The following is a 57,016-nucleotide window of genomic DNA, read 5'->3' as shown; positions in this document are numbered from 1 at the left end:
CAGCGAATCGCCGCGGCGCTGGTCACAACGGCCCTGTTCGTCGGCGGAGCCTGGATGGCCTCGGGATTTGGTACGGACATCCCCCGGACATCGGCATCCTCGACCGGTACGTCTTCGGACAGTGGGTTGGTTGTCAACCTGCACAGCGCGCGCAATGACAGCGGCCAGTTTGTTGTCATGGCTTTTGACAATGCGGCTTCCTTTGACGCGCTTGATTTCAGCACGGCGGTTGGCTACGTCACGCTTCCCGCCAGCACGGAACCGCAGCGCGTCGATTTCCCGGACCTGAATGACAACTACTACAGCGTGGTGGCTTTTCATGACGAAGACAGTGATTATCAGATGGGTCTCGATGAGAGTTGGACGCCAACGGAAGGCTATGCGGTTTCCGGGTTGAATGATCTCTACGATGACCCTGTATTCGAGTACTCACTGATCAGCCCGGGTATTCCGGTGGATCTGGCGTTCTTTTACTGGCCTGATCAGTATTTGACAGGTTGGTTCTGATCATCCTGCCGGTAGGTTATGGTTGTCTCGAACCGGGGCATTTCGGTGTGGTGACGCCGCTTTGCCCCGGGGTCGGGCTGCCAATCAGCGGATCAGGGCGCTACTCACTTTCCTCGGGTATCTGCGGGGCTTGCAAATGCCGAAAGGCAGGCGGCAAAATGCACATACGCCAGCTTTGCGCTTGATGAAAAATAGCTGGAAAAAGCATAGTTCCGGTATGCCAGACACTGGGCAGTTCAGAATAGTTGACGGTCTGTTTTAACGGATCCGCCCGGTTCGAAATTGAAGAGACGGAGAAATACCAATGGGGCGTCCCTCGGTTCAGAAACAGCGCAAAGCCGAAGTGCTGGATGCGTTCATGACGCTGGTGGCCCGTTTCGGGGTTGAGGGCGCAACGCTTGAGAGAATTGCGGAGGAATCCGGACTTAAGCGGCCGTTGATACGGCACCATCTTGGAAACCGGGACGAGATGGTACGCGCCTTGGCCCTGCATGTTGTGGAAGAACAACGCATCTCTTTGGAGAATTTGCGAACAGCTTTGCAGGATTATCCGGGGCTAATGAACTTTGTGGACGCCCTGTTCAGCGAGGAAAGCGAAACTGACACGCGATTGAACAACGCTTACCAGGCTTTGGTTATGGTCGTGGAACAGTACCCGGACCTCAGACAAATTCTGACGGGTGTTATGGCTGAGTTCTACGCGCTTGCCCGCCAAATCGTCCAGAAAGAGTATCCGTCGGCGGACCCGGAGGATGTCCAGACAGTGGCGCACGGAGTCGTCGACCTTTATCTTACGGCCGATGCCTTGTCGCCGCTGAACCCCCCGCCCGATTGGCGCCGATCGGCCTATCTGGGGGCTGTGAAGTTGGCGCAGTCGCTTGGAAGCCCTTGAAAGGAATAGCATCAAAATAGAGGGACGTTTTCGGGAATTCGGGTACCAGCTTACCAAAGTCAGGCACCGTATTCGTTGGTCGGGGCTGCTGATACCTGATCGTCCGATGAAGCATAAAAAATGCAAAGGCATTGCCCATTCATTTTTTGTGAGAAAACTGGGCCCGCGAACAATATATGTCAGACAGAAGAATTTGCACGAATGAGTCCCCATGCCCGAGATCAACACACCGCTGCTTAAGCAGATCCGCGATCGCTTTGCCCAGATCGACCATTGTCCGCAACAGGGACCCCGGATTTTCTTCGAAAACGCGGGCGGCGCGCTGACGTTGAACTCAGTGGTGAAAACCTCGCAGGACTATGCGGCCATTCCCGACAATCAGGGGCGCGACAATCCGGGCAGCCATGAACTGGTGCGCGTGATCAACACGGCCAAGGAAGATATGGCCGTGTTCATGAATGCGCCGGGCGGGCAGTTCTTTGTGGGCGAAAGTGGCACCGAATTGCTGTTCCGCCTGATCATGAACGCCTGTCTGGGCACCGGCGCGGGTCAGGTTCTGGGGACGACCCTGGAACACCCGGCCACCCGCAGCGCCTGTGACCGCTGGGCGCGTATCGCCGGTCAGAGCCATGTACTGGTCGCGCATGACAATGCCACCGGGACCGTGACCGCCGATGGCTATGCCGCGATGGTCACGCCCGACACCAAGGTTGCAACCATCGTTCATACCTCACCCGTCACAGGCATGGGGGTCGACGTGGCGGCCGTCGCTGCAACCATTCGGGCGGTTGCGCCCGAATGCTACATCATCGTCGACGGCATCCAGCACGCCGCGCATGGCCGGATCGACCTGACGGCCTATGACGTGGATGGTTATGTGATCTCACCCTACAAAGTATTCTCGCGCCATGGTTATGGGGTTGCCTGGATTTCGGACCGGCTGACGGCGCTGCCGCATAACAGCCTACTTGATGGCCCTGCCGACAACTGGGAGATGGGGACCCGCGATACTGGCTCTTACGCCACCATGTCCGATGTTGTCAGCTATTTTGAGTGGCTGGGCGAGCAGGTCAGCGACGCCACCGACCGGCGGGCCAAGTTCGTAGCGGCCGGTGAGGCGATTCACGCACAGGAAAAGGCGCTGACCGATGCGATGATCCACGGCACCGGCAACCTGCCGGGTCTAGCCGAGATGGAGAAGGTGACCATTCTGGGCGGCGTCGACAACCCGGCGCGCGAAGGTCTGGTGTCGCTGCGGGTCGAGGGTGTGCCTTCGGTCGATGTGGTGCGAATGCTGAACGAGCAGGGTATCCGAACGCATCTGCGCAAGGCAGATCACTACTCTGGCAACATCCTGACTCCGCTTGGCATGGACAGCTGTGTGCGCGTGTCAATGTGCCACTACAACAGCGTTGCCGAAGTCGCCCAGTTCCTGGGCGCAATGAAATCAATCGCCGCCTGAATCCGCAGGCGGGAACGCCCTTTGAAAACACATGCTTGGGCAGCAGTGATCGGTGCAGGCCTGGTTTGCGCCCGTTTGGGGCGCGGTGCGCTGGAATCAAGCCCTCAAAACGCCCGTATCTGACCTGCCTTCACCCCTTTGCGCGTTCGCTTTGTCCCATGGGCAACCGCCCGGCCACAGGACTATTTCAGTGCATTATTCGCCAGGAACCGGGCAAGGTTTGCGACGGCTCGTCCCCGGGCCTTGGCGATGTTGGTGCTGTTCAGCGGTTCGCCGATTGGCTCAACCAGTTCAAACAGCCCCGACCGTTCTCGCCCCCCGTCGAGCCGACCCAGGAAATACTGCCCTGAGACAAAAAAGGTGCCGTCGGCCCGTGCCACGAAGGATTCAAACCGCAGGTCCAGAATTCCTGCAGGCGGTTCCTCGAATGGCCACGGTGAGGATGCAATCCGAGTTCTGGTCAGGCCGGTAAGATGACGGGTCAGTTCCAGCGCAATCGCGCGTGAAGGTTTGTCCGCCCAGAGAACCGACCCTTCGGTAACCAGCAGACCGCCTTCGCCCTCGATCGAAATCTCGTCCGCCACGGCGTAACCGGGCAGTGATGGTTCTTTGATCTCAAGCGATGAAACGCCTATTCTGACACGGCCTTCCAAAGTTGGTTCATTGACTGAAACCCGGTCGTTCAGCCCGCCGCAGCCCGCCAACAGCACCAGGCTCAGGCACGTGAGGAATTTTTGTAGCGGCATGTCTATCGTCCCTTGATCAATATGCTTGGGTCGCGTTCCAGCGTTCGAAGCAGCGCCGCAAGGGCATTGGCCGCCTGCTGAATGTCGCGCAGCGCCGCTCGTGCATCGCGGCTGAGTGCTTCACCCTTGTTGAATCCACTGATGGTGGCAGATGCCTCGTCCATCAGTCTGCTGGCTCTCTCGGCCAGAGCGGGCAGTTCGCTGGTCGAGCTGGCAATCGCGTCGGCGGCATTGCGCGCCGAGGTCAGGGTTGCGTTAACGTTGTCGACCGCGCCACCCTCGCGCAAATCGACCAAAGCGGCGTTGACTTCGGCCAGTGTCGCATTCAGTTGCACAGGCAGGTCCTGAACGCCTTCGGTTTGAATGAGCTCATCCAATGTTGCGACAATCCCGGTCAGTTCGGTGACCAACTGGTCCAGGGGCAAAGCACTGGCCCTTGAAGCCAGAGTGTTCAGGCTCGACAACAGCTCTGGAAGGCCGGCAATGGATGTGTCCACGGATTCCATGGCGTTTGTCGCCGCATCCACGGCGCCGAGCAGGCGCTGTGTGACCTGCTCGGTCCTGAGTTCGGTCAACATTGCATCGACCTGATCCAGCAGTTTATTGATATTCCCCGCGACCGAGCGAACGTCGTCAGATTCAACCACGGCCGTGGCTGCCGCCAGCAGCTTACGCAGGTCTTCGGGCGTTTCCCGGATTGCGTCGCTGGCCACAAAAGCGCGGGCAGTGTCAAGAAACGCGACGGCGCTGGACATCAACTCTTCGACCGGAAGCGCCTGGATACGCGTCAGAACACGCTCGACCGAGGCTTCCCCCGACTGTATCTCGCTCTGAGTGGTGGGCAGGATTGTTATCCCTTCGGCGGTTTCATTCCAGTCGAACGGATCATCATCGGTGTTGTCGACAAATTGCACCTTCAAGCCACCGGAAAGCAGGCTGGCAGAAGCCAGTTGCGCGCGCATCCCCTCATCGGCCCGCGTTTTCAGAAACTCAAGCGCGGCAGCGGGTGAAACTTCATCTGGCAGGCCAAGACGCGTCGGTTGTATGGCCAGGACCGCATTCAGGCGCACCCGGTTGTCCCCGAAAGCTTCCTCATCAATAAGACCGATGACGCTGTTCACCGTTCCAATCCTCAGACCCGCCAGTTCAACGGGGGCGTCCACACTGAGGCCCGAGATGTTGTCGTCAAAGATCACACTGACAAACAGCTCATCGACCTGCGACTGGTTGAAGATGCTGTCCCGTGCGGCTTCGGAGTCTTCATAGACCTGGAACAATGTACCGTCAGATACGGCCGAGCCTCCTGAAACGAACGTGTCGAAGGTGATGCCTCCTGCCACGAGACTGGCTATGGAAGTGAAATCAACAGATGCCCCGGCGGCGCCGACGGAAATGCTGAAGCCGGACGTATCCCAGAACCGCGTCGTGTCATTGATGAGACGTTGGTGCGGATTGTAGATGATCGCCTCGGCCACTGCGAAATTTCCGCGCGGATCGATCGAGGCTTTGCCGACCCGCCCAACCTCGATGCCACGAAAAAGAATGGGCGCATCATCCGTCAACTGGCCACGGGCCGAGCTGCGCAAGGTCAGTTGCAACCCCGGCTTGTCTGCCCGGAACAAGGGCGGCTGCGGTCTGCCTTTGAAGAGTTTGGTCGGCTCGCCCGGATTCGCATCCCAGCTGCCTTCGATGTAGACGCCGCTTAGAACCGTTTCGAGTCCAGACACGCCTTGAGTGGTGAGTTCAGGCCGAACCACCCAGAACTGGGCAGAAGCATCGACATATGGCGAAATCTCCTTGCTCAGACGGATTTGCGCCTCGACGGCCTTAAGCCCTTCGGTCAGGCCGACTTTTTCGACCAACCCGACAGCCACGTCCCGAAAGCGCAGCTCGGTCGAATTTGCGACAAGGCCCGCGCCGTCCTCGAATGTGACATGAATTACCCGGCCCTGACTGGAAAGAGACTGCCAGGCAACCGCCAGCGCGACCGCAACCGCGGCAATCGGGATGACCCATATCAGCGATACACGGTCCCATATCCGGCGCGGTTGCTGTTCGATCGGTACATCGGGAATATCGTTCATTTGGCTTCCTGACGTTGGCGTGAATCCCAGATCAACCTTGAATCAAAGTTTTGGGCGGAGAGCATGGTGAATATCACCGAGAGTGCAAAAAAGAGACTGGCGGTGCCGGGTCTGATCGATGCCAGGCTGCTGAGCTGAACCAGAGAGGACAGGATTGCAACTACAAAAATGTCGATCATCGACCAGCGCCCCACATATTCCACGACCTCGTGCACCAGTCGGAGCTGCGTCATGGAGAGTGAAGACCGGCGGGATATGCTGAGCGCCAATAGGGCGATGGCGGCAAACTTGCCCAACGGAATGGCGACGCTGGCCAGCAGGATTATGGCCGCAATTCCGAATGCGCCGTGATGGATCAGATCCACGGCCCCACCCACTATGGTGTCTGCTTGCCGGGTGAAAAGCGTGCGTGTTTCCAGCATCGGGTACAGATTTGCCGGGATGTACGCCATGACGCCGACCAACCACCATGCCCAAACGCGCTGGATCGCCAATTCATCACGCGACCGGAGCTTTCGCCCGCATCTTTGACAGGTGCGGGTTTCGCCCAGGCGATGCACCTTTGTGCAGGATCGGCAGGCGACCAGCCCAAGCTCGCGCGCGCTGACTATTTTCTGGGATGAATCAGAGAGTTCCATACAGACCATCTACACAGAAGACTGTCCTGCACGATGACGAGCAGGACAAGTGCGGTGAACATCCAGAAGGCGGCGCCGAACTGAATTTCGGCGACGTCAGCAACTTTGGTCAGCGCAACGGCGCAGCCCAACACAAAGATCTCGGCCATGGACCAGGGGCGCAGCGCTTCGACCCATCGAAACGCGGGCTTTGCCCCGGGCAGCAAGGGGCGTTCCAGCACGATCGGCAGCAAAACATAGATGCTGAGGACTGCGCGGGCCAGCGGGATCAGAACGATCAACAGAATCATGGCCAACACGAGAGGGCCGTAAATGCCGCCCTGGAACGCCAGCGCGGTGCTCATGATCGACACCGAGTTGTGAACGCCACCCGCCCTGACGGTGAGAAACGGAAAGAACATTGCAGCGACCACAAGTACAGCGACCGAAATAGCCAGGGCAATGATCTGCATACCGGCCTTCCGCTTCGGAGTAATGAGCACAGTGTGACATCTGGCGCATCTGGCACGCTCGGCGAATTCGGGCTTAACCAGCCGAAATGCGGCATCACAGTTCGGGCACACGATCACATCCGTCGAGGTGACAGGTTCATGAGACGCGTTTGTTATTTGACCTTCTCCCCCAATGCTTGCCTTGGGACGGACCAAAAAAGGTGCACCTAGGATGTGTGCTTTAGATCATATTGATTTATCCTGACAGATGTTTTTTTGAAATCGGTCAACTTAAATCACTTGGTCAGCTTTCGCGGCGCTGACTTTGAACACGACTGCGTGGATAGGCTGATGCCTTTGCCATGAGGCCGATGTGCCTGTCTTGTCAATCGAGCGGCGTCTTCCCGCTGTTCTCTCCGGGACGACTTGCGCAGGTCCGCGGATATGACTATGCGCGCGTTTGAAAACCTTGCTGAAGTCGGCAAGAACAGTGTCTCAGAAGAATGCGGCTCGCATAGTGCCAAACTCCTCTGAGCGGTCCAGGTTCTGGTGATTGACCGGGTGCTGTTCGCTGATTTTCACAGGGTTTTTTGATTTCTCTCGCAGACCCGGTGATAGTCATCCCATGGCACGACAGCTACTTCCATTGGCGGCCCTTCTTCTGGGGTCTGGTTTTCTTCTGCTTGCAGGGGGCATGAACAGCCTGATTCTGCCCGTACGTGGAGAACAGGAGGGGTTTTCGGCCGCCTCGCTGGGTCTTCTCGGGACCGGATGGGCGATCGGTTATGTCCTTGGGTGTTTGCAGACGCCGTATTTGGTGGCGAAGGTTGGCCATGTCAGGTCCTTCGGCGTTATGTGCGCCCTGGCGGCGATCACCGTGTTGCTTTCGCTTCTTCTGATGACACCCTGGGTGTGGATTCCGCTTCGCGCGGTCTCTGGGTTCTGTTTTGCCGGCGCGGCGATGATTGTAGAAAGCTGGCTGAACGAAAGAACCGACAGCACATCGCGGGGGCGGGTTTTCGGAATATACACAATGGTGAACCTCGCCGCCTCGACCGCTGGTCAGATGCTGCTCGTGACGGGTGATACCTCGGGTTATTTCTTCTTTGTTCTGGCGGCCATCGTCTACTGCGCCGCGCTGCTGCCAACTGCCATTTCTGCCGGGGCAACACCTGCCGCGCTGGTCAGCGTATCACTTGATTTGCCGGGGCTGTGGCGAAATTCGCCCGTGGCCGTCTTTTCGGTATTCATGGTTGGTATTTCCAACGCGGCTTTCGGCACGCTGGCTGCCGTATATGCATCGCGCGTCGGGCTGGATGTTTCAGGTATCGCGTTTTTTGCCAGCATTCCGATCCTGGCGGGCGCTTTGGCTCAGATTCCTGTGGGCGCTCTTTCTGACCGTTTTGATCGACGGGTGGTACTGATTGGCGTGGCTGTCATCGCCCTGGCAGCCGATGGGCTGTTTGTTCTGTTTGCCCCAACGGAAGAATGGGCACTGCTTCTGCTGATCGCAGTTTTCGGCGCGACGGTGTTCTCGATGTATCCCGTGATCGTTGCCCATGCCAGCGATCATGCGGCACCGGGGGCTTTCATTCAGGTCAGTGGTGGCCTGCTTCTGGTCTATGGCATTGGGTCAATCGTCGGACCCACGATTGCCGGATTCGCGATGACAAACGTAGGAACAAGCAGCCTGTTTGTCACAACAGGTTCTGCGCATGTTCTGCTGATCCTGTTTGCAGTCCTGAGGATCAAGATTGCGCCACCGGTTGCCGAAAAGGATAAGGTTGCCTTCCAGCCTGCACCGCTACCCCGGGCCGCCACGCCGGAAACCGCCAACCTTGCCTCCGAAGAGAATGCCGTCGCCGGGGAAAACAGGGAACTTTAGGGTTCGAAACCGCGGCGGTGTCTCCCGCTACAACCACTTTGACATTTTGAAGACAATGTAAAGTGCGGCACCAATCGCGAGCGAAGCAAGGGTCAGCGCCCAAAAGGCCAACGGGGCGCTTTGACCCGGCATTCCCGCCACGTTCACGCCGAACAAACCTGTCAAAAACCCCAGAGGCAGAAATATGGCCGCAACAACGGACAGAAGATAGCCATTCTTGGCCATGGCATTGGCATGCGCCGCGTCCATCTGATCCTGTAGAGCCGCCAGCCGGTCCCGGCTTGCATCCAGTTCTTCCAGGATGCGGCGCGTTCGGTTCGCGGTCTCGTGCACAAGGGTTGCTGCACGCTCATCCAGAATATCGCGGTCTGATGTCGACAAGGCGTCCAGTGCATCGCGTTGCGGGCTGATATAGCGCCGAAGCTTGATCACGGTTTGGCGCAACCGCGCAATCTGGCCCGAGCTCATCGATGCCCCGTCAAGGGCGGCGTCTTCCAAGGCGTTGGTTTCGTCCTCAAGTTCCAGCGAAACGGCTTCTGCACGTTTTGTCAGACCATAGGTGAGTTCCGCCAGAAATGCGCCGACGCTGGCCGGTCCTGTTCCCAGTTCGGCGGTCACCCGAATGGCATCGGCCGCCCAAACCCTGCGAACACGCGCGGAAATGACAGTGCTTTTCGTCGCCCAAAGCCGCAACGACACCATATCTTCCGGCGAGGCTTCGGGGTTCAGGTTGACGCCCCGCAGGTTCAGGATAAGACCGTCCTCATACGGATCGCAACGTGGCCGCGTTTCCGATTGCAGCAAGGCGTGCGCAGCGATCTCGGGCAGGTGCTGAGACGCCCACTGCTCAAGGCCCTGATCCGTGAGATCGAAATGCAGCCACCGATACGCATTCTGATCCTCCGGCACAGGCTCGGGCCAGGAAGATGTGACGGGGGTTGCGCGCCCGTTTGCGATGTCAAAAGCGCAAAGCGGAGTGACGGTTCGAGATGTCATGAACCTACTTTTCCCCCGCGATCGGTAAAGTCAACGCTAATAGAACAGCGCAACGTTGGATTGCTGCACTCAGAACTGCCGGTTTACTCTATCGGTGCAAGGCTTCTGAGAAAGGCGATTGCTGTCGGCGAGGTCGCGGCCAGAAAGTGACCAGGACTGTCACCATCGTCGATGCCGGAAAGGTCCACCACCTTGATGCCCTGCGCCCGTAGCACTTCCTGATCCCGTCCGGCGCCAATCCGGGTCGCGGCCCCACCGGACAGTCGACCGGAAACCGCCAGCAGCAGATCGCTGCTGTTGACAACGACGGTCATGTTCGACGGGCGCGGTTTGATCTTTTCCAGTTGCGCCATGAAGGCGGCCTCATCCACGTCTGGCGAGATCAGGATCACACGGTTCAACCGGGCAAGCGTGCTTGCCTTTGCCGTCAGCCCCAACTGGCGCAGAGCCTCCATGACAAGGAAGCCACCCATTGAATGCCCCACAATCGTGAGTTGGCCGGGTTGGTCACTGGCCAGGTCCACGATCAGCTTGGATAGCGTGTCACGGGCCGCCAACACGCTGTCCCGGTCGTAGAGGTAGCCCGACGGCGCACCGCTTGAAGGCCAGGAGAATTGGATTTGGGTCCCCTTCAACTCGTAGTCGTGCGCGATCTGGGCATGTCGAAACACGGCTTCGGGGAAACTTGTGTTGTAACCATGCACAAAGAGCGTGACGGGCCCTGGTTGCTTTTCTACCTGCGAACGAAAACCGGCCGAGCCGGAAAACGAGGCGTGGCGGGTCACGACAAAGTGCCGGGCGGAATCAGGCTTGCGATCGGGCCATTCGATGGCGCCAACCTTGTGCGATGGTGGAATAGAAACGTCCAGTTGACCAAATGACAACGTATCGGCCCGATCGGGGCCAAAGATATCGCTGTTCTCAACCCTGTTACGCATAGTGGCGTAATAGATCCGCTCAGTCTTTGCACTGGGCACTTCGTAAGAAAGCTGCACAAAAGTGGGCTCGGCCGCGCAAGCGGCCAGAAACACAAGAAAAAGCACTGTCCAGATTGCTTTCACGGGTACCTGCCTGACTTGGTTGTGGCGGGTTTGACCGCCGAAGGATTTGCTGCTCACCCAATTGTCGCTCCATTGGGCTGTTTGTGCCAAGACCCTCGGCACGTGCCGAAGCCGTTCTACGGACCGACGGCTACTCAAATCATTGAGGATAGTCGATACGCGCGCGGTGATACCCAAGATGGTTCATTTCATGTTCCTGGTAGAACAAAGGATATCGTACTGGCGTGGAGGCAAATCGAGGGTTGTCGTGTAGTAGAGCGGCTGGTGGTAATCCGATCACCTCTCACTGTGGGCACGATTCACCTCCACGGCGCCTGTCTAGTTAAAACTCATGCATCAGAAAATCGAAAAATATATATGGATAGCATGAGAATCCCATATGCAATGCTATCTGGATCGGCGATCAGTCATCATGGGAGCGTTCCGGATTCGGCCCCTTCATCCATAAGCAAATATGTGTTTATACCTTAATGAAACTCGTTTTTCATAAGGTAATATTTTGCATACAGTCGGTCTCCCGAAGGAGATCCCATGGAAGAGCTTGAAAAATCCCTCAGCCCGGCCGTTGAGACCGTAAGCAGTTTTGCCAGTCGCGTCTGGGCTGAGTTCCTGACCCTAGTCTCGGTACCACAGGCAGTCGCAATCGGGCTGACACTGGTTTTGGCAATAATGCTGAACATCCGGGTGAGGGGGCTTTTGACGCGTCTGTTTTCGGAATTCGGTGGTCGCGCAGCGAAGCGTATCAGCCAGACCGTGTCCTCGATCGCGACGCCAATCGTTTGGGTGCTGGGACTGTGGCTGGCCCTTTTGGTGTTTGGTGAACTTGGCTGGAAGACAGCGCTGATCAGACTTGTCGCCAGCCTGATCAATGCCTGGGTTGTGATCCAGATTGCCTCGACGGTCATCCCCAGCACTTATTGGGCGCGGTGTTTCGCATGGTTCGCGTGGTCGGTCGCGGCATTGAACGCCATTGGGCAACTGGATCCGCTGATCCGATGGATGGACGGGCTGGGAATATCAAGCGGTGATCTGAATATCACTTTGTGGGGCGTGGTGCAGGGTATCTTTGTTACCGCGCTTCTGCTTTGGCTGGCGTTGCTGATCGCAAGAGTGGTGCAAATCAGGCTGGATAAGTCTGAAACCCTGAACGCATCAATGAAGGTTCTGATCGGTAAGATTTCCCGGATCGGCCTCGTGATCCTTGCGGTCATTATGGGAATGCAGGCCGTGGGTGTGAATCTGACGGCCTTTGCTTTTTTTTCCGGTGCTCTCGGCCTTGGTATCGGTCTTGGTATGCAGCGAACGGTTGGAAATCTGGTGGCCGGTTTCACCATGTTGGCTGACCGCTCCATCAAGCCCGGGGACGTGATCGAGGTTGAAACAGGGGATGGACCGACCTACGGCGAGGTCAAGACGCTGGGGTCAAGATACGTGGCAGTCAGAACCCGGGCGGGAACGGAAACTCTCATTCCCAACGAAGTTCTGATTTCGAACGCAGTTACGAACTGGTCATTTTCGGACAAGCGCGTGCGCCGCTCGATCAGTATCGGTGTTGCCTACAACACTGATGTCGAGAATGCGATGAAACTCTGCGTTGAAGCCGCAGCACGCTGCCGGCGGGTGCTCAAGCAACCAAAGCCGATGTGCCTGCTCAGGGGATTTGGAGATTCCAGTGTCGATCTGGAACTGCGGGTTTGGCTGGGGGACCCCGAAGACGGGGTGGCCAATATCAGCAGTGAGATCCTGCTGGAGGTGTGGAAGTCCTTCCAGGAGCATCAGATCGAGATTCCATTTCCGCAACGTGATTTGCACATAAAGAGCATGCCCGAGAGGATTTGAGCGGTGGCCATCTGACACCACCGGCTTTCGCCGTTTGCCGGATCAATGCAAGATGACAATCCGGACCGCCAGATCCGGCGGCCAATGGCTTGCTGCCGGAGTACCCGGTTTATCCGCGTTGCTGCCATAGAAACCGACGAGATGGATTAGGTCGAAGCAGGCTAAGGGCTGTTTCGTCATTTCATTCTGTTCGAATGAGAGCCAAAACAGGTGTGGAAGCGGACCGAGATTTGTGAGTGAGCGACGCCGGGATACCCGAACGCCATCCGGATGCCGGTAATTCCCGCTTCCACGCCGGTTAGATAGGTTTGTTGCGAATTTAAGGAAAACGAATAATAAATATACATACCATGAGAAATTAGAATGGGTGGGGCAGGTGGATATTGCGCTGATCAAGACGTTTTTGGAGGTTGCAGCCACGGGTTCCTTCGTAAACGCCAGTGAGCGGCTGTTCGTGTCTCAGTCCGCCGTGAGCCTGCGCGTTCAACGGTTGGAAGATTCCCTCGGCAAGCAACTTTTTCTTCGCTCGAAAGCGGGTGCGGAACTCACTTCGGCAGGCCGTGAGTTTGAGCGCTATGCCTTGTCTCTCATAAAGATCTGGGAAGAAGCCCGGCAACAGGTTGGCATTCCTGAAGGCTTCACCAAGTCGCTGACCATCGGTGCGCAGTATTCGCTTTGGCCGCGCCTGGGGTTTCGGTGGATTGACCAGATGCAGGAACAGATGCCAACGCTGAACATCAGGGCGGAACTTGGTATGCCGGACCGTTTGACACGATTCCTGATCGAAGGGGTCGTTCAGGTGGGGCTGATGTACAATCCACAACTGCGGCCGGGACTGACTGCGCAAAAAGTACTTGAGGAAGATCTCGTTCTGGCGGCCTCCTGGGAAGCCGAGCTGGATGAAGTGTCCGACCGGTATGTCTTTGTCGATTGGGGCCCGGAGTTTGTTCACGCCCACGCGCTTGAGCTGCCCGAACTCACCAATCCCGGATTGACGCTTTCGTTGGGCGCGATGGCGACAGACTACGTTGTAAGGCGCCGCGCAGCAGCTTACTTGCCGGCGCGATTCATCAAACGCCATCTGGACGACGGCACGCTTCATCTTGTACCGGATGCGCCTATGTTTCCCTATCCGATCTGGTCGATCTGGCGCGATGACATGGATGATGAGATTCGCGCTCATGCCGAGCAGTGTCTTGTGACTATTCGGTCACAGATTGATGAAGTGCAAAACGCCGTCATGGCAGAGCTGGCCGAGATCAGTGAGGGGCATATCGTCGAACGCCTTGGAAATCATGAATAGCCAATAGAAATGAGTAAAAATCGTTTCATCCATTATTATTTTGAATTTTACTGATCTATAATCTGCCACTATCTCCTGCCCCAGCAGAAATGCTTCCGCCTTCGAGGACGGGTCACTCTTTGTTGGGAAAGGACGAACCCATGAAAAAATGGATTTCTCTGGCCGCTACGGCTCCTGCATTGTTCGTGGCCGGGTCTGTGATTCCTCAAGGTGCGGTTGTCGGTGGCGAAAACCTCGACGACAGGATCGATGTCATTCAGGAAGACTTTGACGCTCTGCGCAACGCGGAAGTCAAACACCGGCCGAGCAACCAGTATGCTCAAAGACCGGCCAATAACTCGCTGGGTTTGTTTCTCATCCACGGCTTCTGAGCCATCCGACAAACCCTCGGGTACTTGGGGGCGGAGCGATCCGCCCTCCTTTTTCGAACATTCCGACAGGGAGGAAGCCCCCATGTTGAGGAGCGTACAAAAAGAACGTGACGTCAGCGGATATGTAGAAGTTCTGACCACGCAGAATTCCGGCGAGGTGTTTGGATACAAGTTTGTGGGTCACGCCGCGGGCCCCCAGGTTGCGGTGATCGGGGCTTGTGCCTCGGCCGCGCAGGCCTTTGACCGGCTTTTGTCCATTCCCACGCTTCCCTGGATGCGCGGCAACCTTGTTCTGATCCGCGCCGATGCATTGGAATGCATCGTCGGAGATCTGTCATCACTTACGCAAGTTGGTGCAGTGGATCGCACAATGATCCTGCCGTGGACCAATCTGGAAGAGGCTGATCCCGATTTGGTCAGGCGTTACTATCGCGATGTGTTGCGGGCCTGCGCCCGGATGGGAATGATCTCCGGCCGTGGAATTTATGAACCACTCTCAGATGGTGGCGCGTCATGAAAGGCTTTGCAAAGCGGCTTCAATGGGGCGCGTATTTTTCGGTCCTGGCTCTGATTGCATTGTTCATGGCGCAGAATGCCGCCCGGATAGATCTGCAACTTTTCGTCTGGACGATATCAACGCGCCGCGCTGTGCTGGTACTGGCCATGCTTGCAGTGGGTTTCGCGCTTGGCTGGACTGTCGGTCGTCTCAGGAAACGGTACTGAGAACGGCGCACCGGCGGTCACGTCGGCGTTCCAAACCTTCACTTGTGTCAAATTCAGGGGACGAGACCCATGCTGGACGATTTAAACGAACATCGGGAAATGCCAATCGAGCACGCGCTCAGCGAAGCCCTAGACGCCAATGATGCCGCCCGTGTTTCGTCGTTGCTTGCTGAGTTGCACCACAGCGAGGCGCTGCGTGAGTTGCTTGCGCTGTCGGCAGACGATCGCGACCGTGTACTTGGGTTCGTTCCGGTCGAACTGGCGGCGGACCTGATAGGCGCGGCCCCGAACGAGATGGCCGTCGAACTGGTCGAAAGACTGGAGCCAAATCGCGCAGCCGATATTCTCGCAGAGTTGCACAGTGACATTCAGGCCGACGTCATTGGCGAATTGGAAGCAGAAGGTGCCGAGGCGATCCTTTCCGAAATGGACGAGGAAGACGCTGCCGACATTCGCCGCCTTTCCCAATACGAGGACGACACAGCCGGCGGCCTGATGATGGCCGAAGTGTTCGAATTTCGTGAAACCGAGACCGTCGGTAAAGTTTTGCGCGGCCTAGCCTCGGAAGACGACGATTTCGAGCGCTACCGGGGTCAACACCCATACATTGTCAATGATCAGGGCATGCTTGTGGGGGTGGTTTCCTTGCGCGGTCTCCTGACAGCAAAGCGCAGCGCGGTTCTGCGCGACATTATGGTGCGTCCGCTGTCGGTCACAGTATCTGAACCGTTGGACCAGCTGGAAGATCTGTTTGACGAGCATCCGTTCCTCGGTGCACCGGTTGTGGACGAGTCCGGGCTGCTTGTGGGGGTGGTATCGCGATCAGCGGTCGCCGAAGCCGTCCTGGAACGGGTGGAAAGCGAAAGCCTGAAACGCCAGGGCGTTGTGGGCGACGAGTTGAGGTCGATGCCGACCTGGCTTCGATCGCGGCGTCGGCTTGCCTGGCTGTCCGCCAACATCGTACTGAACATTTTGGCCGCAAGTGTGATCTCGGCATATGAAGAGACCCTGGCCGCCGTGATCGCGCTTGCCGTGTTTCTTCCAATGGTCTCGGATATGAGCGGATGCTCGGGAAACCAGGCCGTCGGTGTGACCATGCGCGAGCTCAGCCTGGGCCTCGTCCGGCCGCTTGACGCGTTTCGCGTCTGGCTCAAGGAAGTTTCCGTTGGGCTGATAAACGGGATCGCCCTTGGAATTCTGATTGGGCTCGTTGCCTGGGTTTGGAAGGGCAATCCAGCGCTTGGTTTGGTAATCGGCGCGGCGTTGGCTCTCAACACGGTATTGGCGGTCTCAATCGGTGGCGTGGTGCCCCTTCTGCTCAAGCGGCTGGGACAGGATCCGGCGGCCGCGAGCGGCCCATTGTTGACTACGATCACCGACATGGCTGGGTTTTTCTTCGTGCTCAGTTTCGCAACTTTGTTGATGCCGTGGCTCCAGTGATTGTGGGGCGTGCCTCCCGAAATCTCTCGCCGTTGCGGCGCGTATGCGCCCGACATTTCTGGTCGTCGAATGACCGAACCGCAGAAGCCGAAAGGAACGAAAAATGAAGATTGCAATGCTTGCCCGCAATGCCAAGCTCTATTCTCACCAGCGCCTGAAAGAGGCTGCGGAAGAGCGTGGGCATCAGCTGGATATCATCGACACCCTGCGCTGCTACATGAATATCGCCTCTCGGCGGCCAGAGGTTTACTACAACGGTGTGAACCTCAAGGGATACGACGCGGTTATCCCGCGGATCGGTGCATCTGTTACCTTCTATGGCACTGCGGTTCTGCGGCAGTTCGAGATGATGGGGGTCTATCCACTGAATGAAAGCGTAGCGATTGGCCGGTCGCGCGACAAACTGCGTTCGATGCAACTTATGGCGCGGGACGGGATCGGTCTTCCCGTGACCACATTCGCGCACGACGCCAAGCAGACCGAGGCCGTTCTGAAGCTGGCTGGCGAGGCACCGCTGGTGATCAAACTCCTTGAAGGTACACAAGGTCTGGGCGTGGTGCTTGCGGATACGAACCGGTCGGCCAAATCCGTTTTTGAAGCGTTCCGTGCTACAAACACAAACATCCTGATTCAGGAGTTTATCAAAGAGGCCGGAGGGACGGATATTCGTGCCATTGTCGTTGGCGGTAAGGTCATCGCCGCCATGAAACGGACCGGCGCTGAAGGCGAGTTCCGTTCAAACCTGCATCGTGGCGGGTCGGCGCAGGTGGTGAAACTTTCCGCCGAAGAACGCGCAACGGCGGTTCGGGCGGCGAAGTCCATGGGTTTGAACGCGTGCGGCGTTGATATGCTGCGGGCCAACCACGGCCCCGTTATCATGGAGGTCAACTCTTCGCCGGGTCTCGAAGGTGTCGAAAAGGCCACGGGTCTGGACATCGCCGGAAAAATGATTGAGTTCCTTGAAAAGAATGCTGAAAAAGGCACAACCCGCACGCGAGGCAAGGGCTGATGGTGCAGCGCGAGAATTTCACGATTGCAGGACAGGATATCAGGCCGGGAAACCGGTTGACGGTCGACGTGCCGGTCAGCGTGCTGTCGGATCATACACCGGTGTCGATGTCCATTCATGTGGTGCACGGTAAAAAACCCGGACCCGTGGTGTTTGTCAGTGGCGGGATACACGGTGACGAGGTGATCGGGGTCGAGATCATTCGCCGTGTTCTTGCGGCGAAACAACTGAATGCGCTGTCAGGCACTTTGCTCGCAGTTCCGGTCGTGAATGCCTACGGTCTGATTAACCACTCTCGTTATCTTCCAGACCGGCGCGACCTGAACCGGGTGTTTCCAGGAAGCGAAACCGGTTCACTTGCATCCCGTCTTGCACACCGCTTTCTGAACGAAGTGGTTAAGCGGGCTGACCTGGGTATCGATCTGCATTCGGCCGCCATTCACCGCACAAACTACCCACAGGTGCGCATAACGCCAGACGATCCCGAGACGGAGGAACTGGCCAGAGTGTTCGGAGCCCCCGTCATTATGAAGTCGTCATTGCGTGAGGGTTCCTTGCGCCATGCGGCCAAGGATATCGGCAAGCCGGTCCTGCTGTTCGAAGCGGGCGAAGGGCTTCGTTTCGACGAGTTTTGCATTCGCGCCGGTGTTGCCGGAGTCCTTCGCATTTTGCAGCACAAGGGAATGATCGCCAAGCGCGGCGTATCGAAGCCGAAAGCGTCGCCGCAGTTCTGCCCGTCAAGCAAATGGGTGCGCGCGCCGATGGGCGGACTCCTGCGGATCTTCAAGGACGATGGTGCCCTTGTCCGGCAGGGTGACCAGCTTGCCGTCGTCTCCGACCCTTTCGGTGAGGCCGAGACAGAGATTGTCGCGCCATTTGCGGGGATCATTGTCGGGCGCGCAGTGATGCCAATCGTCAACGAGGGAGACGCGGTATTTCACATTGGCCGCGTCCAGTCCGTTCTGAAAGCGGAAGGTGCCGTTGAAGACCTTGAAGCCCAGCTTGAGGACGATCCGATGTTTGACGAGGATGAGATCATCTGAATTCGGGTCAACGGGTTTGTGCGGCAAGAATGCACCCGACGCCTGAATATAAAGTTCGCTGTCCAGAACGGCGAACCTTGATTTTCGATCCCAGTCGCACGGAAAAGCAGATATCGAACACGCACAACAAGCTCCGCGTTGGCGAGCAATGACTCGCGCATCCGCAGGTCAAAAGCCGAACATGGGTGCACCCCAAACGGAGTTTACGCAATTGGGCTAGCCTGTACGCCGTGCGCTCCGTCACGAAGCACCTTCAGCTCCAACTCGTTTTCCTCGTGAATCCGGGCCAGAATTTCCTTGCTGCTCACGACGGTAATGGGGTTCCCGCGGTGGGTGACAACGAGGTTTCTGATATCGTGCTTGGCCATCAGATTGAGGGCGGTTGAGAGTTTCGTGCCCGCAGCGCAAGTGACTGGCTTCTCGGTCATCCATTCGTCGACGTTTTGCTCGTAGAAGGCCGATCCGGAGTCAGCGAGACAGAGCAGCACATCATGGTCTGTGATGATCCCGACCAGATCGTCATCCTTTAGAACCGCAAGCGCGTTCACCTCGAGCAGTGCGATCGTGACAGCCGCTTCGAACACCGTTGTATCAACGTCGCAAAACGGGGGCCTTTTCAGTTTCTGCGTTTCGACAATACTTGAGATCGTCATTTATTTTTCCTTGTGACAGCGCGCGGTATCAACGTGATGATCCGGCAGGAGGGAAATATATCAAACCAGTAGTGGCATCATCGCGGTTGCAAGACTTAAGACGAGGAAGAACCCCGCCATGTCCGTGATTGTCGTCAGCAAGGGGCCGCTGGCGACCGCTGGATCCTGACCGATGCGTTTCAGAAGCAAGGGCAGAACCCCACCGATCGAAACAGCGATGACCGTGTTGAAACAAAGCGCGCCGCCGATCACCAACCCCAGAAACGGATTGCCCTTCCAGAGCCAGGCCACGACACCGATCAGTAGACCCAGAACGAGGCCGTTGATCACACCGACCGAAACCTCTTTGACCCAGACCCGCATGGCGTCGAGGGGCCGCACAAGTCCCAGGGAAAGCTCGCGCATACTGACGGCGACCGCCTGATTGCCGGAACAACCACTCATGTCGGACACCATCGGAAGGAACACCGCAAGTGCGATCACGGCAGCAAGCGTATCTTCATAAGCGGCAATCACGCTGGCTGCGATCACATTGAGAACGATGTTGGCCGAGAGCCACTGCAGCCGTCGCCGAGACCGCAAAAACAGGGGCATCGAACGCAGCTCATCGCCGAAAACACCCTGGCGTTTCAGGCTTGCCGATTCCGCGCGTTCCAGCAGAGCGGCATCGACCGCAGATCGGGAGACGACACCCACCAGATGCCCGTCTGCTTCGACAACCGGCAACCCCAGGAACGGGTGCTCGTCGAACAGATCCTGCAATTTTTCCAGCGGCATGGTGGCAGGGACGGTGACCGGTGGCACCATGATGTCGGTGAGCCGTGCACTCCGGCGGGTGGACAACAGGCCGCGCAGCGAAACCACCCCGACCGGCGCGCCATCTGCATCCAGAATGTAGGGGTGTTGACCGCGATAGCGCTCGAGATCGTATTCCTCGTCGGCAAACCGCCTGAGCACTTTGCCCACTGTGTCGGTTTCGGAAAAGGTGAAGGCCTCGGCAACCATGAGACCGCCCGCGAGATCGTCGTCATACTCGACCAGCCGCCGCACATCCGCCGCATCTTCGGGGTCCATTCGGGCGAGGATAGCTTCGGCATCCGCGTCTTCCAGCTCGCCGATGACATCCGCCTGAACATCCGAATCCAGCTCCTCGATGACTTCTGCGGCCTGCTCGGTCACCATGAGTTCCAGAAGCTCGACCGCCAGTGCGTTCGGCGCCTCTTCAACAAGTTCGGCGGCAAGTTCCGATGGCAGCAGCGACAAGGCGGTGCTTCGCTGTTCGACCGACAGGTTGAGCAACTCACGCAGCGCATCGCTGAGAGGCAGCGGATCAAGAACATCCGCGAGCGCGGCCCCGTCACCCTCGGACAGGGCATGATGCAACTGCGCTTCTATTTCCCGGGGTAAGGTGTCCGTGTCGCTCATCGTTGTTTCAATAGGTGGGGATTCCAGTCAGTGCAGGGGCATTTATCAGATATTTTTTGCCTATAGACAAAACATTTTCACCAATATAGGAGAAAATAATGCATGAAGCAGACTGGATATCCCCTACAGCCGGGCACTTGGCGGCGCTCTATGATCGCGAGTTCGGCGGAAAAGTGAGCGGCCGGTACCGCATTCCCGACAAGCTGGTGCGCCGCATAGCCGGGCGCAGACGCTTGTACGAAGCCGATATCCTGGCGTTGTCCGCCGCACTGTTTGAACTGGGGTATGTGTTGATCGATATGGACAAGTTTTACGTTGTGATGAGTGCCAACTCATTTGTGAATTACCGTCGTGCCAACGATGATTGCGCGAGTTAGCTTGTCATGGATAAACGATCCGAGAATCCCGAAATTATCGGCTGGCGTGAGCGTATCAGCCTGCCCGACTTCGGCATTGAGAATATCCCGGCCAAGATAGACACAGGAGCCCGAACCGCGGCGCTCCATGCCGTGGATCAGACTGTTTTCGAGATTGACGGCGAGAGATGGGTCGAGTTCATGATTCCGCTTCAAAACCGCCGGTCCGCCAATCGGGTGCGCACGCGGGTTGTCGATGAGCGTGAGATCAAGAACACCGGCGGTGTACCAGAGCTTCGGCTGATCGTTCGGACACTGCTTTTTCTTGGGCGACATCGCTGGCATATCGACGTTTCACTGGCCAACCGCGCGAAGATGGAGTTTGATCTCATTCTCGGCCGCACCGCGATCCGAAGGCGCGGCATCCTTGTCGATCCAGGACAGTCCTACTTGTTGGGTCCCCAAAAAGCTTCGTCCTTGATCAAGGGAAATACAAAAACCAAGAGAACAGAGAGACGCCGCAAATGAAACTGGTCATGCTTGCCCGAAATCCCAATCTCTACTCGCATCAGCGGCTCAAGGAGGCCGCCGAGCAAAGGGGGCATGAGCTTGATATCGTGAACACGCTGCGTTGTTACATGAACATCGCCTCGCGGCGGCCCGAGGTCTACTATGACGGCAGGAAGCTTGGGCGCTATGATGCGGTAATCCCGCGGATTGGTGCTTCGGTTACGTTCTACGGGCTGGCGGTGCTCCGGCAATTTGAGATCATGGGGGTCTTCCCACTCAACGAATCCGTGGCAATCGGCAGATCACGCGACAAGCTTCGCTCGATGCAGCTGATGGCGCGGGATGGCATCGGTCTGCCGGTCACCACTTTCGCCCACGACCCCAAGCAAACCGATGAAGTCCTCAAGCTGGCGGGTGATGCGCCGCTGGTGGTGAAGCTATTGGAAGGTACGCAGGGCATCGGCGTGGTGCTTGCCGATACAAACCGGTCGGCCAAATCCGTGGTCGAAGCCTTCCGGGGCGCGAAAGTCAACATTCTGGTCCAGGAGTTCATCAAAGAGGCCGGCGGCACCGATATTCGTGTGCTTGTGGTTGGTGGGCGGGTGATCGCCGCGATGCAACGAAAAGGGGCCGAGGGTGAGTTCCGATCCAACCTTCACCGCGGCGGAAGTGCGAAACCTATCAAAATCTCGCCCGAAGAGCGTTCTACCGCTTTGCGCGCGGCCAAAACCATGGGCTTGAATGTCTGCGGCGTCGACATGCTGCGCACCAATCATGGTGCCGTGGTCATGGAGGTGAATTCCTCGCCAGGCCTTGAGGGCGTGGAAAAGGCAACCGGCATTGATGTTGCGGGCAAGATCGTCGAGTTTCTGGAAAAGAATGCCGCCAAGGGAAGCACCAGGACACGCGGGCGCGGCTAGCGGTCCGGTGTTCGAAAGCGGGAACCTGGTTATCTCTCGGCTGAGGGGGCAATCAGGCGGCTAGGCCAAAGGGAAAACGCGGGGCAGTTGTCCGCCCCGCGCCGGTTTACGGGATGGGCCGCAATCTGCGGCTCGCCAGCACCTCCCAAGTGGCGAGCGCGATCAGCGCCGATCCCGTCAGCCATGCATTTGCCACTGCCACAGTATGGTCAGTGAAGCTCAGCAACTCGGGCGCAGCGATCAGAAGAACCCCGATTGCCGCTGCCGGAGCCACCCGTGCGAGAAGGTGGCTCCGGTCGCCAGCGCCAGACATGACCAGGACACCAATGCCAAAGGCCATGAAGGCGACAGATTCTTGAACAGCCATGCCCCTTAGAAGGGTTTCCTGACTGAACAGGACAAAGGGGGACAGAACCAACCAGATACCGGTTGCCGCTGGCAGCCATTTATAGGGCGGGGTTGGTTTTCTCATGACCCTGTTGACCGTTGTTTATTGATCCCCGGCAGAAGCTGGCAGAAGTTCGGCGTCGACAGCGGCAACCAATTCGTCGTCATTGATGAAGCCGTCGGCATCGGTGTCGATCTCCAGAAAGAGATCTTCTGACACTTCAGGATACTTCGTCTGAAGCTCTGCCAATGACGCCAGGCCATCACCATCGACATCAAGATCAGTGGGCATTGCGAATGCCGGAAGGGCAAGCAGCGATGAGAGCAGAGCAGCAATAGAAACTCGACTCATTTTGTTCTCCGTCAGAATATGGGCAGCAAACCCATTTTGGGGTTGGTGTAGCGCTCCGGTGTCGGCGGCATTTCCACGGGTTTCAGATTGCAACGGTTCCTCAGCTCGGGATCTCCACTACAAAATGAGAAATGTTGATTGGCGGTCCGATCTGGTGGGGGCACTTTCGCGCTACACGGGGTATATGGCACGAACGCATTGTATTGAAAAACGAATTTTTATCGCGGATAGTATCGGATAATCGAATAGATGAGTTGTGAGAACCAAGCTCTTTGTATCTTCGTGGATCCCGTTGATACGGACCCTGATTCTAAGCTGCGAACAGGGCGCTTCTCAGACAATCGACTGCGAGTTTCACGTTCCGGCTGGATCAGCCTTGAACCTAAAAGGTTAGAAGGTATGCGTGCTCGTTCATTAGGATCGGGATCGTTCGCCAATCCTCAGTTTCCTGCAAGCTGATTTACTGATTTTGCAGTCATGTTGATCGGGGGATGCGCCCAGTTGTCATCGGGCGTGAACGGAACTCAAGCTCTGCCGCTTCCCGATCTGGCAATTTCGCCTTCTGCAATCGCTGCAGGATGTCTGCCGGAATCGGTGCAGCATGAGGGCTTGGTATTTGCCGGACGTGAAGCTCCATGAACTCGCAAACGGCCGATAGCTCACCTTTGTTCAGCATCTTCATGTGCAGATGAAAGCGTTTTTCATCACAGTCCAGAACTCGGGTTTCAATGCGAAGCCGGTCCGCTTCCTTGACTTCTCGCAGGAAAAACTTGTGATCTTCCAGCAGGTAGATCGTACATCCGGTGCGCGCGCGATAATCGGCATCAAAGCCGACCTCATCCTGCATTGCATCGACGGCAAGGCTGAAGACCAGCCCGTAATAGGCATCCCGCATGTGGCCGTTGTAGTCGATCCACTCGGGCCTCACGGTAGTTTCAAAGATGAATATCATGCCGTTGGGGCCTTCAGGTCATAAAACCGCGCGGCAGTATCATGGAATACGGCCGCCTGAACCTCAGCCGGAATCAGATCACGGTAAGCCTGCACCAGCGTCGCATAATCGCTGTAGAGTTTGTCGACCGGGAAGTTCGAGCCGAACATGACCCGCTCTGGTCCGAATTGTTCAAGACAGACTTCCACGATGGGGCGAATACTGTCGGTGGTCCAGGTGTGATCGAACATGCCCAGACCGGACAGCTTGCAGGTTACATGTGGCAAGTCGGACAGGACGCGCAATTGTATGGCCCAGTCTTTCAGGCCTGTTGGGCTGCGGTCATGGGGCGATCCGGCATGGCAGAGCGCAATCGGCGTCTCCGGCGCCTGCGCAAGAACACGGGCGGTCTTCTCCATCAATTCAGGAATAAGTTGCAGATCGAAGCTGAGCCTACGTTGTCCGGCTTCCTGCAAGCCAGCCAGGAAATGTGGATCGTCCAGCAAAGCACTGGTGCCGGTTTGCGCGTCCTCTCCGGGCGCGCGACCGACGATCTGGCGCACGCCACGCACAGTCGGCAGGGTCTGAAATGTGTCCAGTCGGTCGGACAGATCGGACGATGTCAGGTCGCAGAAAACTACCTGCGCCATCGGCCAGTCCGGGGAGGCGTCGGCGACGGATTGAACCCATCTGGCTTCGTCCAGACCGTTCCCGGCCCCCACCTGGATATGCACCGAAGCGCGGATGCCGCAGGCTGCGGCGTCTGCGTGAAATTCGTTCAACTGGTAATCCCGCTGAATGGGTGTCGGGTCACCGAAGAACCTGTCCACCCCGCGCGCCATCAGCCATGGGTAAAGCACCGCGGTAAGATCCCAAAGGTGGTGATGCGCGTCGATCCAGCCGGTCATGTTCGCGGCACCTTTGCCATGCGCCCCAGAATGTCGACACCCTGTTGTTTCCAGAAATGCAGAAGGTCGATGAAAATCCAGTTCTCGGCAAGTTTGTCACCCTTACGGCGATAGATGTCGATCACCCGGAACTCGGCAGCTTTGTCGGTGGCAGGCATCCCCATAAACCCGCCGGTGGGACGGGCCGTGAAATTCGGCCAGCCGAAAAATCCGCCATAACACCCTTCCGCCATCCTGCAAATGTGCTTGGTTTTCGACCGGTCCGTAAATCCTGCGCGGAAGGGGCCGGAATGCTGCCGTGCGTAGCGCTCGATTGTGTAGGTTGCACCGATACCGGACGGACCCCACCAGATCATGTCTTCGCACCATGTGCGCCTCAGCTCGTCCTCAAGGCTGAGACCGCTATCCCATTGGCCCAGATCGGAAATCATGGCGTTGATGGCCGCCAGGGTCCGTTCTCCTTCCTCGGCGGGTTGGGGTCCGAACATCAGACCGTCGTGAGTCATCGGCCCGGGCTGGACAAGCTGCGCCGCGGTCTGCGGCGGGAATGGCTGCAACCCGGCCTGCATCATGAGATGAGGAATGTCGAAATACATCGCCGTCTCGGTGATCTTGCCGTTCTCGACCTTGTTGAACTCGCAATATCGCAGAAACGCCATCTTGCCTGTGGGGGCGATGCCCAGCCACGCATTGTCGAACAGCCCCATCAGATGGCCCATGGAAACAACCCAAACCGAGGAAAATCCGTCCATCTCGTTTCGGCCGGCCATGAACACGTCCATCCGGCGCTGCATATGCCGCAGGCTGTGCCTTAGAGGTTGCCAGAATCTCTGCGCCACTGCGTCCGAGCCATGCAATTCATCAAACGGATGAAATCCGCGCCACAGGTAGTCTTCTGCGCAGAACTCGGACATCGCGTCAGCGGCGGCCGATTCTCCGTTCTTGCTGAGTGCTTCGTAGTACTCGACGACGACGGCTTTTTGGGCTTCGTAGGACATTTTCAATTTCTTTCAGTGCTCTAAGCGCTGGGATGGGGCTGTATGCCACGGATGGCAAGGGGTGATTTTGCATGCGCATGCAAAAAAAACTTGCCAGATGTTTCTTTTGCTGTCTATGCTTTTTGCAAACGTATGCACGCTAGGTCCAGCTGGGAGGGCAGAATGGCCGAAATTCAACTTCGCAATGTTGGAAAGCGTTGGGGTTCTTTTGTGGGGGTTGATAATTTTGACCTGACGATTTCCGACAAGGAGTTTCTGGTTCTTCTTGGCCCGTCAGGCTGCGGCAAGACGACAACCATGCGCATGATCGCCGGTCTGGAAGATGCCAGCGAGGGTGACATTCTGATCGACGGGACTCGCGTGAACGACATGGAGCCCAAGGATCGTGACGTGGCGATGGTGTTCCAGTCCTATGCACTGTACCCGAACATGAACGTCTACGAGAACATCCGGTTCCCGCTGAAGGTCCGCGGAATCGACCCGTCCACGCATGACGAAAAAGTACGCCGTGCATCGGCAATGGTGGAACTGGACGACTTCCTGCATCGCAAGCCTGCGGAATTGTCAGGTGGTCAGCGTCAGCGCGTCGCGCTTGCTCGCGCCATCGTGCGCGAGCCGAACGTATTCCTGATGGACGAGCCGCTGTCCAACCTTGACGCCAAGCTGCGCGTGTCTACCCGGGCACAGATCAAGAACCTCAGCCACGAACTGGCGGTGACCACGATCTATGTGACCCACGACCAGATCGAAGCGATGACGCTGGCCGATCGTGTTGTGGTCATGAAACAGGGCGTGGTGCAGCAGGTTGGTAGCCCGACCGACATTTACGACACTCCGGCCAACACTTTTGTCGCCAGCTTCATCGGCAACCCTGCGATGAACCTGATGGAAGGTGAGGCACGGGGCGGCACCTTCACGGCCAAAAACGTTGAAATTTCCGGGCTGAACGCTCCGGACGGCCCGCTGACATTGGGCTTCCGGGCCGAAGATGCCGGCCTTGCTGCCGAAGGGCAGGGGCAGATCAACGCCCCGATCTACACGCAGGAATTGCTGGGGGACGCCACCATGATTTCGGTTCGCGTTGGCGGTGCCCTCATATCGGTGAAGGCAGACAAGAATTTCCGGGCAGAGATCGACGACATGGTTTCAATCTCGGTTCCGGCCGAAATCTGCCATCTGTTTGATGGCAAGACCGGCGCCCGGATCTGAACAGGGCCCTGCTCAATGATCGGGGCGAACCCCGGCAACAGAACTTCATGCGCGAACGGGCCTCGCGCTCAAATTCTCAAAACAACAGGGAGACAGAAATGTTCCTAAGAAAAATCGCTACAGCAACCGCCTTTGTGGGCCTGATGAGCTCGGCAGCTTATGCCGCCAATTGCGGCCCCGAGGGGCAATCGATCCGCATTCTGGCCAGTGACTTTCCGGCGATCCACGCCGTCGCGGGAGCCGCCGAAGCCAATTGTGGTGGGGCAGCGGCTGAATTCAACACCAACCACACCACCGAAGCGCGCTCGATCATGAACGCCGCTCTGACCCCGAACCCGTCGGAATATACATCGGTGATCCTGGCCAACTCGACGTTGACCCAGCTGATGAACGACGGTCTGGTGCGGCCGCTGAACGATCTGGTCGAAAAATACAAAGACAGCATCCCGCCGAACCTGCTGATCACCATCGATGGCAATGTCATGGCTGTCGCCTTCATGGCGAACTCGCAGCACCTGTTCTCGCGCAAGGATATCCTGGAACAAGCTGGTTTCGACGGCATCCCGGCCACCTATGAAGAGGTTCTTGAAGCCGCTGAGAAAATCCGTGCTGCCGGTATCATGGAACATCCGATCGCAATGAACCTTCAGACCGGATGGAACCTGGCCGAGGTGTTCAACATGATCTATCTCGGTCATGGCGGTGAGTTCTTTGTACCCGGGTCGGCCGAGCCGTCGATCAACAACGAAAAAGGCGTGGCCGCACTGGAAGTCATGAAGGCTCTGGCGGAATACGCCCACCCCGACCACCTGACCCACGCGTCAAACGAAACGCAGGGTCTCTGGGAATCCGGTCAGGCGGCTCTGGCCGTCATGTGGGGTTCGCGCGGCGCGCCAATTCTGGATGATGAAGGGTCCACCGAAGAGGTGACCTCGAATACTGTTTTGTCGGCTGCACCAACTGTTGGCGGCGGATCGATCCCATCTGCCACGCTGTGGTGGGACGGTATAACGATCGCATCCAACGTGTCGGATGAAGAGGCCGAGGCATCCTTTGCTGCACTGATCAGCGCCCTGACCCCGGAAATGGTTGCAGCAAACAACGATGATGCCGTCTGGCTGATTGACGGCTTCCAGCCCGGACCGGCTGCAGCAGGGGTTGCAGAGACCGTTAGCGGTGGTGCGAAACCCTATCCGATGATCCCGCAAATAGGCCTTCTGCATGCGGCACTTGGTGCGGAGCTGGCGGATTTTCTGAAGGGTGACGAAAGCGCTGAACAGGCGTTGGCGGATGTTGAAGCCGCCTACCGGACGTCGGCCAAAGAAGCCGGCTTTCTCAAGTAACACTCCCCGACTTGAGGGGGCGCAATCTGCCCCCCCTCATCTTTTTCCGGACTAAAGACTGGGACGTACGCCATGAAGCACCGCACCTTTTTCTGGTTCATTCTGCCCACGCTTTCCGCGATGATCCTTTTCATCGCTCTGCCGATCGTCTCGGTTTTCGTCCAATCGCTCTTTGTCGAGCATGAGCAGGTTCTGCTGGTTTCTGAAAGCTGCGGGCCATTTGGGTGTACCCCGACCACCACGGTCGACACCGAGGCCACTGCAAAGCTGCGCGCAGAACAACCCCTTGGGCGGTTCAACGGTCTGGGCACATACATCAACCGTTCACACCTGGCTTTTGCCGAGATCGGAGAAGCGTGGGCGAGCTCTGAAAGCCTGGGTGATTTTTGGGCTAAGGTGTATAACCTGCCGTTCTACAGCGCCCTGACATTCACCCTGGCCTATACCTTTATTGTCACGCCGTTGGTGTTGGCCCTTGGGCTGGCCATTGCCGTAGGCGTCAATAACCTGCCCCGCGCGCTCAAAGGGGTTGCGATCTTCATTTCGCTTCTGCCGTTTCTTGTCACACCGCTTGTCGGCTCGCTGATCCTGTTCTGGATGGTCGATGGTGATGGTGTTATCGGCGCCACCATTCAACGCATATTCAATGATCCGACACTCAGCCTGAAGGCGTCGACGGCGCTGACATGGACCATGCTGATGGTTTACGGCGTGTGGCATACCCTGCCGTTCAGTTTCATCACCTTCTACGCGGGTTTGCAAACCGTCCCCGATGATACGATGGAAGCGGCACAGATCGATGGCGCGACGAAGTGGCAGCGCTTGATCCATGTGATCGTTCCTCACCTGATGCCGCTGGTTTCGTTTGTGACGCTCATGCTGATCATGGATAACTTCCGCGTTTTTGAGCCGATCGTCAGCTTCAAAGCCGAGGCCCACGCACAGTCGCTCAGCTGGATCATCTACAATGATCTGCGCGAAAGCGGCAATCCGCTCTATGCCTCAGCAGGTGCGACTTCGCTGATAACTATCATCCTTGCGGTCATCCTGATGTCACCGGTGCTTGTTCGCACCTGGCGCGACTTCACCCGTAAATCTCACTGAGGACACGACATGGCGACCAAAGCACAATCCCGCATGACCCCGCTAAAGCTGTTCTCTTACGGTTTCGTGGCCCTCTGGCTGCTGATCGCTGCCTTCCCGTTCTTCTGGACCTTCTGGGGCAGCTTCAAGGTACAGGCCGACTTCTTGTCCAAGGCCAACTGGATGAACGCCCTGACGGGTGCCAACACGATTGAGCAAACCGGCAGCGCCTTTACCGGTGCCGGCTATCACGGGGCGTGGGTTCTGGAAGATTTCTGGTTCAACTTCAAGAACACCGGCATTGTGGTCTTCTTCACCGTGCTGATCTCGCTGACCTTCGGAACGCTGGGGGGATATGCGTTGGCGCGGTCCGGTTTCCGCTATGCGTTCTGGATCCTGATGGCTGCGCTGGTCTTCCGCGCGATGCCGCATATGACGCTGGTCTCGGGTTACCTGCTGTGGTTCTTCGAGTGGAATGTCTGGGGCATCCTGCCGACCACCATCATCGTGCTTGTGGCGATCAACCAGCCCTTTACTCTGTGGATGCTGCACTCGTTCTTCAAGAACATTCCCAAGGACATGGACGAAAGCGCCATGGTTGATGGCTGCACCCGGTTTCAGGCCTTCCGGCATGTTATTGTCCCGGTCATGTGGCCCGGCGTGATCACCACAGGCCTGTTCAGCTTCCTGCTGGCCTATAACGACTTTACCGTCGCCGTAATGCTGCTGAGTGAAGAGAACGAGACCATCATTCCCGCCATCAACAGCTTCATGGGCACCACGCAGGTTGAAGGCAAGGTCATGTACGCCGTCGCAGCCGTGGTTTCGGCCACCGCCCCGCTGTTCGTACTGATCCTGTTTTTCCAGCGTCAGATTGTCAGCGGTCTGACAGCAGGGGCGGTCAAGGGCTGATGAGCGCATCTGCAAGACATAATGCCATTGCGCGCCACCCGGCGCTCAACCGGATGCCAAGGGATTTTCTGACGGCCGACTAACCCTCCCCGTCCACACAGAAAACCTCTTGGCAACCAGATAAGGAATAGAGACATGAAGGGTTCCCGCCCTGAACAGGCCGTGCTGACACGTGACACGGACATGAGCAAAACCGAACAAACCCGGGCCGTGATCGAGGGTATGGTCGACGGTTTGAACGACCACCGCATCGACGATATCGGCGAGTTTTTCGCGGAAGGGTTCCGTTGGCTGGGCAACCAGGGCTGTGGCACCAAGACCGGGTTGAAGGAATTTCAGGAAAACTGGCAGCGCCCGTTTCAGGCGGCGTTTTCCGACAAGACCTGCATCGACGAAGCGCGCCTCTACATGGGCGAGTGGGCCGCCGCCTTTGGCCGGCAGGAGGCGACACATTCGGGCGAGTTTCTGGGCATCGCCCCCACCGGCAAGCGGGTCGAGATCCGCTACATGGACTTCTGGAAAGTCGTTGACGGCAAGATCGTCGACAATTGGGTGAATGTCGATTTTGCCCACGTTGCCGCGCAGCTGGGCGTTGATCTGTTCAATGGCGAAGGCTGGGAAGCATTTGACCGGGGAGAGAAGGTTCCGCCCCGGCCCGAAAACTGAGGATTAGGACAATGGCAATTGAACACCTGAAACGCGGCAAACCCGAGGCTGACCGGGCCGACGACGATGCCAAAACCCGCGCCGTTGTCGAGGCAACGCTGAAGGATATCGAAACCCGAGGCGATACCGCGGTTCGCGAGTTGTCGGAGAAATTCGACAGCTACTCGCCCGAAAGCTTTCGCCTGAGCCAGCAACAGATCGACGATCTGATTGCGTCTTTGTCCGAGCGTGAACTGGCCGATATCAAGTTCGCCCAGAAGCAGGTGATGAATTTCGCACAGGCGCAGCGCGACTCGATGCTGGACATCGAGATTGAAACCCTCCCCGGCGTGATCCTGGGGCACAAGAATATCCCGGTGCAGTCCGTGGGCTGCTACGTGCCCGGTGGCAAGTTCCCGATGGTCGCTTCGGCGCATATGTCGGTAGCAACGGCAAAGGTTGCGGGTGTTCCCCGGATCATCGCCTGCACGCCGCCATTTCAGGGTAAGCCGAACGCGGCCGTAATCGCGGCGATGCATCTGGGCGGTGCGCATGAGATTTATGTCATGGGCGGCATTCAGGCGATTGGCGCCATGGCGATCGGTACGGAAACCATCGATCCGGTTCACATGCTGGTTGGACCCGGCAATGCCTTTGTTGCCGAAGCCAAGCGCCAGCTGTTTGGCCGCGTCGGTATCGATCTTTTCGCGGGTCCGACCGAGACGATGGTCATCGCCGATGAAACCGCAGCCGATGCCGAGCTTTGCGCCACCGATCTGCTGGGACAGGCCGAGCATGGCTATAACAGCCCCTGCGTTCTGGTCACCAACTCGCGCAAGCTGGCCGAAGACACGCTGAGCGAGATCGACCGTATCCTCGGCATCCTGCCCACCGCCGGTACCGCCAAGGTCAGTTGGGAGGAATATGGCGAGGTTATCGTCTGCGATACCTATGACGAGATGCTGCAAGTGGCTGATGACATCGCGTCCGAGCATGTTCAGGTCATGACCGACCGCGATGACTGGTTCCTGGAAAACATGACCTGCTACGGCGCGCTTTTCCTCGGGCCACGCACCAACGTTGCCAATGGCGACAAGGTAATCGGCACCAACCACACGCTGCCGACCAAGAAAGCCGGGCGTTACACTGGCGGCCTCTGGGTGGGCAAGTTCCTGAAAACCCACAGCTATCAGAAGGTTCTGACGGACGAGGCCGCAACAATGGTCGGCGAATATGGTTCACGGCTTTGCATGCTGGAAGGTTTTGTGGGCCACGCCGAACAGTGCAACATCCGCGTCCGCCGTTATGGCGGCATCAACGTGCCATATGGCGAGGGTGCTGTGTATCGCGAGACGGCCGAGGCCTCCTGACAGGCGCGGCGGAAATCGCTGTGAAACCAGCGCCCGGGGTTGGCCCGGGCGCCACGGAATTTCTGAAGTAAGCAGTAATAGCAATGCGAGATTTCGCAATGGACAAACACTCTACCCACAAGGCCCTGATCGCGCCTCTGCGCGAGGCCATGTACAACTTCGATGAAACCGGCGTTCGCGCGGCATTGGGTGCGGTGATCGCGCCGGATGCCATCGTTCACATGCCGCACCCGTTTGGTGACCTAACCGGACCGCAGGAACTCTATGACACTTGCTACGCGCCGCTGCTGAGATCCATGCCCGATCTGGAGCGTCGTGACTGGATCGTCATGGGTGGCCGGACCGAACAGGGCAATGATTGGGTCGGCTGTGGCGGCCACTACGTTGGTACCTTCGTCGCCCCCTGGCTGGACATCCCGCCGACGGGGCATCTGACCCATATGCGGTTCCACGAATTCTACCGCTTCGAAGGCGACAAGGTTGTGGAAATCCAGACGCTCTGGGACATCCCCGAAGTGATGATGCAGGCCAAGGCCTGGCCGATGGTTCCGTCACTGGGGCTGGAGTTCTGTATTCCCGGCCCAGTGACGCTGGACGGGATGGTGCCAGGTCCGTGGGATGAAGCGAAGTCAAACACCTCATGCGCCCATATCGTCGACATGTTGGACCATCTGAAAAAACACCCCAGCCAGGGTGGACCCGAAGTGATGGAGATGGAGAAGTTCTGGCATCCGCGCATGAACTGGTACGGCCCCGCCGGGATTGGAACCGGGCGCGGCATCGCGGGTTTCCGCAACTGGCACCAGATCCCCTTTCTGAACGGTATGCCCGACCGCGGCAAATACGTCGATGAAATCACCTACCATTTCTTTGGCGACGGCGACTATGCCGCCGTGACCGGTTGGCCGGACATGATCCAGACCGTCACGCATGATGGCTGGATGGGCATTGCGCCGTCCGGCAAGCGGATCACCATGCGCAGCCTTGATTTCTGGCGGCTCGAGGATGGCCTGATCCGCGAAAACTGGGTGATGGTCGATCTGCTGGACGCCTACCGCCAACTGGGCGTAGATGTCTTTGCGCGCCTGCGCGAGTTCAACAAGGCACGTGTTCCGGGCACAATTCCGTTCCCGGTCGGCGAGGTCTGATATGTCCCAATTCCCCAGCACCCCAAGTTTCAGTCTGAGCGGCAAGCGCGCTCTGGTCGCCGGCGCCTCATCTGGCATCGGCATGGCCTGCGCTGTAGCCCTTGCGGAACATGGTGCTGAGGTCACATTGGCAGCGCGCCGCGTTGGCGCGTTGCAAGACATCGCGAATGAGATGTCAGCGCGCGGATGGTCAGCCAAGACACTTGAGCTGGACGTCTCGGACGTTGCAGCCACAGCCGCGGCCGTGGCGCAAAACGGACCTTTCGACATTTTGCTGAACTCGGCGGGCCTTGCCCGCCACAGCAAGGCTGTGGACACGCAACCGGATGATTTTGACGCCGTCATGGGCGTTAATGTCAAAGGGGCCTATTTCCTGACCCAAGCCGTTGCCAAAGGGTTGTTAGAAGCCGGCCGCCCCGGTTCGCTGATCAACATCTCAAGCCAGATGGGTCATGTCGGGGGCCGCGAACGCGCCGTGTACTGCGCGTCGAAATTCGCGGTCGAGGGGTTTTCCAAGGCGATGGCACTGGAGTTCGGGGCCGCAAAAATCCGCGTTAACACCATCTGCCCCACATTCATACTGACCGACCTGACCAGGTCCACGTTCGACGATCCGGACAAACGAACCTGGATTCTGGACAAGATCAAGCTGGGCCGCCCGGGTGAGATTGAGGACATTATGGGGGCGGTGGTCTACCTGGCGTCGGAGGCATCGGCCTTGGTGACCGGCACGGCGCTGATGGTTGACGGGGGTTGGACGGCGGACTGATGGCGACACACAAGGTTACATCACTGGAAGTCGCCCGCCTCGCAGGGGTCAGCCAGTCTGCGGTCAGCCGGGTTTTCACCCCTGGTGCATCGGCATCAAAGAAAACCGTGGAAAAGGTGCGCAAGGCCGCCAAGGAACTGGGGTATCGCCCGAACGTTCTGGCCCGCGCCGTGGTGTCTGGGAAAAGCCGGATCATCGGGCTTGTTGTCGCCTATCTGAACAATCAGTTCTACCCCGAAGCGCTTGAAAAACTGACAAACACGCTGCAGGAGCGTGGGTACCACGTGCTGATTTTCATGGCCTCGCATCAGGCTGGAAATATCGACAACGTGGTCGAGGAAATACTCGACTTTCAGGTCGACGGGATCATCGCGGCCTCGGTTGCACTGTCGTCGGATCTGTCCGACCGCTGCCGAACCGCAGGCGTACCGATGGTGCTTTTCAATCGGGCGCAAGACGATACTGCCATGTCGTCAGTTACGTCCGACAACGTGGCCGGAGGACGAAAGGCCGCCGAGTTCCTGTTGGCCGGCGGGCACCAAAAGATTGGTTACATCGCCGGATGGGAAGGTGCTTCGACCCAGAGGGATCGCGAAGCAGGGTTCGTGGCGGCCTTGAAGGAGGCTGGGGTCACGCTGCACGCCCGCGAAGTCGGGAATTTTGTGGCCGAAGAAGCCCGGCAAGCGACGCTTAAGATGTTCAACTCCGATGCGCCTGATGCGGTGTTTGTCGCCAACGATCACATGGCCATTTCCGTGATGGACACGCTGCGGTTCGAGTTGGGTTTGAATGTTCCGGGCGACGTTTCGGTCATCGGATATGACGATGTCGCCGTGGCGTCATGGCCGGCGTACAACCTGACCACCATTCGCCAACCCGCCAACCGCATGGTCGCTGAGACCGTCGATATTCTGCTCAGCAAAATCGAAGATCCTGATGTCAGTCCGCGCCGGGTCGAGATTGACGGACCTCTTATTGTTCGCGGCTCGGCCCGCATACCTGAAGGATGGAAGACATGAAGGGGTTTGATCCCAAATTCAAAGACTTTCCCGATTACATCATTGGCATCACCAAGGAGATTTGGGAGGATCGCGGCATAGCCACGCTGCATCACTATTACGCGCCGGACATCGTGGTACGCTCGCCGGGATCGGTCGTGGTTGGCAATCAGGGTGTTATCGCGGCCACGATGGCCACCCTTGCCGAGTTTCCCGACCGTACGCTTCTGGGCGAGGATGTGATCTGGTCCGGAACCCCGGAAGAAGGGATGCTGTCCTCGCACCGGTTGCTGTCAACGGCGACCCATCTGGGCGATGGCGTTTACGGTAAAGCGACCGGGAAAAAGCTGGTTTACCGAATTCTTGCCGATTGCCACGCCATCAACAACCAGATCAACGACGAATGGCTGATCCGCGACCAGAGCGCGATTGTCCAGCAGATGGGCTGGGATCCCAAGGAATACGCCCGAGACCTGATCGCCCGTGAAGGTGGGCCAGACGCCTGCGTGCAACCCTACACGCCCTCAAACGACAAGCCCGGCCCTTACAAAGGGCGTGGAAATGACAACGAGTGGGGTCAGAAATATGCTGATATCCTGAACCGTATCATGAATGCCGACATGGGTGTGATCGAAGCAGAGTATGACCGCGCCGTCCTGTCGGAATATCCCGGCGGCACCACAGGACATAGCTGGGGTCCGGTGGACCGGTTCTGGATGGGCCTGCGCGCCTCGTTCCCGAATGCAGAATTCAAGATTCACCATCAGATTGGCCGCGACGATCCGATGATGCCGCCGCGCGCCGCGATCCGCTGGACGCTGCACGGTAAGCACGACGGCTGGGGTGTCTTTGGCGTTCCAACCGGGGCCGAGGTCTTTGTTCTGGGTATCAGCCAGGCCGAGTTCGGCCCCTGGGGTCTGCGCAGGGAATACACCCTTTTTGACGAAACATCGATCTGGAAACAGATCCTTTTGAAAACCGGCGATCTCTAGCATGCCGTGCCGTATCTCAAATCTGGATGCCGGGCAGGCGATGCGGCGTTACCACGCCCACCGCGCCAGCCTGCGCGCCCGGCGGCTGAACAATCGCCCGCCGGGTGGAACGGTTTGATCCGATCAAACCCACCGCAAAAGGAACAAAGATATGAGTACCATCGAAAGCCGCATTGTCCGCTATGGCGAGCTGAAACCCTGTAAAACCGCGTTCATCGACGCCCATACGCCGGGCTCGGACCAGAAAGAGAACTTTACCATCATCGGCGGCGGGGTCAGCGAAAGCCCGGACCAGCACGTCCACATAACCGACAAGATCGGGTTCAACATCGGCGCGGCTGGGCAGCCCCCGAAATGCCGCAACTCGTTGCACAGTCACACCACCGCCGAGGTTTTCTTTGTTGCCAAAGGCCGGTGGCGGTTCTTCTGGGGCCGTTATGGCACTGCAGGCGAATTCATCGCCGAGGAAGGTGACATCTTCAACATCCCGACGGGCATCTTCCGCGGCTTCGAGAATGTGGGCCAGGACTATGGGATGATCATGTCGATGCTGGGTGGCGACGATGCCGGTGGCGGCGTGACCTGGGCACCGCAGGTGATCGAGGACGCGCAGGCACACGGTTTGATGCTGGGCAATAACGGTGTTCTGTACGACCGCAAGAAGGGCGAGGACCTGCCGCACAACGTCCAGCCTATGCCGCTGCTGACCGAAGAAGAACTGAAAGCGTACCCCGAGGTTCCCGTCGACGCGGTGATCGGCAAGTATGTCGCCCGCTACTGGGACCTGATGGCACTGGCGGCGCACAAGCCGGCGGTTGTGATCGGCGAAAAGGGTCTGATCAAGGACAAGCCCGGGTTCGAGGTTGATTTTCTGACACGCGGCTCGGCCGTGACCGAGGCGGTCGTGGCTGAAAAACCGGTCGTATTGATGCCCGCAAGCGGTCACTGGCGCATCCGGATCAACGATGTTGAGACCACCCTGTCGAACGGCGACACTGCCTTGGCCTTGCCTGGCGAAAGCTACAGCGCCGAGCCTTCGATGACCGGCGAAGCGGGCCTGTACCGGATCACTGCAACCGATGATCCGGCCGGGGCGACCTGGACGGGTGCTTAATGGTGCCAGCGCGCGTTCCCCTTCCGGTTGGGGCGCGCCAAATAGAACCTGCGTCGGGCATCCGTCCCGGCGCGGGACGGAGTTTCGAAGGGAGATGAACAAATGACCCGCATATTGACCACCCACGTGGGAAGCCTGCCGCGTAGTCAGGAGGTCGTGGACTTCATCTTCGCACGCGAGCGGGAGGAGCCGTTCGATCAGACCGAATTTGACACCTGCATGACCGCAGCCGTGTCCGATACCGTGCGCAAACAGGCGGCGGCCGGGATTGATATCGTATCGGACGGTGAAACCTCGAAAATCTCGTACGCCACCTATGTCAAGGACCGCTACACCGGCTTTGCCGGTGACAGCCCGCGCAACGCGCCAGCGGACCTCAAGATGTTTCCGGGCTTTCTGCAGCGGCTGGCGAATGACGGCGGAACCCCGCAATATGCCCGGCCCATGTGTGTGGGCGAGGTGCGTTCAAAAGGCCAGGATGAGTTGCAGAAGGATATTGCCAATCTCAAGGCGGCGATGGCCGAACACGGGGTGGCGCGCGGCTTCATGAACGCGGCCAGCCCCGGGGTGATATCCCTGTTCCTGCAAAACGACTTTTATCCAACGCGCGAGGCCTATCTGGCAGCGCTGGCCGACGCGATGAAGGCGGAATACGAAACCATAGTTGGTGCCGGTCTTGATCTGCAACTGGATTGCCCCGATCTTGCGCTGTCGCGGCATATGCTGTTCACCGGTCTGTCCGACGATGAGTTCCTGAAAATCGCCAACATGCATGTCGAGGCGCTGAACCACGCGTTGCAAGATGTGCCGGCCGACAAGGTGCGTGTTCACATTTGCTGGGGCAATTACGAAGGTCCGCATTGCTGCGATATCGGCATGGACAAGGTGTTTTCGACACTGATGTCGACAAAGTCGCGCTATGTGCTGTTCGAAACCTCGAACCCGCGCCATGCCCACGAATGGACCGTGTTTCGTGACCGCAAAGCCGAAATTCCAGCCGACAAGATTCTGGTGCCGGGCGTCGTCGACACCACGACGAACTTTGTCGAACATCCCGAACTGATCGCGCAGCGGGTTGAACGCTTTGCGGATATCGTAGGGGGCGACCGGGTGATTGCGGGATCGGATTGCGGCTTTGGCACTTTTGCCGGCTTCGGTGCGGTCGACCCGGACATCGCCTATGCCAAGCTGGGCGCGCTTGCCGAAGGGGCCGCATTGGTCAAATGACACCGCTTGTTCTGTTGCCCGGAATGATGTGTGACGCGCGACTTTTCAGCGCCCAAATCGCGGCTTTGTCGGGCAGGGTTCCAATTCTGACTGCGCCAATCGGGGGCCGTGACACGATGGCAGCTCTTGCCAAAGACGTGCTGGCCTGCTCGCCGCAACGGTTTGCTGTGGCGGGGCTCTCAATGGGCGGTATCGTGGCTATGGAAATCCTGCGGCAGGCACCGGACCGAGTGGTGGGCCTGGCGCTGATGGACACCAACCATTTGGCCGAAACGGATGAGGTTAAAGCCAGGCGCGGTCCGCAGATAGCCGCTGTCGAACGAGGAGACCTGCGCATCGTGATGGCGGACGAGATGAAACCCAATTATCTGACCGATGGCCCGGACAAAGCTGCAATTCTGAACCTTTGCATGGATATGGCAGAGGGTCTTGGTCCCGATGTCTTTGTCAATCAATCCAAAGCGTTGCGAGATCGGCCAGACCAAAGCGAAACGCTGCAAAACTTCAACGGTGAAGCCCTTGTTCTGTGTGGGCGCGACGATGCCTTATGTCCAGTATCGCGGCACGAAATGATGCACGCGCTGATGCCGCAGAGCCGGCTCGAGGTTATCGAACGGGCTGGTCACCTGCCGACTTTGGAACAACCGCAACAAACCACGGCGGCTCTGACCCGCTGGCTGGAGGCGATATGAAGAAGTCCCTGCCGGACCTGCTGAAAAAGGTCGATACCCCCACGGTTTGCAACGCCATCGAAGTGGCGCAGGGCAAACGTGGGTTCAATGATTTCACCCGGGGCACGATGTTGTGCTCTGATCCCGGTGCGGGCGCGATGGTGGGATATGCACGCACCGCGAAGATTGCCGCCGTGAACCCGCCGACCGAGGCTCCGGAGGTGATCCGAAAGCGCCGGATGGACTACTACCGGCACATGGCTTCAGGGACCGGTCCGGTCGTGACCGTGGTCGAGGATACGGATTACCCGCATTGCATCGGCGCCTATTGGGGTGAGATCAACACCACGATCCACAAGGGTTTTGGCATCAGTGGCGCATTAACCAACGGGGTTATGCGCGACCTCGGCGATTTGCCCGACGGGTTTCCGGTTGTGGCGGGTTCGGTCGGGCCAAGCCACGGTTTCGTGCACGTGAAAGAGGTTGGAACGGAGGTGTCGATCTTCGGACTTTCAATCAGGGACGGGGACCTTGTGCATGCAGACCGGCATGGCGCATTGGTTGTTCCGCCCGAGGTGGTGGACGTGCTTGAACAGGCGATCATCAAGTTGCTTGAAACCGAAAAGCTGATCCTGGAGCCCGCGCGTCAATCAGGGTTCGATTTCGACGCCTTTGAAAAGGCGTGGGCGGCGTTTGAAGCCTCTCGAACCTAGGAGGCGCATGGGGCGAGTTACCCGTCCGTGTCACCTTGAGCAGATGTGCGTTAGCCGACGGTTGTTTCATCAAGCCATTTCAACGCATCGCTCACGTCAATTGTATGCTCTCCGCCCGTGACCGTTTGCAAAACGGCACGAAGATCGGAAGTGGGAATGGCAACTCGACCGTATTTTTGGCAGTGCTTGACATAGTCCAATGCCGTTCGAAGTTCGAACATCTTTGCATTCTGTTGTCGCGCGACCTCCAAAGCCACACGAAACTCGTTTTCAGCGACCCCATTCTCTGAAGATGCGAGGGCATAGACCCGTTCCGTCTCAGCTTGGGCCCATCCCTCATTGGTCAGTCCGTGGTGTTTGCGTGCTTCGGCGAGGCAATCCAGCGCACCTTCCCGGTCGCCGGATTTCAGCGTGAGCTCCGCAATCAAGGTAAGAAAGAACGGCTTGTAGTTTCCCGCGCCGCTGGCCCACCATGCTTCTGATGCCTTGCGTAATGCGCGGATCGTTTCCGGCTGGGGTGAAACATGGGCATCCACCCAGCTTCGCCAGAGGGATGCCGTCAAAGTCATGAATGTGAAGGAGTGCTTGGAGGAAAGCTGCTCAAGTTGATCAGTAACCTCGATAACCTGTTCCGGTTCGCGGCGCAGAAGATGAAGCATGCACAGGTAGGTCAGCGACTGCGCGATGCTGTGGGCGTGCTGAAGGTCCTTTGCGGCAGCGACCGCTTTTTTCTGGACTTCAAGCGCCTTGTCCGGCGCACCACGCATCCAGATCGCAAGGCTCAGGAAACATGAGGTAATCGCGGCGTGGTCCGATCCGTAAATGAATGCCAGATGCCCATCGCGTTCCCGGCTGTAGAGTTCCAGCGCCTTGCTCAGATGCGTGTAGGCCGGGTCCAGTTCCCCGATATGGAACAGCACCGCGCCCATCGCCCGGTGCGCCACCATTTGATGTTGCGTCTGGCCAGTCGAATGCGCCAGATCCAGCAATTGCCCGGCAACATTTCTGGCCAAATCATACTCGGCACGCACCAAATGAAAGGAATACAAACCGTTCAAAACCGGGAACAAGTGTTCTGTCTCTTCAACGCGTTCACAAAGGTCGCGTATTCTTGAGTAGACAGAACCGGTTTCATCAGCGGCAATACCAGCCGTTGATCGCAAAACACCTGCCCTGAGAACCTGTATCTCGATTTCTTTTCGGTCCCGATCGGTGCTTTGGCTCAGTTCCGCCAACTGCTCAATCGCCAGGGACAATTGTGTACCTGCCTCGATGTTGGCGGATCGTTGAACCGCGCGCTGGCCCGCAAGATGCCGGTAGTCGATTGCTTCCTTGTTCATGCCCGCCATCGTGTAGTGGTGTGCCAGAATTTCCGGGCTGGCATCACCCGAATGAACCTCCTTGTCTTCCAGTCTTCGGGCAACACGAGCGTGCAAAACACGGCGTTCGCTTTTCAGAAGACTGTTGTAGGCGGTGTCGCGAATAAGCGCGTGACGGTAGCTGAAGGTTTCATGATCATCGGCATCAGAAACCGTAACGATCCCTGCATCCAGCAGAAGCTCCAATCCCGCGCGCAACGCTGTATCTTCAATGCGGGCCACCTTGGCGATCAACGGATACGAAAACTGAGGTCCGATGACAGCTCCGATCTGGGCCACTTCCTTGGCCGAACTCAACCGGTCAAGGCGCGCCATCAACGCATCGTGCAAGGCACTGGGAACCGAGTTCGCCGGAGAAACCAGACCCATTGAATACGTGTCTGTTCCTTCGGGCAAACCGCCGGATTCCAGAAGGTCTTTGGTTACTTCTTCCACGTATAGAGGCACACCGTCGGATCTGGCCGCAACCACCTCATACATCTCGTCCGAGATCGGCTGGCCTTTGGCGACTTCATCCACAATGTTCTTGACCTGATGGAAATCCAACTGCTTCAAAACCACTTTCGAAAGATTTGATTGCAGCGCCCAGCCCGGGTCGAACTCGGGTCTGAATGTCATGACAACCAGCACCGGAAGGTCATGAATCCGGTCCACGATCCGATCCAGCAACAGCTTGGTCGTCGGATCAATCCAATGCGCATCCTCGAACAGGAACAGCAGCGGTTTTTCCCCGGCCACTGCCGTCAGATTGCTCAGCAGCATTTCCAGCGTCTGCTCCATGAGATGCTGCGGAGTCAGATTCAACGGGCCCAATTGATCTTCAAATGGAACGGACAGAAGCGACGCTGCCAACTTCAAGGCATGGTCAGACTGATCGCCAAGAACGGCAGAGATTTTTTTGAGTTTTACGTCGCTTGAATCGTCGGAACGGAGTCCCGCCGCAATTTTGAGTTGGCGAATGAGGGGATAAAATGCACTTGCGTAATGGTAAGGCGAACACTGGTATCGAGTTTGAGTGTGCGGCACCCCCGCGATACTCTGTCGTAATTCCTCAACCAATCGCGACTTGCCAATTCCAGGCTCGCCTGACACCAGCACAACCTGTCCCTGACCGTTCCTGGCCAACTGCCACTTTTCGTTCAGGGTCTCAAACTCTGCGGTGCGGCCGACCAAAGGCTTGAGCAACTCGTCATCCAAGGCCAAAAAGCGGCTGACGGTTTCCCGCGTTCCGGTAACCTGCCAGGCTTCAACCTCCCTGGCGAAACCCTTGAGTTTGAATGCGCCGCGCAGAACGTAGTTGAAAGCGTCGCCGGCTAGCTGTTGCGTGCTAGGAGCAACGATCAGCGTTCCCGGGTCCGCCATAGTCTGCAGACGGGCGGCCAGATTGGGCGTCTCGCCCATGGCGGTTCCATCCTCAAACATTTTTTCGCCGCGCAAATCACCAACGACGACCAATCCGGTCGCTATCCCAATTCTGACATTCAGTTTCGCGTGAGTGCGAATAGCCGGTACTTCCTGGATAATGCGAAGCCCCGCACGAACGGCACGCTCTGCATCATCTTCATGGGCGTGAGGAAACCCGAAAAAGACCATGATTCCATCGCCATAATAACTTGCAATATGGCCATCAAAGGCTGCAATGGACGCGGCGCATGTTTCCTTGAAAAGCCGAAGTACCTCCGCCAGATCTTCAGGATCGACGCGCTGGGCAATTTCAGTTGACCCGACCAGATCGATGAACATTACGGTAAGTTGCCGGCGCTCGGCCACGATTGTCGGGCCGTCAGGACCCTTGGGCTGGCTTTGCCCGGCCTCTGCATCGACACGAACCGCTTTCAGGAAACGCCGTCTCGGACCAAGGGGAAGTCCGATCGTGACAAGATCCTGGTCCGTTAATTCGGATAGATCGCTTAGCTCGATTTCATGCTCGGCAAAGGCCTTGGCGTACTTGGTCAAACCGTGTTTCTCAAGCCAAAGCGCAATATCGGACATTCGGTGGTTTCACATGCCGTCGTGGCAGAGCGCAATGTCTGCGCTCCAACAACAGGCATCTCCCTGTTAGCTTAGCTTTCAATACACTCGGTACAATTTACGATGACATCCTAGGAAATATTCTTTCAATGAAGAAGCCCACTTTGTTAACGGGTCAAGGGCTTCGATGCGCCTTTTTAACCCGGCCCAACATAAACTTCTCGGCGGCACGCTTTGACGGCCCTTGTAATGGTTGCCGTAATCATTGGATGTCTGCGCTTCATCCGGAAGCGTTTCATAGGCTTGACGTATCACCAGTATAAGATCGGCGTAACAATGCCGCCGTTCAAATCATGTGCTTGAACACAGCCTTCCGTATCAGAACTCCCGGCGTGCAAGGTTGGTCCAAAACGCAATTCCATGGCGGATAGCATCATCGTTGAAATCATATGACGGGTTGTGAAGCGGCATCGCATTGTTCCCCTCAACCCCGTTACCCATCAGGATGAATGCCCCCGGACGATGTGCAAGAAACTCGGCAAAGTCTTCCGAAAAACCGACCCGGCCATAAGTATCGTTTATTCTACCAACGTCACGGGCCGCGCCTGAAATACAATCGGTTGCCCTGTCGTCGTTCACCAGTGGTCGGAAGGAAGTCGAGTAATCAACTTGCGCCTCTGCTGCGTGCGCTGCGCATAAACCGGCCACAATCGCGCGCATTCTGCGTTCTATGCTTTCAGACACATCCCCCGTGAAACCTCGGCAGTCCCCGCGCAGTGTTACATTGCTGGGCAGGATATTGCGCGCACCGTCCGTCAGGAATTCGGTGATGGAAACCACTGCGTGTTCGCTGGCTGGAAGCGAGCGAGAGACGATCGATTGCAATTGCTGCACAATCGCGGCACCGACCACAATCGGATCGATGCCTTTTTCGGGCATGGAAGCGTGCCCGCCCCGACCCTGAATATGGATCTCGAAATTATCCTCAAACGCGCAGAATGGCCCTGCCTGCGTGGCGAAATGACCAAGCTCCATTCCCGGCATGTTGTGAAGACCGAAGATTGCGGCCATGGGGAAGCGGTCGAACAAACCATCCGCGATCATCGCGGCGGCTCCATTTCCGTTTTCTTCGTCCGGCTGAAAGATGAAGTGAATGGTCCGTTTCAATGATGGATCCGCCGCAAGTTCCAGCGCGGCCCCAAGCAGCATGGTGCTGTGACCATCGTGCCCGCATCCATGAAACTTGCTTTCCGTTTTAGAGCGATAGGGCAAGTTTGTCGCCTCATGTATCGGCAGGGCGTCCATATCGGCACGAAAGCCGATCGCAGTTTCATCGGGACCCCGTCGCAGGGTCGCGACGAGACCAGTCCGGCCAACCCCACGGGTGACTTCAAGCCCTGCGTCTTCCAACGCTGCTGCGATCTGTCCAGAGGTCCGGTCAAGATCGAAACCGGTTTCCGGGTTGGCATGCAAATCCCGACGAAATGCGGTGAGGTCAAGCATCGGCCACACTTCCTTCGGACAGGATGATCAGCGGCAGGTCGGTTTCAACCATCAAGCAGGCTGCCAAACCTGCCGCACCGGAAGGTGTCGTGGAGAAACCCAGGTCCTGGGCCTGTTTTACGGCATCCAAAGCCTGTTGGTCGCTGACCGTAACCCAATCATCGGCGCACTGTTTCAAAATATCCAGGGCCAACATGGACGGTGTCTTGCAATCGAGCCGCCCCATGTTTGACACGGGTCCTTCTACAGTGACGATCTCACCCGCCATGGCGCTTTCCTTGAGGCAAGGCGCGGCATCCGGTTCGACGACTATGATCTTTGGCTGAACCGGCCAATTGGACCGGATCATGTAAGCGACCCCTGCGGCCAGGCCGCCAACGCCGGCCTGCAAAAATACATGGCTGGGCCAGGTTCCGGCGGTCTCCAACGCCTGCCGAATTTCTTCGGCAATGACGGTATATCCTTCCATAACCAGCCGGGGTGGTTCGGTGTATCCGGGCCAGGAGCCGTCGGCGAGGTGGATGGCGCCGGTTGCCTCGGCATCGGCAATGGCTTCTGCAACACTTTCCTCGTAGTCGTCGCCGGACCGAACTACCTCTGCGCCCTTGTCCCGCAGACGAATGGCGAAGTCCTCGGGCACCGTTTTGGCGAGGTGAATGCGGGCCGTTGCTCCGAACAGACGCGCGCCAGCGGCCACAGCCATGCCGTGATTACCTGCGCTGGCACAAACAAAAGTCATCGAGCGTGCGATGTCCTTTACAATGTCGTCCAGAAAGGCGTTTGCTTCTACGGGGTGGCCAACGCGCGCTTCGATCAGCTTGGCGACAGCATAAACACCACCGAGCGCTTTGAATGCGCCCAAGCCCATTCTGCCGGTTTCGTCCTTGATCAGCATCGGTCTTCCCTGGAAACTGCGGGTCTCCAAGGGGCTTGGCCTGTAGGCAGGGCATGCAGCAAGCAGAGCCAGCGGTTTTGCGACGTCGAGTATCTTTGAGTTTTTCATGGAGAGAGTTGTACGCGCAAATGATGATCTATTATGGTCAAATTTACCGAAGTTGTGGGAAATTTTCTCTAAATGATGAGGGTGTCGCGTGAAACTCGATCAGTTTGACCGAAAGCTGCTTCAACTGATGCAGGCCGATGCAAAGATGGGCCTCGAAGCCCTTGCGTCAGAGACGGGCTTGTCTGTCGCATCCGTACAAAGGCGTCTGAAAGCGCTCAGAACCTCGGGGGCTATTCTGTCCGAAGTGGCGATTGTTGACGCTAAAAAACTTGGCGTCGCGATGAGCTTCATCGTCATGGTTGAACTGGAGCGGGAACGTCAGGATCAGATAGACGCGTTCTCGCGTCAGGTGCAGTCCGAGCCCATGGTCCAGCAGTGCTATTACATCACAGGAGACGCCGACTTCTGTCTGGTCTGCACTGCAAAGGACATGGATGATTTTCAAGAACTTACGAAGCGGCTGTTTTTCGACAATTCAAACGTCCGTCGCTTTCGAACATCTGTGGTCATGGGACGGAAAAAAATCGGATTAGGTATTCCGGTTGATGGGGACGGGCTGGGGTGACGAAAACCCTCGTGAAGTCGTTCACTCTGTACGGCACGGCTTTGGGCAACTTTTTTTGAAATCTCTTGCCATATTGACGCGTTAGTCGCACCAAAGCTCGGAAGCGAACTCGGTCTTCATCGCCGGCTTCGATCAGCCACCGCAAATGCCGCTTGTATCGCCGTCGTTTTGCTTTGGATGATGAATGGAGTGGCTTGCGACCCTGTTGCAGACTGGCGGTTCGAATACGCCGCTTGCCAAGTGTACAGTGGACAACGTTGCAAAGGACGGTGTCCGGCTGGGCAATCCCTGCGACTTCCAGACGTTCAACCGGGCAATTAGCACGACGGCCTGAACGCTGACCAACGGCGGTTGTTATGTCGGATTTGGCCACAGAAAACCCGACAGCCATTCCTTCATGACTGCCAGGGATGCGCGTCCGCCTTGATCGGCATGGGTAAACAGCCAGACATCCAGGAATATCGGTGCGGTTTCCGGTGTCTCGTCTGTGTCAGACGACAGCCTTTGCGACCTAACCATCAGTGCGAGAACGTGTGGCAAGTCAGGTTTGGTGAAGACGGTTGAAACCAGTCCAAGTCAAAACAGTACTAACTGGTTTTTGCCGCATAGAACGAACAACCGTTTGAATCGCGCCCGCTGATTGCCAGTTTTTGGTCCGCGACAACCCCGTTGCTGCGAACACGCCCCAGCAGGAAGCCATAATTAATCTCACCCGACATTCGACGCCCCGACAACCGACCGTTGAATCGCCCAGTAAACCCTTGCGAGGTTTTCACCTGGCCCGTGTAATTGCCGCCACCGACATGTCTGACCTTCATAGCGCCCGTAATTTTCTGCTGTCCGATTTTGCTGCGGGATCCGCAGGTTGTTGTGAAACGCCAGTTCCCCGACATTTCCGTTGGCCCAATCGGAATCGGGGGCGGAGGGTTGTAGAGGTTGCTGTTGTCGGGAAACGCAAGCCAGGATTGCAACGGCGCTTCCGACTGGATCCTGAGTGCTGCCAGTTGGTTGGCTGAAAGGTAACCCGTTGCCGGAAAGCCCCGGCTGGCCTGCCACGCCTGTATTGCCCCTCTGGTCCCGCGACCCATAACACCGTCTATTCCATTCGGATCATGGCCCAGAACAATCAGCCGGGCCTGTATGTCGCGGATCGCCTGTTTGTCCAGCGCCAAGGCAGCTTCCGATTCTGCAGTGCCATTTTCCGGCACCGGTTTCAGCGGTGGGAGCGGTCTTAGCGGCGGAAGCTGTTTCAACGCAGGCGGAGCTTCCCGGAGCAATGCGGACTGTGCGGCTGGCGCACCGGTTATGGTCAGGTTGCCCTGGCTGTACTTGGCTTTGTATCTCTGGCGCTCAAGGCCATCCCGAAACGGCGCGCAACCCTCCAGCGCAGACGCGAAGAAAAAGTAGAACTGGCGATGCGCGGACCGGGCGGCCGCCGGCGCGGTCATCACCGGTAGCCCCACGATGTCGCCGGCTGGACCAACTTCAAATTCAATCTCAACGTCGATCTGAGGATTCCCTGAGATCGCTTTTCGGATGCAATCCGCGGCGGCCGCCAACTGCGCGGGGTCAGCAACCTGAGCGGTGGATACCCCATGAAAGCAAACCCAAAGCAGCAGGGCATAGGCCAGAGTTGAAACTCGTCTTTGCAGGGTCTTGTCGCACGTCAGATTTGGCATTCGTCTCCGCAAGAAGGTCTCCAAGGTTCAGCAGCTTTGCGTTCAGAGTAGCCGATTGTTCCCCTTCCAGCGATGCAAATCCGCTCTGTGGGACACTCTGACTTCGATCTTCTCTGCCGGGCCCGGGTGTCATTGCGGTGTTGGGCAACCCTTCAAGACCGGACTTGTTTCCGAGGGCCTGCCGCAAACGCGAAAACAGGTTTTGCCCATCTGTCAGGATCATAACCGTTGGGATGCGCGCGTCTTTTTTAGTGTGCCGGCGAAAGCCGCCGACATTTGTAACGTCGCCGGCTCGTGCTTTTGGGCACGTCCAACAGCGTGCCTTTTGACTTTTAAGACCAGGGCATGATCCCTGAATACGAACTGCGCGTGCTTACGGAATGCGCCATCTGCGCCAGTGTCGTCAGGTCAAAAACGGGAAGCTGCAGTTCTTCCTGAATCCGCGCGGCATAGGGTGGCAGATCGGTGCATTCAAGAACCAATGACCGGATGCCCGGGTCCCTCCGCTTCAGGCTGCGAACCGCTTGCATGACTTCAACTTCGATAAGATCAGTGTCCATACGCGTTCGCGTGTTGCGCAGGATCACTTCGGCAAATTCGGTACTGTCCTCCAGCCCTTGTACCGCGACGGGGATGCCCGCGGCACCTACACCTTCGAAATGTTTCGGCGTTAGTGCCGACGCATCTGCGGTCAGCACGCCCACTGGGGCATTTGCGCCGGTCATGTGAAACGCCAAAGGCACCTGTATCAGACTGGATGCAAAGACCGGGACGGACACAGCAGCCGCCAGTTCCTTTTGGAAGAGCGCCAGAAAACCGCAACTGCCGGTGATGGCCCGTACACCCTCGGCCTCAAGGCGCCGTGCCCCGGCGATAAAGGGGCCCAGCAGTTCCGGGGTCGGGTTCTTCAACAGGGTCGGGACGGTAACGCCATCTATCATTTCGTATAGCACCGAAAACGGCAGGCTGGACGGGTTCTTGATATGACCCGGAGGTTTGGGGAAATAGCTCTCAAGGCATAAAACCCCTATCGAGGCACCACAGATGTTCTGGCCGCCTTCGTAAATTGGCATGGTCGTCAGCTCCTTTCAGATCAGAGGTTCAAAACCGGGCCAGTGAAAACGGGTCCAGGTCGATATTTGGGCTGCGGTCGGAGATGATGTCGGCCACAAGCTCGCCGGTTTTCGGAGCCATCATCAACCCATAGTGGGAATGGCCAAACGCCGTGTAGAGACCATCTTTTCCGTTCAAAGGTCCGATTGCGGGAAGGCTGTCCGGAAAGGACGGACGCCGCCCCATCCAGAACCTTGCGCCGCTTGTATCAAGGTCCGGAACCATGGACTTGGCTTGCGCGGTCAGTGTCTTTTGCTTTCCGGGATCGGCGGGCGCGTCGACGCTTGCGAACTCGGCTGTTCCCGCGACACGAAGGCCACCCTGCATCGAGCTTGCGACAACTTTTGCGTCCACATCCATGACCGAATTGTTCAGACTGGCGGAAGGCGTTGGAAACTCGACATGATATCCGCGCTCGGCGACCAGCGGGATCGACAAGCCAAGGGGTTTCAGGATTTCGGCTGACCAGACCCCGGCGGCCAGAACGACCTTGTCGGCATGAAGGAGCCCTTGCGCGGTGGCAAGCTGCCAGCCGCCATCCTGCGCACGGCTCAGCCCTTTTAGCTCGGTTTGGACGATTTCTGCGCCCTGTATTCTGGCCTTGTCGGCCAGAACCGCAGCCAACCGCCCCGGAGATGTGACGCGTGCCTGACCCTTGATCACAATGGCAGCCTTGAAATCACGGCTCAGCGCAGGTTCGATACGCCGCAATTCGACGCCATCGATGCGGTCGAGGTCGCCGCCCTTTTCCCGCCGAATGAGGTAGTCCAGCCCATCCAGGTTGGCCTGTTCCGGATGGCGGAACGCGTGGACATAGAAGCTGTCGGTGATCAGATCCTCGTGACCGGTGCCCTGCAGATGCCGCCGGTACAGATCAATGGAAGGACGGCACAACAGCTCCATTGCATCCGAAATCTCACGCACCGTCTTTTCGCCGGAGTTACCCAGAAAGCGCATCCCCCAGGGAACCATCTTTGGCCAAAACGAAAGCCGGACAGACAGCGCGCTTTTTGGGTTCAGCAGCATTGCCGGAAGCTTTTTCCAGATCCCCGGCACGGCTTGCGGGATGATCGACCACGGAGAGACAACGCCTGCGTTTCCGAACGAGGTTTCCTGCCCCGGTTCGCTTCTGTCCAAAAGTCGGACGGGAATGCCGCGCTCCTGCAGGGACAACGCGCAACAGATGCCGACGATGCCAGCGCCGATGATGGTGACTTGCTCCGCCATGGTGTTATGCCGGGGAATGACTGCGGTTGCGGGCGATCATCTGGGTGACAATGACCGGAGAGGCCACGGCCAGCGCGATCAGATCAGCGGTCAGGCTGGGCGCGACAAAGATAACGCCTGCCAATGCCATCAAGATACGCGAGGCTATGTTCAGAGGTTTTAGCCAATATCCTACCACGGCGGCGGACAGGGCGATGACCCCTGCAATGCAGCTGGCGGCAGTGTACGTGAACTCCCACAGATTGAACCCGGTTGACGACACGAACAGCAGAACCGGTGCATAGACAAAGGCCATGGGCGCGATGACTTTGCCAAGCCCAAGCGTAAAGGCGGACAGCCCGGTTCGGAACGGGTTGGAATTGGCAATGGCCGCGGCCGCATAGGCCGAGGTGCAGACCGGCGGCGTGATCTCGGACACGACACCGTAGTAGAGCACGAATAGGTGGCTGGCGATGGGCGGCACGCCCAATTGCGCCAGCGCGGGCTGTGCGACCGAAACCAGCATGATGTATAACGCTGTGGTCGGGATGCCTGCGCCCATCAGGATGCAGACGATGGCGATGAACACCAGCGAGATGAACAGCTGCAGGTCTTCCATAGCAAACAGTTGGAAGCTGCCGAACGAGATCATGTTATACAAATCCGCCGCCAGGTTGCCCGCGCCCTGCGTCACCATGAAACCGATGCGGAACCCGATGCCGGTCGTGTTGATCACGCCTACGACGATGCCAACGGCGGCGGCAGCGGCACCAACGGCCAGCGAGTATTTGACACCCAGTTCCACCGCAGCCAGCATCTCGGGTACTTCGATCCGTTTCTGGGGGTTGAGGGTCGCGATTACCGACAGCGCGCACAGGATCACCGTCATGGTCAGATCGAAGCCGCCATCCGAGAACTTCCAGAGGACAAAGGCTAGGAATGCGGCTGCGTAGATCAGCGTCGGAGGTTGCTTCAGGCGCGACATGCCCGCGATCACGGCAAGCGAGATACCGCAAAAGGCGGACATGAACGGCGTGTAGCCCGTGAACAGCACTACCAACAGGCCGATCAGAGGCACGATGTTGGCCCAGCCTTCGGCCCAGACAGCCTTGAGCTGCGGCAGTTGCTCTTTCGCCAGACCCTTCAGGTTCAGCTTGCGCGCCATCAGGTGCACGACAGCAAAGACACCGACATAGTGCAGGATGGCCGGGAAGATCGCCGCGATCACGATGGTTGTATAGGGAACCTCGAGGAACTCGGCCATGATGAAGGCGGCCGCCCCCATGATCGGCGGAGTGATCTGGCCACCGGCCGAGGACGCGGCCTCGACCCCGCCTGCAAAATGGCCGGGGTATCCCAGGCGCTTCATGTTGGGAATTGTCAGCGCGCCGGTCGAAACGGTGTTGGCCACCGAAGAACCCGAAATCGTGCCGAAGAACGCCGAGGATACCACCGACACTTTTGCCGGACCGCCGGTATAACGGCCCGCCAAAATGGTTGCGTTGTCGATGAAAAGCTGCCCCAGCCCTGTGCGCTGGGCGATGACGCCAAACAGCACAAAGTGGAACACAATTGTGGAAACAACCCAAAGGGTGACGCCGTAGATACCTTCCTGTGGGAAGTACATCGACGACACGAAAGTTTTGAAGTTCACACCGGGATGTTGCAGCAAGCCGGGGAAATACGGACCCAACAGAGCGTATGAGATAAAGACACAGATGATCAGCGGCAGCACCCAGCCCAAAGTACGGCGCGCGATGTCCAGAACCAGCAGGATGATGATTACGCCCAAAATCACGTCGTACGTGTTGGGGTTGCCCATGCGGAACGTCTGTTCCTCGATCCCGAGAAACGGAATGCCGCGCCATGCGAGTCCGACATACAGCGCAGCGATGATCCCCAACGCCATGAAGACCAAGTCGTAGAGTGGAATGTTACCGATGCGGAAGCGGCTTACTTTAAGCGCATAGAGGCTTTTGGCCCCGATAATCGGTATTGTCGCATAAACCAGAATGAACAGCAGGGCCAGATAGATGCCCATGTGCCAGTGATCGGCGGGCAGGCCGAACCCGGCGGTGAAGAATTCATAGAATGCAAAGATCAGAGCGACGACTCGCAGAACCTTGCCGGTTGCGGGCGACACTTGCCGGACGGCGGCGCCTTCGTCGAATTGTTCTTCGATGGCAGCCAGTTCCTCGGCTGTCAGCTCGTGGTCATCAAGTTTCAGTGTCTCGGACATGATGGCCCCCTGATTGCGCGTATTTCGAGAACCCGGTGCCCCAGGCGGGGCACCGGGTGTTTGAGTTTCCTGAGATCGGATTACTGAAGAAGTCCGGCTTCTTTATAGAACTTCTCAGCACCTGGATGCAGCGGAACACCCAGCGCCTCGACACCGTCCAGCGCTGTCTCAGCAGTGATCTGCTTGCCCTTAGCATGGCCGTTATCCAGCAGCTTGCGGGTGTTGTCGTTCCACAGGGCCTTGGTCAGTTGATAGACCAGATCTTCAGACAGGTCCGAGGATACAACCAGCATCGCGCTGACGGCCGGTGTCTTAGTCTCACCGTCGATACCTTCGTACACACCACCCGGAATGGCCGAGGGGATATAAGCCGGAATGATCTCATTGATCTTCGCCAGATCCTCGTCCGAGAAGGAATGCAGGTTCATGCCCTTGGTCGAGGACAGCTGAACCATCGCGGCGACCGGCCAGCCCGCAGCATAGAAATAGGCGTCCAGTTGACCGTCGGCCAGACGCTCCGCGCTCTGGCTGTTGTTCAGTTCGGCCTCGTCCATGTTGTCGCGGTTGACGCCCCAGGCGTCCAGCATCTGCAGAACGGCCACCTGAGTGCCCGAACCCGCCTGCGCGATACCAACACGTTTGCCTTCCAGATCGCTCAGGTCGTTGATGGTCTGACCGGCAGGCAGCACCAGATGCAGGTCTTCCGGGAACAGATTAGCAACGATGCGCAGGTTAGGATGCGGTTTGCCTTCGAATTTGCCCTCACCCAGATACATCGAGCGCGTGACGTCGGCGGCGGCCAGACCGGCCTCCAACTCGCCGTTTTGAACGGCCGCATTGTTAAAGACAGACGCAGTGGTGGATTGCGCAATCGCGATCAGACCGGGCACGCCGCACTGGCCGCCTTCTTCACACGGGCGCGAACCCGGAGGGGCAGAAATCCCGTTTGCGATTGTGCCGCCGATGGGGAAGTAGGTTCCGCCAGCCCCGCCGGTACCGATGCGGAAAAAGGTCGGGTCCTGTGCCAGCGCCGGTGCGGCCAGCGCGCCAGCCAGAGCGATGCCTGCCAGGCATTTCGATAGTCTCATCGTTTCCTCCAAGTTGTGGATCATCGGATTCGGTTTGCCCGAAATTTGATCCCGCCAGCGTAGAGGGAATTCACATAAATACAAATTTGTTATATTTCACAAAACTAAAATTTAGCTTATATATAGCGCATGAATCTTACCCAACTGGCCGTATTTCGCGAAGTGATGGAAACCGGTTCCATTTCTCAGACGGCGAAAAAACTGAACCGCACGCAACCAGCGATCAGCCTGGCATTGAAGAACCTTGAAAAGAACTTGGGTCTTACGTTGTTCGAACGCAAAGGGCGGCGTCTGGTGCCGGTTCCGGAAGCGCATTACCTTCTGGCGGAAACTACGGGTATCCTGGATCGGCTTTCGACGATTTCCAGTACCATGGAAGGGCTGATCAAAGGGCATTCCGGCAGTTTGAACATCGCCACAATGCCTGGTCCTTCGGCGTTTCTGTTCCCGCGGTTCATCAGCCAGTCGGTCGGGGAAAACCCCAATATACGCATCACGCTGTCCACACGCAGTTCGCCCCAGATCATGGAGCTTGCAGGTACCCAGAATATCGATTTTGGTTTCGCTGATTTTGAACACTCTGCCGGCAGAAAGCCGCAATATTCAGCCGAACTCATCGGGGCTGACTGTTTTTGCGCCATAGACAGCGCACACCCTCTGGCGTCCCGGAAAAGCATAACGATTTCTGATCTGGATGGGATCCCCATGGGCGGGTTGCACGAAACCCATCCGTTCCAGCGTAAGATCCGGCAAGAGTTTCAGGACGAATCTGCAAACTACAAACCGACTGTCACCTGCCAGTACTTTCTTCCGTTGATCCCCTTTGTAAGTTCGGGTCAGTGCTGCACCATCGTTGATCCGCTGACCTTTGCCACCGAACGTGAATTGGGGCTGTCTCAGGGGAAGGTTGCGTTTTTGCCGTTCGAAAACCCGCTCAGATATGAATACGCGATCCTTCAGCCTGACCACCGACCGGCGTCACAGCTCGCGCTCAACATCAAGGCAGGCTGGAAAGCCGAAGTTTTGAAGAAACTGGAGGAAGTGGGGGCCAATCCCCGTGCAGAATGGGTTGATGAAACCGAAGGCAAGCAAGACTGAATAATCGTGATCATCAAAGGCGGGCGTCGAGATACCTTGCGACGATCACGCCGGTTTTCTCTTCATCGTGCTCTGCCGGTCCAGGCGACAAGCTGTCATGTTCAGGAGTTAGGAAAGGCATTACTGAAGGCACATAACGGGTTCTGATCGGCCGCTGAGGCCGCTAGGCTGATGTGCAGACGAGACTTTTCGAACGGTGAGAGCGAGAATGAATGGTGCAGAAAGCCTGGTCAGAACACTTCTTGGGGCGGGTGTGGACACTTGTTTTGCCAATCCCGGCACCAGCGAGATGCATTTCGTGGCGGCTCTGGATCAGATCCCGGGGATGCACTGCGTTCTTGGCCTGCAGGAGAACGTCGTCACTGGCATGGCAGACGGCTATTTCCGGATAGCGCGCAAGCCAGCCTCGACCTTGCTGCATTGCGGTCCGGGATTGGCCAATGGAATGGGCAACCTGCATAATGCCCGCAGGGCGCGGTCGGGGATAGTCAATATCGTGGGCGATCAGGCCACCTATCATGCCAGGCACGATGCTCCGTTACAGGCCGACACGGACAGTATGGCGCGCACGGTGTCGAACTGGGTGCATACCAGTTCGCGATCCGATCAGGTCGGGGCCGATGCGGCCCGTGCCATTCAGGCAGCAAAAACTATGCCGGGGCAGATCGCCACACTGATCCTGCCTTCGGATGTCAGCTGGGATAAGGGCGGCAGGGTTGCCCATCCGCTGCCGGTTCCAGTCCCGGCAAAGATCGATCCTGCGGCTGTCGCTCAGGCCGCCCGCACCCTGCGGGATGACGAAAATGTCCTGATCCTGATGGCAGGCCACGGTGTGCTGACCCCCGCGCAGAGCCTGGCCTGGCGGGTGGCGCAGGCGACCGGCGCGGCGCTGATGGCAGATTTCGTCACGCCGCATCTGGCGCGGGGACGCGGGCGTCTGCCGTTGGTGCGGGTGCCCTATGACACCGACCTGGCGCGCGAAACGCTTGCGAATTTCAAGACCATCATTCTGGTCGGTGCCAAACCTCCGGTGGGGTTTTTTGCGTATCCGGGGAAATCCTCGACCCAATATGCCGACGACGCACGTTTCATTCGTCTGTCGCGCCCGGATCAGGACGCCGAAGCCGCGCTTCAGGCACTGGTGGATGAACTGAACGCGCCCGCCGTCGCGATCCCTGATCCTGGCCCTCGACCCGAGGCCCCTTCGGGCGCTTGCAGCCCGGAAGGTCTGGCGCAGGCAGTTGCGGCTTTGATGCCCGAGAATGCGATCATTTCGGATGAAAGCGTGTCCTATGGACGGGCTTTCTATCCGCACACCTTCGCGGCCCCAGCCCATGACTGGCTGCATCTGGCCGGAGGGGCCATTGGCGATGGCCTGCCGGTGGCCACCGGGGCCGCCATCGCGGCTAAAGGTGAACGCCGGGTGATCAGCTTGCAGGCCGACGGCTCGGCGATGTATTCGCTTCAGTCGCTCTGGACACAGGCGCGCGAAGGGCTGCCCTGCACGACGATCATCATCTCGAACCGCAAGTACCAGATATTGATCGGCGAATACGGCAATGTCGGTGCAACGCCGGGCCCTACGGCGATGGACATGCTGGACCTTGGCAAACCGGATCTGAACTGGGCCAATCTGGCCAACGGCATGGGGGTCGAGGCCGCAGTGGCCACCGATCTGGACCAGCTTGGCGATCTGATGCAGGCCAGTTTCGCAAGACTCGGTCCATTCTTGATCGAGCTGATCGTCTGATGGTGCCCGATACGTCGCCGCGCCTCGGGAGAGCAATAAGAATACGACACCTTAGAGCGCGGTGTTTGACCCTGTTGGGTCTAAGGCGTGTTAGGCGAGGGTAGAACAGAGCGAGAAGAACCGGTGGCGAACAGCGGTTTCGAACCTCAAAAACATACCCCTCGGGACATGCCAGATATGCTGCAACCACCGTGGCAGAACGGCAGGCTGCAATGCGCGCCCCGATTGCAATCGAAGTATTAATGAACTAGTGACGCGCCATCTGTAGACATGGTGGATAGCTTAATGAAGATTCTGATCACGGGGGGCGCGGGTTTTATCGGGTCGCGGCTGAGCGCTGAACTTGTTCAGCAAGGGC

Annotated in this window: 55 protein-coding genes (1 of these 55 cut by a window edge); 33 read left to right on the top strand and 22 right to left on the bottom strand. The window is 57.8% G+C overall.

Annotation, left to right across the window (positions count from 1 at the left end; all coding sequences use genetic code 11):
- The 3 genes from ACR0J2_RS12575 to ACR0J2_RS12565 form a co-directional block, all read left to right on the top strand.
- Positions 1-507: the 3' portion of a DUF2141 domain-containing protein gene (locus ACR0J2_RS12575; protein ID WP_480812766.1), read on the top strand. The gene continues 15 nt to the left of window position 1, outside the view; 507 of the gene's 522 nt are visible here — the last part of the coding sequence; its start codon lies beyond the left edge, outside the window; its stop codon occupies positions 505-507.
- Positions 508-811: 304 nt separating this feature from the next.
- A complete protein-coding gene (locus tag ACR0J2_RS12570; protein WP_480812765.1) occupies positions 812-1,399 on the top strand; it encodes a TetR/AcrR family transcriptional regulator in 588 nt (195 codons plus the stop codon).
- A 211-nt stretch (positions 1,400-1,610) separates the two neighbouring features.
- Positions 1,611-2,861, top strand: a complete 1,251-nt coding sequence (locus tag ACR0J2_RS12565; protein WP_480812764.1) for an aminotransferase class V-fold PLP-dependent enzyme — start codon at positions 1,611-1,613, stop codon at positions 2,859-2,861.
- A gap of 182 nt (positions 2,862-3,043) precedes the next feature.
- Here ACR0J2_RS12565 and ACR0J2_RS12560 read toward each other — a convergent pair whose 3' ends face one another.
- The 4 genes from ACR0J2_RS12560 to ACR0J2_RS12545 are packed head-to-tail and all read right to left on the bottom strand — an operon-like array spanning position 3,044 to position 6,781.
- Positions 3,044-3,607, bottom strand: a complete 564-nt coding sequence (locus tag ACR0J2_RS12560; RefSeq protein WP_480812763.1) for a PqiC family protein — start codon at positions 3,605-3,607, stop codon at positions 3,044-3,046.
- A gap of 2 nt (positions 3,608-3,609) precedes the next feature.
- Complete coding sequence (locus ACR0J2_RS12555; RefSeq protein WP_480812762.1) at positions 3,610-5,691, bottom strand: PqiB family protein; 2,082 nt, start codon at positions 5,689-5,691, stop codon at positions 3,610-3,612.
- Entirely contained in the window at positions 5,688-6,338 is a 651-nt protein-coding gene (locus ACR0J2_RS12550) for a paraquat-inducible protein A (RefSeq protein ID WP_170806815.1), read from the bottom strand. The genes ACR0J2_RS12555 and ACR0J2_RS12550 overlap by 4 nt, the downstream gene beginning before the upstream one ends.
- Positions 6,299-6,781, bottom strand: coding sequence for a paraquat-inducible protein A (locus ACR0J2_RS12545; RefSeq protein ID WP_480812761.1), 483 nt, complete (start codon positions 6,779-6,781; stop codon positions 6,299-6,301). Before ACR0J2_RS12545 ends, ACR0J2_RS12550 begins: the two co-directional genes overlap by 40 nt.
- 604 nt (positions 6,782-7,385) lie before the next feature.
- Here ACR0J2_RS12545 and ACR0J2_RS12540 point away from each other — a divergent pair.
- Entirely contained in the window at positions 7,386-8,645 is a 1,260-nt protein-coding gene (locus ACR0J2_RS12540; RefSeq protein WP_480812760.1) for an MFS transporter, read from the top strand.
- A gap of 27 nt (positions 8,646-8,672) precedes the next feature.
- Here ACR0J2_RS12540 and ACR0J2_RS12535 read toward each other — a convergent pair whose 3' ends face one another.
- Positions 8,673-9,641: a zinc transporter ZntB gene (locus ACR0J2_RS12535; RefSeq protein ID WP_480812759.1), complete on the bottom strand. Its 969-nt coding sequence runs from the start codon at positions 9,639-9,641 to the stop codon at positions 8,673-8,675.
- 83 nt (positions 9,642-9,724) lie between these two features.
- Positions 9,725-10,702, bottom strand: a complete 978-nt coding sequence (locus tag ACR0J2_RS12530; protein WP_480812758.1) for an alpha/beta hydrolase — start codon at positions 10,700-10,702, stop codon at positions 9,725-9,727.
- Positions 10,703-11,233: 531 nt separating this feature from the next.
- Between ACR0J2_RS12530 and ACR0J2_RS12525 the strand changes: the two genes are divergently transcribed.
- The 8 genes from ACR0J2_RS12525 to ACR0J2_RS12490 all read left to right on the top strand — a co-directional run bounded on the left by ACR0J2_RS12525 (position 11,234) and on the right by ACR0J2_RS12490 (position 18,430).
- Positions 11,234-12,541, top strand: a complete 1,308-nt coding sequence (locus ACR0J2_RS12525; RefSeq protein WP_480812757.1) for a mechanosensitive ion channel family protein — start codon at positions 11,234-11,236, stop codon at positions 12,539-12,541.
- Positions 12,542-12,917: 376 nt separating this feature from the next.
- Positions 12,918-13,844, top strand: coding sequence for a LysR family transcriptional regulator (locus tag ACR0J2_RS12520; protein ID WP_480812756.1), 927 nt, complete (start codon positions 12,918-12,920; stop codon positions 13,842-13,844).
- 140 nt (positions 13,845-13,984) lie between these two features.
- On the top strand, positions 13,985-14,215 hold the full coding sequence (locus tag ACR0J2_RS12515; protein WP_480812755.1) for a hypothetical protein: 231 nt from the start codon (positions 13,985-13,987) through the stop codon (positions 14,213-14,215).
- Between the two features lie 82 nt (positions 14,216-14,297).
- The gene (locus tag ACR0J2_RS12510) at positions 14,298-14,732 is read left to right on the top strand and encodes a hypothetical protein (protein ID WP_170806823.1); all 435 of its coding nucleotides are present in this window, start codon (positions 14,298-14,300) and stop codon (positions 14,730-14,732) included.
- Positions 14,729-14,938, top strand: a complete 210-nt coding sequence (locus ACR0J2_RS12505; RefSeq protein ID WP_480812754.1) for a hypothetical protein — start codon at positions 14,729-14,731, stop codon at positions 14,936-14,938. Before ACR0J2_RS12510 ends, ACR0J2_RS12505 begins: the two co-directional genes overlap by 4 nt.
- A 69-nt stretch (positions 14,939-15,007) precedes the next feature.
- A complete protein-coding gene (mgtE, locus tag ACR0J2_RS12500) occupies positions 15,008-16,378 on the top strand; it encodes a magnesium transporter (protein WP_480812753.1) in 1,371 nt (456 codons plus the stop codon).
- A gap of 103 nt (positions 16,379-16,481) precedes the next feature.
- The gene (gene rimK, locus ACR0J2_RS12495) at positions 16,482-17,387 is read left to right on the top strand and encodes a 30S ribosomal protein S6--L-glutamate ligase (protein WP_170806825.1); all 906 of its coding nucleotides are present in this window, start codon (positions 16,482-16,484) and stop codon (positions 17,385-17,387) included.
- Positions 17,387-18,430, top strand: a complete 1,044-nt coding sequence (locus ACR0J2_RS12490) for a succinylglutamate desuccinylase/aspartoacylase domain-containing protein (RefSeq protein ID WP_170806826.1) — start codon at positions 17,387-17,389, stop codon at positions 18,428-18,430. The genes rimK (ACR0J2_RS12495) and ACR0J2_RS12490 overlap by 1 nt, the downstream gene beginning before the upstream one ends.
- Positions 18,431-18,633: 203 nt before the next feature.
- Here the strand turns inward: ACR0J2_RS12490 and ACR0J2_RS12485 are convergent, their stop codons facing one another.
- Positions 18,634-19,083: a CBS domain-containing protein gene (locus ACR0J2_RS12485; protein ID WP_480812752.1), complete on the bottom strand. Its 450-nt coding sequence runs from the start codon at positions 19,081-19,083 to the stop codon at positions 18,634-18,636.
- A gap of 60 nt (positions 19,084-19,143) precedes the next feature.
- The gene (gene mgtE, locus ACR0J2_RS12480; RefSeq protein ID WP_170806828.1) at positions 19,144-20,508 is read right to left on the bottom strand and encodes a magnesium transporter; all 1,365 of its coding nucleotides are present in this window, start codon (positions 20,506-20,508) and stop codon (positions 19,144-19,146) included.
- A 98-nt stretch (positions 20,509-20,606) separates the two neighbouring features.
- Between mgtE (ACR0J2_RS12480) and ACR0J2_RS12475 the strand changes: the two genes are divergently transcribed.
- From ACR0J2_RS12475 to rimK (ACR0J2_RS12465), 3 genes are read left to right on the top strand one after another with little or no spacing between them, the layout of a single operon-like run.
- The gene (locus ACR0J2_RS12475; RefSeq protein WP_480812751.1) at positions 20,607-20,885 is read left to right on the top strand and encodes a hypothetical protein; all 279 of its coding nucleotides are present in this window, start codon (positions 20,607-20,609) and stop codon (positions 20,883-20,885) included.
- Between the two features lie 6 nt (positions 20,886-20,891).
- The gene (locus tag ACR0J2_RS12470) at positions 20,892-21,392 is read left to right on the top strand and encodes an ATP-dependent zinc protease family protein (RefSeq protein WP_480812750.1); all 501 of its coding nucleotides are present in this window, start codon (positions 20,892-20,894) and stop codon (positions 21,390-21,392) included.
- Entirely contained in the window at positions 21,389-22,294 is a 906-nt protein-coding gene (gene rimK, locus ACR0J2_RS12465) for a 30S ribosomal protein S6--L-glutamate ligase (RefSeq protein ID WP_480812749.1), read from the top strand. Before ACR0J2_RS12470 ends, rimK (ACR0J2_RS12465) begins: the two co-directional genes overlap by 4 nt.
- A 106-nt stretch (positions 22,295-22,400) precedes the next feature.
- Here the strand turns inward: rimK (ACR0J2_RS12465) and ACR0J2_RS12460 are convergent, their stop codons facing one another.
- From ACR0J2_RS12460 to ACR0J2_RS12440, 5 genes are all read right to left on the bottom strand, one after another.
- Positions 22,401-22,766: an SPW repeat domain-containing protein gene (locus ACR0J2_RS12460; protein ID WP_480812748.1), complete on the bottom strand. Its 366-nt coding sequence runs from the start codon at positions 22,764-22,766 to the stop codon at positions 22,401-22,403.
- An 18-nt stretch (positions 22,767-22,784) separates the two neighbouring features.
- Entirely contained in the window at positions 22,785-23,126 is a 342-nt protein-coding gene (locus ACR0J2_RS12455) for an EF-hand domain-containing protein (protein WP_480713731.1), read from the bottom strand.
- Positions 23,127-23,508: 382 nt separating this feature from the next.
- Positions 23,509-23,985: a thioesterase family protein gene (locus ACR0J2_RS12450; RefSeq protein ID WP_170682665.1), complete on the bottom strand. Its 477-nt coding sequence runs from the start codon at positions 23,983-23,985 to the stop codon at positions 23,509-23,511.
- Positions 23,982-24,872, bottom strand: a complete 891-nt coding sequence (locus tag ACR0J2_RS12445; RefSeq protein ID WP_480812747.1) for an amidohydrolase family protein — start codon at positions 24,870-24,872, stop codon at positions 23,982-23,984. The genes ACR0J2_RS12450 and ACR0J2_RS12445 overlap by 4 nt, the downstream gene beginning before the upstream one ends.
- Positions 24,869-25,870 carry an ester cyclase gene (locus tag ACR0J2_RS12440; RefSeq protein WP_480812746.1) on the bottom strand — a complete coding sequence of 334 codons (1,002 nt, stop codon included), beginning with the start codon at positions 25,868-25,870 and terminating at the stop codon, positions 24,869-24,871. Before ACR0J2_RS12440 ends, ACR0J2_RS12445 begins: the two co-directional genes overlap by 4 nt.
- A 162-nt stretch (positions 25,871-26,032) precedes the next feature.
- Here ACR0J2_RS12440 and ACR0J2_RS12435 point away from each other — a divergent pair, with 162 nt between their 5' ends.
- The 14 genes from ACR0J2_RS12435 (at position 26,033) to ACR0J2_RS12370 (ending at position 40,064) form a co-directional block, all read left to right on the top strand.
- On the top strand, positions 26,033-27,079 hold the full coding sequence (locus ACR0J2_RS12435) for an ABC transporter ATP-binding protein (protein ID WP_170463835.1): 1,047 nt from the start codon (positions 26,033-26,035) through the stop codon (positions 27,077-27,079).
- 98 nt (positions 27,080-27,177) lie between these two features.
- A complete protein-coding gene (locus ACR0J2_RS12430; RefSeq protein ID WP_480812745.1) occupies positions 27,178-28,422 on the top strand; it encodes an ABC transporter substrate-binding protein in 1,245 nt (414 codons plus the stop codon).
- A gap of 72 nt (positions 28,423-28,494) precedes the next feature.
- Positions 28,495-29,526: a carbohydrate ABC transporter permease gene (locus ACR0J2_RS12425; RefSeq protein WP_170611510.1), complete on the top strand. Its 1,032-nt coding sequence runs from the start codon at positions 28,495-28,497 to the stop codon at positions 29,524-29,526.
- A 9-nt stretch (positions 29,527-29,535) separates the two neighbouring features.
- Entirely contained in the window at positions 29,536-30,417 is an 882-nt protein-coding gene (locus ACR0J2_RS12420; RefSeq protein WP_170463829.1) for a carbohydrate ABC transporter permease, read from the top strand.
- A gap of 135 nt (positions 30,418-30,552) precedes the next feature.
- Positions 30,553-31,083, top strand: coding sequence for an ester cyclase (locus ACR0J2_RS12415; RefSeq protein WP_170682669.1), 531 nt, complete (start codon positions 30,553-30,555; stop codon positions 31,081-31,083).
- 11 nt (positions 31,084-31,094) lie between these two features.
- On the top strand, positions 31,095-32,432 hold the full coding sequence (hisD, locus tag ACR0J2_RS12410; RefSeq protein ID WP_480812744.1) for a histidinol dehydrogenase: 1,338 nt from the start codon (positions 31,095-31,097) through the stop codon (positions 32,430-32,432).
- A gap of 98 nt (positions 32,433-32,530) precedes the next feature.
- On the top strand, positions 32,531-33,580 hold the full coding sequence (locus tag ACR0J2_RS12405; protein WP_480812743.1) for an ester cyclase: 1,050 nt from the start codon (positions 32,531-32,533) through the stop codon (positions 33,578-33,580).
- Between the two features lies 1 nt (position 33,581).
- Positions 33,582-34,349 carry an SDR family NAD(P)-dependent oxidoreductase gene (locus tag ACR0J2_RS12400; protein WP_480812742.1) on the top strand — a complete coding sequence of 256 codons (768 nt, stop codon included), beginning with the start codon at positions 33,582-33,584 and terminating at the stop codon, positions 34,347-34,349.
- Positions 34,349-35,368 carry a LacI family DNA-binding transcriptional regulator gene (locus tag ACR0J2_RS12395; protein WP_170817123.1) on the top strand — a complete coding sequence of 340 codons (1,020 nt, stop codon included), beginning with the start codon at positions 34,349-34,351 and terminating at the stop codon, positions 35,366-35,368. Before ACR0J2_RS12400 ends, ACR0J2_RS12395 begins: the two co-directional genes overlap by 1 nt.
- A complete protein-coding gene (locus ACR0J2_RS12390) occupies positions 35,365-36,339 on the top strand; it encodes an ester cyclase (protein ID WP_170817124.1) in 975 nt (324 codons plus the stop codon). The genes ACR0J2_RS12395 and ACR0J2_RS12390 overlap by 4 nt, the downstream gene beginning before the upstream one ends.
- A gap of 151 nt (positions 36,340-36,490) precedes the next feature.
- Positions 36,491-37,453, top strand: coding sequence for a cupin domain-containing protein (locus ACR0J2_RS12385; protein ID WP_170682675.1), 963 nt, complete (start codon positions 36,491-36,493; stop codon positions 37,451-37,453).
- Between the two features lie 102 nt (positions 37,454-37,555).
- Positions 37,556-38,680: a cobalamin-independent methionine synthase II family protein gene (locus tag ACR0J2_RS12380; protein WP_480812741.1), complete on the top strand. Its 1,125-nt coding sequence runs from the start codon at positions 37,556-37,558 to the stop codon at positions 38,678-38,680.
- Positions 38,677-39,372 carry an alpha/beta fold hydrolase gene (locus ACR0J2_RS12375; RefSeq protein WP_480812740.1) on the top strand — a complete coding sequence of 232 codons (696 nt, stop codon included), beginning with the start codon at positions 38,677-38,679 and terminating at the stop codon, positions 39,370-39,372. The genes ACR0J2_RS12380 and ACR0J2_RS12375 overlap by 4 nt, the downstream gene beginning before the upstream one ends.
- Entirely contained in the window at positions 39,369-40,064 is a 696-nt protein-coding gene (locus ACR0J2_RS12370; RefSeq protein ID WP_480812739.1) for an RraA family protein, read from the top strand. Before ACR0J2_RS12375 ends, ACR0J2_RS12370 begins: the two co-directional genes overlap by 4 nt.
- A 50-nt stretch (positions 40,065-40,114) precedes the next feature.
- Here ACR0J2_RS12370 and ACR0J2_RS12365 read toward each other — a convergent pair whose 3' ends face one another.
- The 3 genes from ACR0J2_RS12365 to ACR0J2_RS12355 all read right to left on the bottom strand — a co-directional run bounded on the left by ACR0J2_RS12365 (position 40,115) and on the right by ACR0J2_RS12355 (position 45,920).
- Positions 40,115-43,435, bottom strand: a complete 3,321-nt coding sequence (locus ACR0J2_RS12365; RefSeq protein WP_480812738.1) for an ATP-binding protein — start codon at positions 43,433-43,435, stop codon at positions 40,115-40,117.
- A 357-nt stretch (positions 43,436-43,792) separates the two neighbouring features.
- Positions 43,793-44,917, bottom strand: coding sequence for an amidohydrolase (locus ACR0J2_RS12360; protein WP_480812737.1), 1,125 nt, complete (start codon positions 44,915-44,917; stop codon positions 43,793-43,795).
- Entirely contained in the window at positions 44,910-45,920 is a 1,011-nt protein-coding gene (locus ACR0J2_RS12355) for a pyridoxal-phosphate dependent enzyme (protein WP_480812736.1), read from the bottom strand. The genes ACR0J2_RS12360 and ACR0J2_RS12355 overlap by 8 nt, the downstream gene beginning before the upstream one ends.
- A gap of 88 nt (positions 45,921-46,008) precedes the next feature.
- On the opposite strand from ACR0J2_RS12355, the gene ACR0J2_RS12350 reads away from it, so the two are divergent.
- Both ACR0J2_RS12350 and ACR0J2_RS12345 read left to right on the top strand, forming a co-directional pair.
- Positions 46,009-46,485: an Lrp/AsnC family transcriptional regulator gene (locus ACR0J2_RS12350; protein WP_480812735.1), complete on the top strand. Its 477-nt coding sequence runs from the start codon at positions 46,009-46,011 to the stop codon at positions 46,483-46,485.
- 184 nt (positions 46,486-46,669) lie between these two features.
- Entirely contained in the window at positions 46,670-46,819 is a 150-nt protein-coding gene (locus ACR0J2_RS12345) for a hypothetical protein (protein ID WP_170806846.1), read from the top strand.
- Positions 46,820-46,839: 20 nt separating this feature from the next.
- On the opposite strand, the gene ACR0J2_RS12340 is transcribed toward ACR0J2_RS12345, so the two are convergent.
- The 6 genes from ACR0J2_RS12340 to ACR0J2_RS12315 form a co-directional block, all read right to left on the bottom strand.
- A complete protein-coding gene (locus ACR0J2_RS12340) occupies positions 46,840-47,004 on the bottom strand; it encodes a hypothetical protein (RefSeq protein ID WP_480812734.1) in 165 nt (54 codons plus the stop codon).
- Between the two features lie 68 nt (positions 47,005-47,072).
- Positions 47,073-48,164: a peptidoglycan-binding domain-containing protein gene (locus ACR0J2_RS12335; RefSeq protein WP_480812733.1), complete on the bottom strand. Its 1,092-nt coding sequence runs from the start codon at positions 48,162-48,164 to the stop codon at positions 47,073-47,075.
- Between the two features lie 332 nt (positions 48,165-48,496).
- Complete coding sequence (locus ACR0J2_RS12330) at positions 48,497-49,237, bottom strand: aspartate/glutamate racemase family protein (RefSeq protein WP_170806848.1); 741 nt, start codon at positions 49,235-49,237, stop codon at positions 48,497-48,499.
- 28 nt (positions 49,238-49,265) lie between these two features.
- A complete protein-coding gene (locus ACR0J2_RS12325) occupies positions 49,266-50,504 on the bottom strand; it encodes an NAD(P)/FAD-dependent oxidoreductase (protein WP_480812732.1) in 1,239 nt (412 codons plus the stop codon).
- A 4-nt stretch (positions 50,505-50,508) separates the two neighbouring features.
- The gene (locus ACR0J2_RS12320; RefSeq protein WP_480812731.1) at positions 50,509-52,722 is read right to left on the bottom strand and encodes a TRAP transporter permease; all 2,214 of its coding nucleotides are present in this window, start codon (positions 52,720-52,722) and stop codon (positions 50,509-50,511) included.
- Between the two features lie 80 nt (positions 52,723-52,802).
- Positions 52,803-53,810 carry a TAXI family TRAP transporter solute-binding subunit gene (locus tag ACR0J2_RS12315; protein WP_170611471.1) on the bottom strand — a complete coding sequence of 336 codons (1,008 nt, stop codon included), beginning with the start codon at positions 53,808-53,810 and terminating at the stop codon, positions 52,803-52,805.
- A gap of 129 nt (positions 53,811-53,939) precedes the next feature.
- Here ACR0J2_RS12315 and ACR0J2_RS12310 point away from each other — a divergent pair, with 129 nt between their 5' ends.
- A complete protein-coding gene (locus ACR0J2_RS12310; protein WP_170806852.1) occupies positions 53,940-54,908 on the top strand; it encodes a LysR family transcriptional regulator in 969 nt (322 codons plus the stop codon).
- 208 nt (positions 54,909-55,116) lie between these two features.
- The gene (locus ACR0J2_RS12305; protein WP_480812730.1) at positions 55,117-56,658 is read left to right on the top strand and encodes an acetolactate synthase large subunit; all 1,542 of its coding nucleotides are present in this window, start codon (positions 55,117-55,119) and stop codon (positions 56,656-56,658) included.
- Positions 56,659-57,016 lie beyond the last annotated feature (358 nt).

The organism is Ruegeria sp. CG4 (assembly GCF_056537185.1).
Note: the sequence above shows the minus strand (reverse complement) of the source record. Positions and strands in the feature narration are given on the sequence as shown.

Coding starts and splice junctions, on each gene's coding strand:
- ACR0J2_RS12525 (WP_480812757.1), top strand. CDS start 11,234: ATGGAAGAGCTTGAAAAATCCCTCAGCCCGGCCGTTGAGACCGTAAGC.
- ACR0J2_RS12360 (WP_480812737.1), bottom strand. CDS start 44,917: ATGCTTGACCTCACCGCATTTCGTCGGGATTTGCATGCCAACCCGGAA.
- ACR0J2_RS12450 (WP_170682665.1), bottom strand. CDS start 23,985: ATGATATTCATCTTTGAAACTACCGTGAGGCCCGAGTGGATCGACTAC.
- ACR0J2_RS12370 (WP_480812739.1), top strand. CDS start 39,369: ATGAAGAAGTCCCTGCCGGACCTGCTGAAAAAGGTCGATACCCCCACG.
- ACR0J2_RS12430 (WP_480812745.1), top strand. CDS start 27,178: ATGTTCCTAAGAAAAATCGCTACAGCAACCGCCTTTGTGGGCCTGATG.
- rimK (WP_480812749.1), top strand. CDS start 21,389: ATGAAACTGGTCATGCTTGCCCGAAATCCCAATCTCTACTCGCATCAG.
- ACR0J2_RS12560 (WP_480812763.1), bottom strand. CDS start 3,607: ATGCCGCTACAAAAATTCCTCACGTGCCTGAGCCTGGTGCTGTTGGCG.
- mgtE (WP_170806828.1), bottom strand. CDS start 20,508: ATGAGCGACACGGACACCTTACCCCGGGAAATAGAAGCGCAGTTGCAT.
- ACR0J2_RS12440 (WP_480812746.1), bottom strand. CDS start 25,870: ATGTCCTACGAAGCCCAAAAAGCCGTCGTCGTCGAGTACTACGAAGCA.
- ACR0J2_RS12490 (WP_170806826.1), top strand. CDS start 17,387: ATGGTGCAGCGCGAGAATTTCACGATTGCAGGACAGGATATCAGGCCG.
- ACR0J2_RS12505 (WP_480812754.1), top strand. CDS start 14,729: ATGAAAGGCTTTGCAAAGCGGCTTCAATGGGGCGCGTATTTTTCGGTC.
- ACR0J2_RS12345 (WP_170806846.1), top strand. CDS start 46,670: ATGGAGTGGCTTGCGACCCTGTTGCAGACTGGCGGTTCGAATACGCCG.
- ACR0J2_RS12405 (WP_480812743.1), top strand. CDS start 32,531: ATGGACAAACACTCTACCCACAAGGCCCTGATCGCGCCTCTGCGCGAG.
- ACR0J2_RS12340 (WP_480812734.1), bottom strand. CDS start 47,004: ATGGTTAGGTCGCAAAGGCTGTCGTCTGACACAGACGAGACACCGGAA.
- ACR0J2_RS12515 (WP_480812755.1), top strand. CDS start 13,985: ATGAAAAAATGGATTTCTCTGGCCGCTACGGCTCCTGCATTGTTCGTG.
- ACR0J2_RS12540 (WP_480812760.1), top strand. CDS start 7,386: ATGGCACGACAGCTACTTCCATTGGCGGCCCTTCTTCTGGGGTCTGGT.
- ACR0J2_RS12425 (WP_170611510.1), top strand. CDS start 28,495: ATGAAGCACCGCACCTTTTTCTGGTTCATTCTGCCCACGCTTTCCGCG.
- ACR0J2_RS12475 (WP_480812751.1), top strand. CDS start 20,607: ATGCATGAAGCAGACTGGATATCCCCTACAGCCGGGCACTTGGCGGCG.
- ACR0J2_RS12565 (WP_480812764.1), top strand. CDS start 1,611: ATGCCCGAGATCAACACACCGCTGCTTAAGCAGATCCGCGATCGCTTT.
- ACR0J2_RS12325 (WP_480812732.1), bottom strand. CDS start 50,504: ATGGCGGAGCAAGTCACCATCATCGGCGCTGGCATCGTCGGCATCTGT.
- ACR0J2_RS12470 (WP_480812750.1), top strand. CDS start 20,892: ATGGATAAACGATCCGAGAATCCCGAAATTATCGGCTGGCGTGAGCGT.
- ACR0J2_RS12445 (WP_480812747.1), bottom strand. CDS start 24,872: ATGACCGGCTGGATCGACGCGCATCACCACCTTTGGGATCTTACCGCG.
- ACR0J2_RS12485 (WP_480812752.1), bottom strand. CDS start 19,083: ATGACGATCTCAAGTATTGTCGAAACGCAGAAACTGAAAAGGCCCCCG.
- ACR0J2_RS12305 (WP_480812730.1), top strand. CDS start 55,117: ATGAATGGTGCAGAAAGCCTGGTCAGAACACTTCTTGGGGCGGGTGTG.
- ACR0J2_RS12320 (WP_480812731.1), bottom strand. CDS start 52,722: ATGTCCGAGACACTGAAACTTGATGACCACGAGCTGACAGCCGAGGAA.
- ACR0J2_RS12380 (WP_480812741.1), top strand. CDS start 37,556: ATGACCCGCATATTGACCACCCACGTGGGAAGCCTGCCGCGTAGTCAG.
- ACR0J2_RS12570 (WP_480812765.1), top strand. CDS start 812: ATGGGGCGTCCCTCGGTTCAGAAACAGCGCAAAGCCGAAGTGCTGGAT.
- hisD (WP_480812744.1), top strand. CDS start 31,095: ATGGCAATTGAACACCTGAAACGCGGCAAACCCGAGGCTGACCGGGCC.
- ACR0J2_RS12400 (WP_480812742.1), top strand. CDS start 33,582: ATGTCCCAATTCCCCAGCACCCCAAGTTTCAGTCTGAGCGGCAAGCGC.
- ACR0J2_RS12390 (WP_170817124.1), top strand. CDS start 35,365: ATGAAGGGGTTTGATCCCAAATTCAAAGACTTTCCCGATTACATCATT.
- ACR0J2_RS12550 (WP_170806815.1), bottom strand. CDS start 6,338: ATGGTCTGTATGGAACTCTCTGATTCATCCCAGAAAATAGTCAGCGCG.
- ACR0J2_RS12385 (WP_170682675.1), top strand. CDS start 36,491: ATGAGTACCATCGAAAGCCGCATTGTCCGCTATGGCGAGCTGAAACCC.
- ACR0J2_RS12375 (WP_480812740.1), top strand. CDS start 38,677: ATGACACCGCTTGTTCTGTTGCCCGGAATGATGTGTGACGCGCGACTT.
- ACR0J2_RS12415 (WP_170682669.1), top strand. CDS start 30,553: ATGAAGGGTTCCCGCCCTGAACAGGCCGTGCTGACACGTGACACGGAC.
- ACR0J2_RS12365 (WP_480812738.1), bottom strand. CDS start 43,435: ATGTCCGATATTGCGCTTTGGCTTGAGAAACACGGTTTGACCAAGTAC.
- rimK (WP_170806825.1), top strand. CDS start 16,482: ATGAAGATTGCAATGCTTGCCCGCAATGCCAAGCTCTATTCTCACCAG.
- ACR0J2_RS12310 (WP_170806852.1), top strand. CDS start 53,940: ATGAATCTTACCCAACTGGCCGTATTTCGCGAAGTGATGGAAACCGGT.
- ACR0J2_RS12315 (WP_170611471.1), bottom strand. CDS start 53,810: ATGAGACTATCGAAATGCCTGGCAGGCATCGCTCTGGCTGGCGCGCTG.
- ACR0J2_RS12335 (WP_480812733.1), bottom strand. CDS start 48,164: ATGCCAAATCTGACGTGCGACAAGACCCTGCAAAGACGAGTTTCAACT.
- ACR0J2_RS12420 (WP_170463829.1), top strand. CDS start 29,536: ATGGCGACCAAAGCACAATCCCGCATGACCCCGCTAAAGCTGTTCTCT.
- ACR0J2_RS12435 (WP_170463835.1), top strand. CDS start 26,033: ATGGCCGAAATTCAACTTCGCAATGTTGGAAAGCGTTGGGGTTCTTTT.
- mgtE (WP_480812753.1), top strand. CDS start 15,008: ATGCTGGACGATTTAAACGAACATCGGGAAATGCCAATCGAGCACGCG.
- ACR0J2_RS12535 (WP_480812759.1), bottom strand. CDS start 9,641: ATGACATCTCGAACCGTCACTCCGCTTTGCGCTTTTGACATCGCAAAC.
- ACR0J2_RS12330 (WP_170806848.1), bottom strand. CDS start 49,237: ATGCCAATTTACGAAGGCGGCCAGAACATCTGTGGTGCCTCGATAGGG.
- ACR0J2_RS12395 (WP_170817123.1), top strand. CDS start 34,349: ATGGCGACACACAAGGTTACATCACTGGAAGTCGCCCGCCTCGCAGGG.
- ACR0J2_RS12545 (WP_480812761.1), bottom strand. CDS start 6,781: ATGCAGATCATTGCCCTGGCTATTTCGGTCGCTGTACTTGTGGTCGCT.
- ACR0J2_RS12555 (WP_480812762.1), bottom strand. CDS start 5,691: ATGAACGATATTCCCGATGTACCGATCGAACAGCAACCGCGCCGGATA.
- ACR0J2_RS12510 (WP_170806823.1), top strand. CDS start 14,298: ATGTTGAGGAGCGTACAAAAAGAACGTGACGTCAGCGGATATGTAGAA.
- ACR0J2_RS12460 (WP_480812748.1), bottom strand. CDS start 22,766: ATGAGAAAACCAACCCCGCCCTATAAATGGCTGCCAGCGGCAACCGGT.
- ACR0J2_RS12355 (WP_480812736.1), bottom strand. CDS start 45,920: ATGAAAAACTCAAAGATACTCGACGTCGCAAAACCGCTGGCTCTGCTT.